Origin of the sequence: Qipengyuania pacifica (genome assembly GCF_019857205.1) — a bacterium.
GTDB classification, from domain to species: domain Bacteria; phylum Pseudomonadota; class Alphaproteobacteria; order Sphingomonadales; family Sphingomonadaceae; genus Qipengyuania; species Qipengyuania pacifica.
This window is the reverse complement of sequence record NZ_JAHWXO010000001.1, coordinates 1-53,228: the sequence shown is the minus strand read 5'-3', so window position 1 is coordinate 53,228 and position 53,228 is coordinate 1. Positions and strand designations below refer to the sequence as shown.

The following is a 53,228-nucleotide window of genomic DNA, read 5'->3' as shown; positions in this document are numbered from 1 at the left end:
AATGCCCCTGCCTGCCATGTGGGTTGCATATACGACCTCGGACGTGGCTGTCTTCTACGTGGGCGCTTTTCTTGCCCAATTGCTCAGCGCTTCCGCGCTCGGCGCTGCGGCCGCCTCAAGCCAGGCTCTCGTGCTTCCGCGCATGCGCGGTCTTGCCACAGCGACGTTCTTCCTTGCGACGACGCTAATCGGCCTAGGCCTCGGCCCCTTCATGGCTGGCTATGTATCGGCCACCAATGAAGACGATCTTTCTCTAGGGGTGCTATCCACCTTTGTCGCCGCGCCATTCGGTTTCATCCTGCTGGTGGCTGCGCTGAAGCTTGTGCCTCAGGCTGCAGCCACCGTGGTCGAACGTGCACGTGACGCTGGCGAAGAGGTTTAGACCCTTTTCATAACGCCGCATGCTATCCGTGATCCGGCGTCGCCCGCTGGGTCGGTGCGGTAGTCATCGGGTCCTTCATGGACGACAACGGCAGTACCATCGGCATCGAAGATGTCAGCCAGAACATCAGTGGCGTTACCTTCAAGTTGCACTTCTGCGCGTCCGGTGCCGTTCGCTGCAATTGTAAGATTGGGCATATCGCCAAGATGCTGACCGCCGGGGGACATTGATCCGTGTGTGTTATTGCCGGGGTTGAGATGGCCGCCTGCACTCGTGAAATCGGGCGCGGTGCAGCTGCCCGTAGTGTGAAGGTGAAAGCCATGTTCACCGGGTGACATGCCCACGGCAGCGACGGCGACCGTCACGGTCTGGCCGCTGCTCAACAGTTGAACGGTTCCGGCAGGCGTGCCGTTGGCGAACAGCAGCGTCGTCTCTCCAACACGTTCAGTGGGAAGGTCGTCCATCGTCGTGCAACCGGCAAGGGCGATGGCTGTGATGGGCGGCAGCAGGAACAGTTTATTCATGGAAGTCCTCTCGGTTCGAACAGGGATCTTACCATGCAACGAAAAAGGGCCCGGATTGCTCCGGGCCCTTCTCGAATTTGGCTAATGCCAGTCGCTTACATGCCCGAACCCGGACCGTAAGTGATTTCGACGCGGCGGTTCTGCAGCTCGCGGACACCGTCAGCAGTCGGGACGCGCGGGTTGGCTTCACCGAACGCTTCGCTGGTGATGCGGCCATCAGGCACACCGCGCGAGGTCAGGTAACCACGGACCGAAGCGTTACGACGTTCTGCGAGACCCATGTTGTAGGTCGCCGAACCCGAACGGTCGGTGTAGCCGGCGAGCATGATTGCTGCCGTACCGCAGTCTGCGTAAGCCGACACGGCGTTGTCGAGGATGGTCGCTGCTTCCGGAGTGATGTCCGACTTGTCCCAGTTGAAGAAGACGATGTACGGACCCGTCTCGCAGACCGGCGCCGGCGGCGGCGGGGGCGGAGGCGGCGGGGGAGGCGGCGGCGGCGGCGGCGGCGGAGGCGGCGGCGGAGCTGCCGGTTCGCCGAAGTTGTAAGCCAGCGTTGCCATCAGCGAGTGCGAACGGAAACCGACGCGGGCGTCGCGGCCGTCGAATGCCACCAAGTCGTTGCCGAACTGGTTGTAGAAGCGATACTTCAGACCGATGTCGACGTTGTCGTTGATCGGTGCGCGCACGCCGGCGAGTGCCTGCCATGCGAAGCCCGTGTCGCTGTCGACGATGTCGATCGACGGGAATGCAGTCAGCACGCCAACCTTGACGCGGCCAACACCGGCACCACCGCCGACGAAGCCCTGCAGGCCGTCATCGGGACCGAAGTCTACCAGGCCGTTGATCATGAAGCTCAGAGCTTCAGCACCGCCACCAACCTGCGAGTTGTCGAGCGATACATTGTTATCAACGTAACCCTTTTCTTCAGCACGGCGGAAGCTGGCTTCGGCTTCCAGACGGAACGGGCCGAAGTCGTAACCGACGATGCCGCCGACGTCGTAACCGATCTTGGTGTCGAGCGTGCCGACTTCATTGGAACCCGAAAGGTTGTCGATATCTTCGACAATCATACCACCGGCGTTGAGTTCAACGTACCAAGTGTCATCTTTTGCCAGGGCTGGCGATGCAAAGGCCGTAGAGGCCATCGCCATTCCTATGACGAGTTTGCGCATTATAATTTCCCCTTTTTGCGAAATTGGAGCCACCGAGTGGAACATATCTATCTTTCAGGCCCCTAGGTGGCAAGTAAACAATAGGTGGGAACTGTGACAATATTGCCGCTTTCCCTTATTGTAAGAATGAGTTCCGGGAATTTGGACCCCTTCCGTATTGTGCCGAACGGCGACGCCCGGATCGGGTTCCCATCAGGCTCGTGGAAAGATCGATAGTGTTGCAAAGATGTCGATAATTGCCTCGATCGCAGCCCGTGCCTCGACATCGACAACTCCCCCTCCCGAGGGAGGCGACAGCCGCTCGACCCGGTTCCATCCGCCCGCATAAACCATCCGGCTACTTTCCGATCGATCGAACACCTGCATGCCTTCGATCGCAGTACAGAGCGTCCATTGGGTGCCATCCCAGCAGGCGAGGTCTCCCTCATGCCCCTGCCATGCGCCGCTGGCTGGTTGCGCCACGATCCAGCATTCGCCCGCGGTGGGATTCTGAGCCGGTGTTGTCGCCTCACCCTCCACGGCGGGATGCAGCAGCGCATCGATCCGCGCGAAGGTCTCGTTGACGGATAATTCTTTCTGCGCCTGGCCGGGAACCAGCATGGCAAGCGCATGGCGGGGAGTGGTCGCGTCGAAAGAAACGGGCGTGGTCATGGCATCTTCCTTTCAGCCAAAGTTGATAGAGAAATGAGATGCAGTGGAGGCGAAACTGCAAAGCTGCCCTTCTGCCGGACCCACAGGGCCGCGCCCTCGTATGATTCGCCGAGCGCGGCGATCTCGCCCGCTTCGAGGACCAGCTGCGGTCCGGCCGTCGTCCATATTCGGACGGGTCGATCCGGGTCGCCCAGCCCCACTTCATACAGTTCATCCTGTTCGACCAGCGGCTGTTCGACCCCGTCAGGCCAGCTCCAGCCGCCACGCGCCCGGCGCGTCCAGCGCAAGGCCAAATTGCCGAGCGCATCCTGCTCGCTGCGCGGATGCACTGGCAGCAGGGGGCGGCACGTCCGGCCGCTGTTCTCGAATTCGGCCAGAACGGGCGCGTCGTCTCCCGCTCCGATCGCCGCGATCCGGTCGCCATCGCCCAGATATGGATTCGCGGGAAGCGGAACCAGCCGATCGTCGAGAAGCGTGACCGGTGCACCCGGCTCATGCCCTGCCAGCGCCTCGATCTCGGTTCCGCCGCGGCCCCGTAGCAGCCCGCAGAGCTGCCAGATCCCGTTACCTTCGAGCTGGCACTGCGCGAACTGCACGATCTCCCCGCCGATCAGCAGGCGGTTCGATCCCCGCGCAATCGCATCGAGCCCGGCCGGTTCCAATGCCGCTTCGTAATCGTCCAGCCGCACCCTCACTCGCGCAGTCGCGTCGAACCGCAGACCGGGGCTGGGCGGCAGGGCTTCCGCCAATATCCCGCCCACGGCGCGCTGCGGGCCGCTGTGCCCGATCGGCACCAGCGTGTCGGCGCTCTCGCGATACAGCATCGCGCCGCCCCAGCGCCCCGCTGGCGCGCTCACCGCGGCAAAGCGTTGCGGCACGCTGCTCTGCCCCGTGCCGTCCCACGGCAGTTCGAAGGCGCGCAGCCGCGTTTCGACCGGCAAGCGATCGGGCGGCGACCAGGCCGCGCCGCCATCCGCTGGCTGGCTGGCCCCTACCGCGGGTGCGTAGCGGGCGAGGTCCAGCTCGATTCCCGTGTCGCGCCATTCCCAGGCGGTGATCTGCCACAGCCCAGGATGACCGGGTGCCCGCACGATGCTGCCGGGGCCCAGCGCCGGGTCGATCCGGTTCGTCCGCCACGCCAGCCTTTCGCCGCGCAGCCATTCCCGCCTTGCCGCTCCTGCCAGAAGAGATCGTGCGGCTTCAGGCTGAAAGACGCCGGGAAACTCCATAGTTCCGCCCCCATCCTCGCCTTCGGATCGCTGCAGTCCAGGCTGGTAATCGCGGGTCGGATCGTAATAGCGCAGCAAGCTGGCCCCTTGCGATGCGCCCTGCCGACGCGACAGCGCCGTACCGCTCGCGCGCCCGAACTCGCCGTCCGGTGCGGCCACGGCGGGCGGCAGCATCGGCACGTCCTCCGGCGCCATATCCCCTGCGACGATGACATACCCGTCGCGCATTGCGGCATGTATGGGTCGCAGGCCCTTCACCTGCGACAGTACCGCTACCAGCCCGCCGCCCTCGTGTACGAAGCCGCCAAGTTCGGGAAACCCGGTTCCCTCGCACTCCATGCTGGCCTGCCGCGCAATGTCTTCCACCACCGCCTGCGCCGTTCCGGCGAACACTTCGAAGCTGATCGCCGGTATGCGGTTGCCGAAATCTTCCAGCGCCAGATCCTCGAACACGGCGTAGGCGCAGCCGCGATAGGCAGGACATCGCGCACCGATGCTGGCGGCCATCAGCGGATCGGGCAACTGGTCGGCATGGCCGGTATGAATGCGCAGCACCCCTCCGGTCTTGAGGTCGCCTGCCGCACCGCGCAGCAGATTGCCATCCGCCCAGATACGGCCCACGCCGTCGATCGGCCGGCTCGACAGCGCCACGGCGAGCGATACGGAATAGGCGTAACGCGTCGTTGCAGGCCGGCCCTTGCCGCCCCCGCTGGATTCGCGCCTTTCGCTCAGGTCGCTCGCCCAGATAATCGTGCCGGGCACGCGGACCCTGCCGTATAGCGCGGGGATGGCGCTGCCATAGCTCGACGTGCTCACCGCCAGCTCCTTCAGCCGCGGGCCTTCGCGGCGTGGCGAACCGATGATGCCCGCATCGAGACTGCGGCCCAGCGTCGCACCGATGGCGCCGCCCAGCGGGCCGCCCACCAGCGTCCCGAAGGCGCCGAGAACTAGAGTTGCCATGTCTGCTCCTGATCGGGATCGATCCGCCACTGCGCGAGCAGAGGATCAAGGGTGACAAGCTGCTGGCAGACGACCCGCCGCAGCCCTGCATGGGCGTGGACGAAGCCGTCGGCCCCCAGCGCGATGAGAAGGTGGTGCTGCGCCGGGCCGGGCCGGGTCAGCAGGACATCGCCGCGCCGGATATTGCCGGTGCAGCTTTGCAGCCCGTTAATCCCGGCAAACTGCAGCCACCGCGCGATGCCGCTATTGCGCAACCGGTACCCCTCCGGCCAGCGCACCTGCAGTCCGCAATCGGCCAGCGCGGCCCCTACCACCCCGATACAATCGAGCCCGGTTTCCCGGTTGCGTCCGTGCAGGCGAAAAGGGGACCCGATCAGGTTTTGTGCCGCCTGGGCGAGCGCGTCGCCGCACAGGCTCATCGGGCGACCGGATATTGCGCCAGCATGTCGTTGCCCGGCAGGAACGGCTCACCCTGAAAGTTCACGGCATTGTCGAAGCGGGCGGCGCAGGTGGCCACGGTCCGGTCGCAGCCCTCGCGCAATTGTACCCGCAGGCCCGGCGACCAGTCGGGGTCGATCCGTCCCGCCAGCATCAGTACCGGCCCGTCCGTGTCGACGATCCGCGCTGAAAGCCCGTTGGCGGGGCCATCCATCCAGCGCAGGCTCCCGAAGCGATAGGCCGATGCATCGGCCAGATCGACGCGCAAGGTCTGCGTGTCCCGGTCGATCGCCGTCACGCGCACACGCTTTTCGAACGCTGCCGGGTTCAATCCGCAGCCCGGGCCGCAGAACCGTGCCCGGCAAGTCGGGCCGGTCACCGGGATCGGGTCATGCGCCAGTCGCGCCTTCGCCGATTCCAGTTCGGCGCGGAACCCCGCCCCCTCGCTGGTGACGCCCGCGATGGACCCTGAATAAAGCGATGCGCGTTCCAGCGTCTCCCAATCGACCACGCCACATTCGACTTCCGCTGCATCGAAGCGGCCACCGGCCAGATCGGCCGCCGTCACGCTCGCATGGCTTAATGCGCCTTCGATATCGCCGGGATCGCCTTCGAACCCCGATGTCACGCGAATGGCCGATGGCAGCATGCCCGGTCCGGCGCGGTGGACGATGCCGTCGAACCACAGATCGCGGTCGTGCGTGGTAAAGCCCAGCGTAACGCCGTCGCAGCGATAGATGCGCCACCAGCTTGCCGTCGTATCGAGCTCGCTTGCAAAGAACGCGCGTCTCATGCGGCCTCGCGTATCTCGATCAGCGCAACGGAAGGCGCCTCGCCTGCGGCAAAGGACACGCCGCTGACGTCCAGCCGGTCCTCGGCAAAGCGCACCGGCACATCGAACAGATAGCCAGCCGTGATCGGCGCGCCCGCTGCCGGCGCGCTGTCGAACACGATCCAGCCGCCTGTCTCGTATCGCCATGCCGCAGTCTCCACAGCGCCCACGGCAATGCGTATGCTGCCGGGTTGCGGGCGGGTGATCCGGCGCTGCTGCCCGCCGTAATTCTTCACCAGCCGGAACCGGCTGGCCATGCCGTCGCCCGTTCCTATGCGCTGATCGCTGGCCGTCGGCGTGCCGGTCATCGCGGCGGAACTGAAATCGAAAGGATCGCGCAGGCGAAAACCGCGGGCAGGGCCGTATCTCGCGCGAAAGAAGGCGATCAGCGTGCCCAGTTCCGCTTCGGACCTTATCCCCGGACCGACATCGTATCGCATCCGGGCATCGGACCACAGCGCATTGCGATATTCGTGCCCCGATGCGGTCACCGCGACAGAGGTCGAAAATTCAGGGCTCGCCGCCGCGTCCCGGCCCAGCGTAAGCGGATAGGCGACATCGTCGAACGGGATCATTGTGTCTTCTCCGGGTGGGGGCAGGCGGGTGTAACCGTCGCGCGAAATCTGCGGCATCGCCCAGACGAACCGCTGCGTCACGCCGCGCTCGCGCGCCTCGTCCAGCGCGGCGTCGATCCGTGGCCAGTAGGTTTCGGCATCCTCTGCCAGCAGCACGAAACCGGCCATGTAATCCTGCCGGGCGACCGGATAGCCGAGCCGCTGGGTAACAAAGGCGATGCCGCGCCGCCGTTCGGCATCGGCCCCGTCCGTCAGCCAGTCGTAATCTTCCAGCTGCAGCCGGTCGAAGGCGGGCCATGCCCAGCCCGTGGGCAGGTTCGCGCGGTAAAGTTCCGGCATGCTCGGGTTCAGCACGGTCGGCGTAAAGGCCAGCAGCAGGATTTCCGCCGCGCCGCCTGCCGCATCGCGCACGGATTGCGCCAGCGCGGCGGTCGACTGGGCCAGCAATGCGCCCGCTGCGTCCAGCACATTGCGCTGCGCTTCGTCGATGGGCGCACGCATATCCGCGATTATCGCAGGCGATCCGCCCAGCGCGGCCCGCGTCGCATTATCGTACAGGCAGGGCGCGCCGCTGTCAGGCTGGACCCACCACCACGGCTCGCCGATTTGGAACAGCACCGGAAGGCCCGCGGCCTGCGCAATCGCAACGAAGGCGTTTGCGACCTGCCGCAGATAGCTCATCGCGCCCTCATGCGCGGGCGACAACAGGGTCGATGGCGGTTCCCACCCGGTCAGCGCGGGCGATCCGTCATGCGCGCGCTGCTTCCAGTCGTTCCAGCAATGCGCGTCGAACAATTCGTAGGATAGCGACCAGATCACGTCGAAATCGCGGATCTTCGCTTGTTCGGCAAAGGATCGGTGCCAGGCCGCGCAGGGTTCGTTCAACACTCCGCCGGCAAGGCTCACGTAATGTCCGCCGCCCAGCGGCTCGAGCCGGAAAAAATGGCTCATCCCTACATAATGGACGATCCGTCCGCGGTAGCCGAGGCCTTCGGCGCTGCGTAGCAGTCGTGCGGGGGTCTGGTTGAAACTGTCGTCATAGGCGGTGGCGATCTGCTCGCCATGCGCGGGGATCAGCACGTCGCCGATGGCCAGCATGGCGCCTGCGCCTTCGCACCCTATGGCGGACATTTCGGCCCAGCCATCCACGCGTGTCGGCAACACTGCCTCGCTACCCTCGACATAGCCCTGCGGGGCCAGGCTGATGAACATGCGCTCGATATCATGCGGATGGATCGCCTCGCCGGGCAGGGAAAAACCCGATTCCAGTTCGGAAAACCGCAGCTCGATCTGCGCATCGGTCGGCGAACCGTTGGCATAGTTCCACAGGCGCACATACCAGGCCCGTTTCCTGCCTTCTGCATCGCGGCCCTCGATCGTCAGCGTCGGACCATGCGGCACGTCCAGCGCCAGCACCGCGCCGCTGCGCCAGCGAAAACGCAGCACGCAATGTGCGTAATCGGACCGCGTTTCATACGCCAGCAGCGGGTGGTCGAGCGTATCCTCGCTCTCCCAGATAAGTCCGGCCAGCTCGCCCTCGTGGTGGAAGCTGCACTCCACCCGCAGCGCGTCGGCCGCGGTGGTGACGACACTCGCCATCATCGGTCGCGGGAAATTGACCGTCCAGAACCGCGGATCGAACCGCTGGATATGATCGGAATGTTGCCCGCTGCGTTTGCGGGCAAGCCAGAAACTCATTGCGAAACTCCTGTGAAATGCGTGCCGTCATCCCGGACATGGTCCGGGGCAGTGCGTCTCGTTTGGGGGAGGGTGTCCGTTGCCGAAGGCTAAGTGCCCAGGGCCCGGCGAACCGCGCTCGCGACCTGCCGCGCGCTGCGCTGCATCGCTACCGGCGCAGGGGTGCCGCGCGGTGCGGCGATGGCGATCGAAACCTTTACGTCGCGGCTCGTGCCGGTGCCCGCATTCGCTTCCACCCGACCCGCGCTGGCGGGCACGAACAGTTCGGGCCCCCGCTCGCCGACCAGATAGGGTCGCTGCGGCGAAACGGTCCCGCCGGTCGCACGGCCGGGCAGGCCGAACAGCGCCCCGGCCGCAGTACCGATCAAGCCGGCAAATCCGCCGCCGCTACCGCCGCCGCCGAATACTTCGTCCAGGCCCAGCCGCAGCGCCTGCGCGGCAATCTGGTCGAGCGCGCGCGCCGCTACGCGTTGCAGATCGTCGAAGCCGACGCTGCCTTTGCGGATCGCGGACAGCAACCCTCGTTCCAACACCGTTCCCGCGCGGTCGAAGCCGTCCAGCAGGGTTGCATCGAATGTGCTTCGCATGGCGCGCATGTCCGCTCCGAAGGCCTGCGTATCCGCGCGAACCGCCACGATCATTTCCTCGATCTCGTCATCCATGGGCATCCCTTTCGATCAGCGCGGCAACCTCGGCGCGTGTGGGCGGGCTTCCGGCAGGCGCGGGCGCGGAAAGGCAGGCGCGGGCGCGGAAAGGCAGGCGGCAAGCTCTGACGGTGTGGCATGCCAGAACGTACCGGGCCTCCACCCCAGATGCGTAGCCGCCAGCCCCGCCAGCCGAAGCGCCCCCTTGGTGAAGGGCTTGCTCACCAACTTCGCCCCCGCTTGTGGGTGGGATCGCGGGTGGGCGACGTCACACCCGTCCCTTCAGGATTTCGCCCAGCAATATCCGCAGCGGTTTCGTCGATGCGGCCAGGCCTTGTGCGACGACCGCTTCGCCCACGGCGTCCCGCGTCAGATCCCCGCGTTCGGCCAAGCAATACCAGAACAGCGCCGCCATATCGGTAAGGCGCAGCTTGCCTTCGCCTGCACGCTCCACCAGATCGAACAGCGGACCCAGTTCCTCCTCCGCCTGTACCAGCGCATCGAAACTCGGCCGCAGCAGACAGGCCCTCCCGTTGATCGTCAGCGCCGCTTCGCCTCTCGCCGCATTGCTCATGACGGCACAACCGGTCCGGAGCTTTCGAGCTGCACCGAATAGGTCCGCTCGCCATTGAAATCGCCCGCATAGTCCAGTCGCTGTACGAGGAAGCGGCCGCGCATCTTCGCGCCGTCCTCGAAACTCAGCTCGTACTGGTCGATGGTTCCGGCCAGTGCGTGGTTGCGGATCGCGTGCTCGGCATCCGATCCCAGGAAAATCCCGCTGGCGGATACAGAAACCGACCGCGTCCCCGCGCCCGACAGCAGCTCGCGCCAGCCGCCGCTTTCCTTGTGCGTGACGACCACCGTGTCGCCGTTCACGCTCATTTGCGTGGTCCTGAGGCCCGCGACGGCCTCGTATATAACGGGCGCGCCGCCACTGCCGATTTTCAGCAGGAAGGCCGCCCCTTTCTGGGCTGTCATGTCGATTACTCCGTTGCGATGAGTTTGAAGGCGAATTCCAGCAGCACCGCGCGGCCATTGCGCCGTCGGCGCTCCACGCGGCTGCGCAGGAAGCGGGTCACCACCACGCGGAAACCCGCCTGCTGCGGGGCCAGCGTGGCGATGCGCTGTTCGATGCGGCCGGCAAGGGCTGCGGTTTCGGCGGGATCGTCCCCGCGCCCGACCAGCTCCAGCGCCAGACGCACCTCGCGCCCCGTGGCGGTTTTGGTCGACCAGTCGGTGCTGGCGCTGGCGGCAATGGCGATGGCAGGCGGGCTGGCCGCCGCCGGGGCTTCCTCGGCGATGGCGTTCACGCGCTCGGACAGGACCGGATCGCTCGCCAGCCAGCCGGCGATCGCGCTGCGCAGGGCGGTTTCCATCTACCGTTCTCCCTTGGCGAAGAGGGGCCACAGCAGGTCGGCGCGGTGCCACCAGCCACGCCCGCGCCGCCGTGCAAGTGCCGCGGCGCGGCGGGTCAGCCGCTCGGCCAGGTCGGCGAAGGTCACAGCCGCACCGGCCGGTACGGCCGCCACAGCGCCGCGATGGCTGCGGGCAGGGGCGCCGTGCCTTCGTCCCGCTCGCGATATTGATGCGCGGCAAAGCGCACGATCCCGTGCCGCAGCGTCTCGTCGAGCGCATTCCACTCGGCCGCGCCGTGGCCGGTAAAGCGCGCACATATCTGCCACGCCGTGTCGAGCAGGCGCAGCAGCAGCGCATCCTCGCCCGCAACGCCGATCGCCAGCCACTGCTTGAGGTCGGCCAGAGCCTGGCCGGATAGGTCTGGTGTCATGAAAAACACGTCCCGATTGTCAGGAAAGAGTGCCCGCGCCGCAGGGGACACGGCGCGGGCGAGGGCGATCACACGGCGATCTTCAGCAGCTTGATCGCATTGCTATCCAGCACCTGCCCGCCCACGCGCTTGGTGGCGTAGAAATGGACGAAGGGCTTGTTGGTGAAGGGATCGCGCAGCACCTGCGTCGCGCTGCGTTCGGCGATCAGATAGCCGTGACGGAAATTGCCGAAGGCGATGGGGCAGGTGCCCGCCGCGATATCGGGCATGTCCTCCGCCTCGACCACGGGATAGCCCAGCAGGCGGTCGGGCTGGCCGTCCACCATGCCCGGCTGCCACAGGAACGCGCCGTTCGCCGTCTTCAGCTTGCGCACTTCGGCCAGCGTGGCCGAATTCATCACGAAGTTCGCCCCCTGCCGGTGCCCGGCCTTCAGCGAGTGGACGAGGTCGATCAGCATCGCATCGGGCTCCGCGCCGAAGCCGCCCGCATCCCCGCTGGCGATATACTGCAGCGTGCCGAAGGGGCGATCTTCGTCGAATTCCTCCGCCATGGGTGCTGCCAGGAACCCGCGCGGCTGGTTCACGCCGCTGCCGTTGACGAAGGCGGCGCCTTCCGCCCGCGCGAATTCCTGCCCGATCTCGCTCGCCAGCCAGCTTTCGAGGTCGAAGCCCGCATCGTCCAGCATCGCCTGGCTTGCCGCCGGATTGGCATAGAGCTCGCCCGTCGGCGGCGCGATCTCGCTGAAATTGGGCGTGGCGGTTTCGGGCCGCCCGGCGCTCTCGCTCACCCAGCCGCTCGCGGTCCCGCCCAGCGTCACCAGCTTGCGATAATCCGCGCTGCCGGTCTGCACGACCTGCGCGATGGCGCGGATCGGGCTGATCTCGGTCAGCTGGCGGGCGATCGCCGCATCGATCTGGCGCGGCACGGCATAGCCGCCATCGCCCGGCACGCCCGCCGTAATCGACTTGATTTCCTGCGTCGCACCGCGGCGCAGATAGCCATCGACAAAGCCCTTCACTTCGGGCGCCGCCTCGTCGCCGGTGCCAAGGGCAGGGCGGGCCGCCCGCCCGATCCGCGCCTTCACCCGGTCGAGGTCGGATCGCAGATCCGCCACCGCGGCTTCGGTGCTTTCCTGCCGCGCAACGATGTCGAAACTCGCTTCGGCGGGGTCGATGGGCGTAGCGGTAGCGGTGGGTTGGTCAGGCGTAGTTACGTCCATCAGATGTTCCTTTTCTCAGGGTAGATTCTTGGTGTTTCGAACCCGCATCCGCGGGTTCGTCCTCGCTGGACGGGCAGCCAGCTGCACCCGCTGCGGCCGCACGTGCGGGTGGCCCTTGGCAGCGCACCAAAGGTGCACTTCCGTGCTTGCCGGACCTCCTCCGGCCCGGATCAATCGCGAGGTGGCAAAATGGAGAAAGTTCCGAGCCCCGGCGAGGCAAGGCCGACTGGCCGCCGCGGCTTATGCCGCGAAGCCAAGCGAGCCGGACGGCTCGCGCCCGGCGTTTGAGGGCGCAGATAAAAAATGCACGCGCGCCCCGTGTTGCAGCGGATGCGTCACCACGCTCACCTCGAACAGATCGATCTCGGCCAGTTCGCGGCCTTGCGGCGTGTGGCGATAGGCCCGCGCACGGTAGCCGAAGCTCAGGCCGCTCACCGCGCGCCGGCGCAGCAGCATGGCAGCGCGCCCGCCCGGATTGTCGATGCTGGCAATGATCCGCAGCCCGCACCCATCCTCGCCCGCCATCTCGACCCAGCCGATGCGGCGCTCGGGCCGGTGCTGCCAGTATAGAGGAAAGCGCCCTTCGCGTTCGGCCAGCGTGCGCGTGAATGCCCCGGGCCGGATCGTATCGCGCGCACCGTCGGGCCGGTCGAACAACGCCGCATAACCCGCAATGCGCAGGACCGGCGCCGCCCTGTCACCCCGGACCTGTTTCGGAATGTCACCCCGGATCTGTTCCGGGGTCACGACAGCATGTCCCCCACGCCCAGCCGCACCGCGATGCCGACCAGCAGCAGCGCCAGCACGCCCTTGACCAGCCAGTCCACGGCCGCCTTCCACGCGCTGGCCTTGGCATCGCGCCAGGCGCCCAGCAATTCGCGCAATTCGTCGATGTCCTCCTGCGCCGACGGATCGCCCAGGCCCAGCCGGTCGAGCACGCGGTTCGCGCCCAGTTCGCTCGCTTCCTCCACGATGGCGCGCAGCGTGATCAGCTCGCCGCCCTCATGGCCCGCCTGCGCGATCAGCCGCGCCAGCATGTCTTCCCGCGTCATCGGCCACTCTCCATTGTCGCCAGCCCCAACAGCTCGCGTTTTTCCAGATCGGTTAGAAAACTTGCCCCGCTGACCTGCGTCCACAGCCGCTCGCGATCCTCCGCCAGCGCGGGCACGCGGTCCAGATCGACAGTCGGCGCCTCGGCAAACCAGTCCGCCAGCCCGCTATGCAGACCGGCCAGGATCTTGCCCGCCAGCGGCAACAGGGTCAGCCGCCACAGCGCCCGGTTGGCCTCGCGGTAATTGGCATAGGTATTGTCGCCCGGCAGGCCGAGCAGCATGGGCGGCACGCCGAACGCCAGCGCAATGTCGCGCGCCGCCGCTGCCTTCAGCGTGGCGAAATCCATGTCCGCAGGGCTCAGGCTCATCGCCTTCCAGTCCAGCCCGCCTTCCAGCAGCATCGGTCGCCCGGCGTTGCCGTGACCCTGATAGGCGGCCAGCAGCTCGGCCTTCAGCCGGTCGAACTGCTCGCCCGTCAGCCCGCCCGTATCGCCGCCGTCGTAAACCAGCGCACCGCTCGGCCGCGCGGCATTGGCCAGCAGCGCACGGTTCCACTCGCTCGCCGCATTGTGGATCGCCACGGCGGGCGCGGCTGCGGCCAGGCATCCCGCGCCGTAATGATCGTCGGTGGGGTGAAAGCCCTTGAGATGGATGACGCACGGCCACCCGTCCTCGTCCTCAAGCGGCAGGGTGATCGTCCGGTCGGCCAGGATATAGCGATAGGCGGCGGGCCACCCGTCCTCGCCCGCCACCACCTGCACGCGCTCGGGCCGCAGGGGAAACAGGTCCACCGGCACGCCGCTCCCGTCCTTCACGATCTGGACATAGGCATTGCCATGCAGGCTCAATTGCGCGGCCAGCACCTCCAGCAGCGGCTGCGCCCCGCACGAACAGCGGATCAGCGCCGAAAGCCGTTCGTCCGCGCAGGCGATCGGCGCGCTGCCGACCCCTTCCGCCACGATCCGCACGGCGCGCTGCGCCACGGGGTTGGCAAGATAGGCCTCGGCCACCTCGCGGGCATAATCGAAGGGGCTGCGTCCCGGCGGCCCGCCATCGAAAGCGGTCGCGCCCCAGTGCGACCAGGGCGAAACGAACCCGCGCGACACAGGCACGCGGGCGCCGCCCCCGCCCTTGAAGGCGGAGACGAGACTGGTGAGAAAGCTCATGGTAGTTCTCCGGATGCGGGGGCCGCGCAGCACGGGCGCCGCCCACAATTGTGCGGAATTGGTACGGTGACGGGTCCGCGATGGAGGGCGGCCCCGCAATGGGTCACAAGGTACGGCTATGGCGCACCGATCTCGATTCGATGGCACACACCAGCCCGGTCCGGGCCTGGCTTTCGTGCGCGCCGACAAGTGCGGGGAAGACCGCGCCGCGGGCGCCCCCCGCGATGCAATCTACTATCTCCAGCTCGCCCGGCAGGCCCGCCGCCTCGCCGCCGAACACACCGATCCCGACGTCGCCCGCCGCCTGCGCGAAAGCGCGGTCCGCCACGAACACATGGCCCGCCAGCTCAAGCGCCAGGAAGACCGCACCAGGGACGAAAGCCGCCTCGGCGCCGGCCTCAAAGCTCTACTGCGCACCCTCCGCGGCCGCGGGTAAGGGCGGGGCAACGCAGACCCGTCCCGGCTCCGTCACCCCGGACGTGTTCCGGCCTCGTCACCCCGGACTTGTTCCGGCCTCGTCACCCCGGACTTGTTCCGGACTCGTCACCCCGGACTTGTTCCGGACTCGTCACCCCGGACTTGTTCCGGGGCGGTGCTTCTTTCACTAATCCAAGATGCGAACGTTCGAACCGACGGTCTACATCCTTGCCAGTCATTACCGCGGGCGGCTCTATACCGGCGTAACGTCAGATCTCCTTTCGCGGGTTCACCAGCACCGCGCCGACACCTTCGGCGGTTACACGAGCGAGCGCGACATCAAACGCCTCGTGTGGTTCGAAGCGCATGACGATATCGAGAATGCCATCGCTCGCGAAAAGACGGTCAAACGCTGGCCCCGCCAGTGGAAGTTCAACGTCATCGAACAGAACAACCCCGACTGGATCGATCTTGCGGAAGAACATGGTTTCCCGCCGCTGCCCCACAAGTAAGCACCACCCCGGAACAGGTCCGGGGTGACCAGAAAGCGAAAACCGGTCCTTCTTGCGTCACCCGGTACGTCATCCACCCTCGTCACCCCGGACTTGTTCCGGGGCTAAAAGGCCGCAGAGCGATCCGGTAAACGCACCCACCCTAAATCCACCGCACCCGCGGCGCGGCGCGCTTCACCAGCATCAGTTCCGTCAGCGCCCAAACCAGCGCATCGGCCCGGTCCGGCGAACGTCCCGGCCCTTCGTAACCGCCGCCTGCCACCAATCCGCACATCTCGTCTTCCAGCGCGGCGAACAGGCCGGTGTGGCGCACGCGTCCCGCTTCATACAGCGCGGCGATCGGCTCGGCGCGCGCCGTCTTGCCGCGGCTGGCGTGGACCAGCTTGACCGGCAGTGCGATATCGGCCGCGCGCAGCACGCTGGCGACCATCTGTCCGCCCTGGTTGGCTTCGGCCACCACGCGGTCGGCCTGCCAGGCATGGGCCGCATCCGCTACGGCGCGGGCCCAGCGTTCGGGCGTCGCATTCGTCACGGAACAGTCGGCCCTGACATAGGCGGTGCCGTCCACGCCCAGCATCGCCACCACGATCCCGCAGGCATCGCCGGAAGAACTGGCCGGTGGGTCGACCGCCACGATGACGCGCCGTGCCTGCGGTACCGCGTCCATGTGCCGGTATCGTTCGATCAGCGCGCGGCTCCACAGCGCGCCTTCGACTGCGGCGATCATCTCCCCGTCCAGTTCCTGCCGCCCGAAATTGCTCTGTTCGAACTGTTCGACCATCGCGGCGAGGTAATCGGCGGGCAGCACTTCCCGATTGTCCAGCGTGCCGCCGCACGCCACGGCGACCTTGCCTGCCTTCGCATCCGCCATGATCCGGCGCATCAGCGCGGTCTGGCGCGGGGTGGTGGTGGCGACCACGCGCGGGCCGTCCCCCAGCCGCATCGTCAGTTGCAAATTGTTCCAGGCAGACATGGCCCGCTCGCTTGAATTATCCCATTTGGCTATTTCATCGCACCAGGCATGGCTATGCTGCGGCCCGCGCAGCGTTTCCGGCTCCCCGGCGGAATAGAGCCAGGCGATCGCGCCGTTTTCCCACGTCAGCCGGCGCAGGCTCGGCTCGAACTCCGGGGCCAGCGCACCCGGCGATGCGGCCAGTACGCCGCTGTCGCCTTCCACCATGACATTGCGGATTTCCGCCAGATTGGCGCCCACCAGCGCGATGCGTGCCGAACCGTCGTGCCGGGCCACGTCGCGCACCCATTCGGCCCCCGCCCGCGTCTTGCCAAAACCGCGTCCGGCACAGATCAGCCAGGTGCGCCAGGCCTCGCTCGGCGGTAGCTGCGCATCGCGGGCCCAGCCTTCCCAGTAATAGCTGCCCAGCGCGGCCAGCTCGTGCGGCTTCAGCCGGCGGGCCAGCTCCTCGCGTTCGCCATCGGCCTCATCGCCCGGGCGCCGCAGCCACCCTCCGCGGGACAGGCTGCGCCGGTTAGCCATTGCCGCGGGCCTTTGCCGCGTCCCGGCGCGCCTTGCGCACCGCGGCATCGCCCGCCTTGCTGCGGGCGCGCATATCGTCGATCTTCGCATTGATCGATGCGATGGTGGCAACCTCGTCGGCCAGCGTGCGGCGGCCCTTTTCCCGCGCCACGCTTTCGCGGTGCGCGGTCAGGCAGCGCAGGGCAATGGCGGTGTCGAATTTGCGCGGCGGCGTGCCATCGCCGGGGGTTTCCCCGCTGCGCAAGTGATGCAGCAGTTCCATCTCCAGATTGTCGTATCCTTCCGCCAGCGCGGCGTACCACTGGCGGGCAAAGTCCGGGTCGGTGCGGCGCAGGCGATAGATGCGGTTCACGGGAAGACCCGCCACCGCCGCGGCGGCCGCCACATTCGATGTTTCCGCCAGTTCGTGCAGGAATTGCTCGATCCGCTGTGCATCGCGCGGGGCGATCGGGCGGGCCGTGCGCGCTTTTGCCTTCCGCCCGTCGACCGGCTGGATCGCATCCCATGCCTCGCGGAATGCCTGGTTCTTGCGCCTCCTGTCATAGGGGGTGGACCCCGTCACACCGGCTTCGCGGGCTGCGGCGCGCACGCCATTGCCGTCTTTCAGCGCCTCGAGAAAACGGGCCGCCCACGCCGGGCCTTCCATACTGTCCATCGCCTTGCTCATCTGTCCCTCCGTCTGCGGCGATAGCGGGCACGACAAAGGGCGGTGGCCCGGTTGGTTCAAGACCCGGCCCCGCCCGTTCGAATCACACTATCGCGATGTTCTGTATATGTACCGAAACAGCGTTACGATGTCAATACAAAAGTACCAAATAGGTTCTTACGCAGACGATTGCCAACAGGGGGTGGCTCGCTTAGAGCTTGGCCTCCTCCATCGTGGAGGGGGCGGCTGCGCCGCTCGCAAGGACGGGATGGGGAAGCGATGCTGCGCGGGCTCTACAACTGGACGATGGACAAGGCCTCGCATCCGCATGCGGTGTGGTGGCTGGCGCTGTTCGCCTTCGTCGAATCCTCTTTCTTCCCGATCCCGCCCCATCCGCTGCTGGGCCTGATGTGCCTCGCCGAACCGAAAAAGGCGGTGAAGTTCGCCCTCGTCTGCACGCTGGCTTCGGTTGCAGGCGCGCTGCTCGGCTATGCGATCGGCTGGGGCCTTTACGACAGCGTGGGCGTCTGGCTCATCGGCGCTCTCGGCCTCACCGATGCCTTTCCCGTCGCGGCCTGCCATTTGCGCGAATATGATTTCGAAGCGATCCTGATCGCGGGCGCCACGCCCGTGCCGTTCAAGCTGCTGACCATCACCGCCGGCTTCGTCGGGATGAACCTGGTCACCTTCGTGCTCTCCAGCCTGTTCGCCCGCGCGCTGATCTTCATGACCGTCGGCATACTGTTCCGCGTGTTCGGCGCCGCGATCAAACGTATGATCGACAAGTATCTCGGCATAGTGACCACCGTCTTCGTGCTCCTGGTGGTCGGCGGGGTTCTCGTCCTCACCCAGCTCGGCGGCAGCAAGGAAGAGGGCGGCGTATGCGCCACTGCGACCGAGGTGAAGCCGGCCCGCTGAGCCTGCCTTGACAGCTAAGTAACCCACAGGTTACATGTAACCTATGAGTTACAAGCGAATCGAGGAATTCAGCATGGCCGACGATTACGAAACCGCCGAAAATTTCGCGCAGACCCGCGCCATCATGGCTCCCTTCCTGGGGCTGCTGGTACTGCTGATGCAGCAGGGGATCTTCTTCTCCTGGGACTGGGGTAGCGATTCTCTGGTGCAGATTTTCGTGTGGCTCGCCTTCGCGCTGATCATGCTCGGCCTGCTGCTTACCGGCGGCGGCTGGTTCCTCCCGAAACGCGCCCGCACCCTCGCCAATGACGAGGTCACGAAAGCCAATCGCCAGCGCGGCATCACCGTCGGCTTCGTCGCCGCGATGATCACCGGCTTCCTGGTCTGGGCAGTCTCGCCCTTCGAACCGCTCCACGCCCAGCGCGCGGCAAACATCATTGTCAGCATGGGGCTGGGCTGCGCCTTCGTCTCCTACGGCGTGGCGGAAATGGTGACCAATGCCGGAGACGCTTGAGAACCACGTGCGCCAGTTCCGCGAGCAGCGGGGCTGGACGCAGGCCGAGCTGGCCGAGGAAATGGGCGTCAGCCGCAAGACGGTGAACACGGTCGAGAACGGCATCTTCTCGCCGTCCGTGATCGTGGCCCTGAAATTCGCCGCCGCCCTCGGCCAGCCGGTGGACCGCCTCTTCGAACTTGTGTCGGGGGCTGGGGACTAGCGCATGGCATGGGCCGCCAGCGCATCCCGGTCCGGAATGCGGATGGTGCCGTAACCGCGTTCGATCAACCGGCGCTTCTGCAAATCGCCGAGCGCGGCGTTGGCGGTCGCGCGGGTCACGCCGAGAAGGTCCGCCAGTTCCTGCTGCGTGATCGTGACGCTGGCCGGCCCGGCCGCTTCGCCCGCCATCGTGGCGAGCATGCCCGCCAGCCGCTGCGGATTGGTCCCGCGGCGCAGCCCCGCCAGGATCGACAGCGTATCCTGCAACTGCTGCGACAGCGCGCCCAGCAGCGCCCGGCTCGACGCGGGATAATTACCCAGCGCATCGAGAAAGGGCCGCGCCCCGATCAGCCGCAACCGGCTGTCGCCCCGCGATATGGCATCGACGATCCGCGGCTTGTCGGCGAAGACCGCCAGCTCGCCATAGGAATCGCCCGGCCCCAGCAACGCCACGGCGCGAAACTCGCCATCGGGCATGAACTGCCCCACGCGCACCGCGCCCTCGTCGATCAGCCAGAAGCCATCGGCGGCATCGCCGCGCTGCTGGATGATCTGCCCGTCGGCAAATTCCCGCAGCTGCGAGATGCGCACGAGATGCGCCTGCAACCCGCGGTCGAGCGCCGAAAACAGCATCGGCGTGACCAGCGACCGGCGAGTCGCATCCAAATGTAAAGATCTGGACATTCTTGCATCCGGGTAAACGCTAGAAGGGCAATCGACAAGAAAGCTAAAAAACTCGGGAGAGAGCCCATGTCCGCATCGACCCTTGCCATCCTGGCCATCTATCTCGGCTTCGCGCTGCTCGAACTGTGGCGCTCGAACCTGTTTGCGAAGCCCGAACAGACCCGCGACGACGGGATTGTCGAAGCGGTCAGCATCATCGCGCTGCTCGGCCTGACCCAGCCGGCGATCCTGTTCGCTTCCGCTGCCCTCGCAAAGCTCGTCGCGCCGCAATATGCAGGCGCGCTGGCCGGGCTGAACGTTTTTGCCGCCATCGCGCTGTTCCTGATATTCGACGATCTGATGCAATACTGGTGGCACCGCGCGGCGCATACTTTCCCGTGGCTCTACAATCTGCACCGCCCGCACCACAACGCGCGCTACATGAGCGTGCGGCTCGTCTACCGGAACAATTTGTTTTACTACGCCATGATGCCGGGCATCTGGCTGTCGGGCGTGCTGATCTACCTCGGCCTGGGCTGGGTCTATGCGGGCTATATCGTGGTCAAGCTGGCGGTGATCACCGGGGCCCATTCGGATCTTGCCTGGGACCGGCCGCTTTACCACATCGCGTGGCTGTCGCCCGTGATGTGGCTGGTCGAACGGACCATATCCACGCCTGCCACGCATCATGCCCATCACGGCCGCCACGCCAGCGATCCCGCCGTCCACTACAAGGGCAATTACGGCAATCTGCTGTTCTTCTGGGATGTCCTGTTCGGCACCGCGCGGATTACCCGGACGTACCCCACCAGCTACGGAGTGGAGAATTTGCCGGCAACGTCGCTGGGCGAACAGCTGGCCTGGCCGATCTTCGGGCGGATCCCGCGCGAAGAAACGGCGCCCGAGCCGGTCGCCGAAGCGACGGTCCGGAGCGCCGTGTAAGCATCCCTGCTAAGCGCGGGATCAGCCTTCGAAGCTGGTTTCCAGCGTGATTTCCGTGTCGAGCAGTTTCGAGATCGGGCAGGTCGCCTTGGCATCGGCGGCCAGTTCCTCGAACTTCGCCTTGTCGAGGCCCGGCACCTTGGCCTTGGTCGACAGGGCGGACTTGGTCACGGTGAACCCACCATCGTCTTTCTCGAGCGATACCTTGGCGTCGGTTTCAATGGATCCATCCGTGTGTCCCGCTTCGGCCAGCTTGAAGCTCAGGGCCATGGTGAAGCAGCTCGCATGTGCCGCTGCGATCAGTTCTTCGGGATTGGTCCCGGCCTTGTCCTCGAACCGGGTCTGAAAGCCGTAGGGTTGATTGTCGAGCGCGCCCGACTGAGTGCTGACGTGGCCTTTGCCGTCCTTGCCCAGTCCCTCGTAACGCGCGCTGCCTGATTTTACGATTGCCATAAAAAAACTCCTTTCGGGATTGAGACGTCCCGAAAGGAGCAAATGTTCCTGTGATCAGCGAAGACGTCGATCAGTTGGGCCGAGTACGGCGCCGTTCGCCCCGCCTGTCCCGTCGCTGGTCGCGACGCGCATCCTGTCGGCGGTCGCGGCGAATTTCGCGCCGCGCTTCCTGCCGCCGGTCGCGGCGAGCGTCGCGCCGGGCATCCTGGCGCCGGTCCCTGCGGGCATCGCGGCGCGCATCCTGACGACGATCCCTGCGGGCTTCGCGGCGGGCGTCTTCACGGCGGTCGCGGCGTACTTCGCGGCGTTGAGCCGCACGGCGTTCCTGCCGCACCTCGCGGCGCCTTTCGGCGCGCTGGCGCTGGCGATAGTCTCGGCGTCGTTCAGCGCGCTGATGCTGACGAGCATCACGGCGACGTTCCGCCCGGCGTTCCCACCTGTTCCAGTTGGCGCGGATATTGCGCTGATCGCGGATCGCAGCGCGGCGAGCCTGCCAGTATTGGCGCTGCCGGTCGTTCCAGCGGTGCGCACGGCGCTGGCGGTCGTAAACGTAATATCCGGTGCCGGGATAATAGAAGTTGTCGTACCAGCCGTAATATCCGTCGTCGTAATAGGAGTCGCCGTAATATCCGGCGCTCGCCATGCCATATCCGCCGCCATAGCCGGTGCTGCACGCACCCAGCAGAGTGGTTGTGGCGGCAAGGGCAAATGCTGTTCGTTTCGTAAGTCCCATCCCGGGTTCTCCTGTTCGTTGGAATCAGGTCTAGGGATAGGCCATTGAACTCGCTCTGAATTATCGGTCAGCCACCGTTCATCTGCCGAACGAGCCGTCCAAAGGTGCTATTTACTGCGGTGGGGAAAGGTGAAGCGCGCTTCTTCGACCGGACGACCCGACTGGTCGGCCGGCGTCGAATAGAGCGTCGCGTCGAGAGTATCTGCGCCAATCCCGACATGCAGGAACCCCCAGGTCGAGCCCCGTGAGAACAGATTGGTCATCTGCGGATTGGCCGCGATTTGCTTTTCCGCAAACGGGACATGCTGCTGCCGGTATTTCGATCCCGCGCCGGAAACGAACATCGGCACAGGCTCGGCGGGCGCGCCCGATACGGTCGAACAATCGTCGGTATAGGCTTCGATCAGATGGTCGTCTCCGGCGATATAGGCGTCGGCATAACGGCAGATCGGATCGAGCATCAGCTTGCGCAGTGCGCGGGCCTTTTCATACTTGCTGCCTCCGCTGGACCACAGCGCATGGTGGCCCATCACGATCTTCCACTTGGCAGTGGAGGATTGCAGCGCTGCAGTCAGCCATTCGATCATGCTGCGCTCACGCGCGTTCGACGCACGGACGTAATCGGGCCATTCCTCCAGCGGCGTGTTCCGGATCTCGTTACCTTCGGCATCCAGATCGTCCTTGTGGACCTGCGTACCGGCAAGCAGCATTTCGGTATCGACGACGAAGATTTCGAGCTTGCCTTCCATACCCTGCGGCACCGCACGGTAAAACAGGTCGGGCATGGTGAACGCTGGATGGGCTTTCAGATATTCGAGCTGTGCCTCGGTCGCCTCGCGCGAGATGTGCCAGTCGTGATTGCCCATCATGGCGTAAAGCGTGAAGCCCGCCTTGCCCTCACCGAAGGTGCCGAAGGGCTGATCCAGCATCTCGCGGAAGCGGCGCTCGTCCGAAATGCCGTCCGCGCCCAGTGTGGCCCCGTCGGGATAGATATTGTCGCCCATCAACGCGCCGAAATCGCAATCCTCGCGCTTGCACACCTCCGCTGCAGCCATGGCGACCGGGTACATTCCGCTGGCAGGCACGAAGCCGCCGATGGCGGGTTCGAATTGCCAAGGAGTGGCGCGGAAGCCGGAGAGGTCGCGATTGTGCTCCAGCCAGTCGGCCGCTTCGTTGCCCAGATATTCACCCAGCGTGCGAAAACGGGGATCATCGTCGTCTGGCGTATCGTAAGCGGGAATGTACCCGGTATCGCCAAGCGCCACGAAGGAAATCTCGTGGGTCTTCGCCGGGCCACCGCCTTGCGCGGCTGCGGCCTGAGGCACGAGCGCGGAGGCAGACAGTAGCAGAGCGGGAGTCAGGGCGGCGAGGGCAGAACGCATGAAGTCTCTCTTGGCGGCGGTCACGGGATCGCCGTTCGTTCGCGATCCCATGTTACGCCATCAAGACAGCCGTGCGACACGCTATCGCACGATCAGATGATCCCGACGTCCTTACCCGCGGTTTCGAATATCGACAGGATTTCGCCGACCTCTTCCTCGCTATGCTCTGCGCATAGCGAGCAGCGCAGTAGGGTCATGTTGGCAGGAGTTGCCGGGGGGCGCGCCAGATTGACATAGAGGCCGCCCTTGATCAGCGCTTCCCACATGGCCGCGCCCTTTTCCAGATCGGGCATGATCACGGCGATGATGGCGCTCTGCGGTTCCTCGGTGCCGAGTTGGAAGCCGAGTTCCTTCAGCCCCTTGTGCAGCATCTTGGAATTTTCCCACAGATGCGCGCGCTTGTTCGATCCCTGCATCAGCTTGCGAATGGACGTGCAGGCTGTTGCCACTACGCTGGGCGGCAGGCTGGCAGTGAACACATACGGGCGGCAGACCAGCCGCATGATTTCGAATTTGGGATGGTTGGAGACGCAGAAGCCGCCGACCGTACCCACGCTTTTGGAAAAGGTGCCGATAATGAAATCGACATCGTCGATCACGCCCGCCTGTTCCACCACGCCGCGACCGTTCTCGCCGATAAAGCCCATCGAATGCGCTTCGTCGACCAGCACCATGGCGCCGTATTTCTTGGCGACGGAGACCATTTCCTTCAGCGGAGCGATATCGCCCAGCATCGAATAGACGCCTTCCAGCACCACCAGCTTGCCGGCGCCTTCGGGAATGCGCTTCAGGCGCTTTTCCATCGCTTCGATATCGTTGTGCTTGAACGGCACGACTTCGGCATTGCCCAGAGCGCAGCCGTCCCAGATGCTGGCATGGCTGTCGATGTCGAGGACGATGTAATCGCCTTTGCCGGCAATCGTCGAAATAATCCCGAGATTGGCCTGGTATCCGGTCGAAAAAACCATGGCATGGTCCATGGCATAGAAGTCCATGAGCGCCTGCTCGACTTCCTTGTGGCCCTGATATGTGCCGTTCAGCACGCGGCTACCGGTGGTCCCCGCTCCGAAATCGGACAATGCCTGCCGGCCTGCCTCGACCACGTCGGGATCGAAGGTCATGCCCATGTAATTGTAGGTGCCGAGCAGGATCGTGTCGCGCCCGTTGCAGATCGCACGGGTCGGCGACAGGACCTTCTCCATCACCAGGTTGAACGGATCTTCCTGGCCGCTCGACAGCAATCCTTCGCGCAGGGCAATGATGTCATCGAATTTGGAGAACAGGTCCTTGCCCTCTCCTTCGATGTCCTGCGGCTGGTCCGACTGGATGATGCCTTCGCTCATCAGTCGGCCTGCAGCTTGGTGACGGCATCGACCAACTGACCGTAATTCTCGATTTCGGCCTGCTGGTTCATCGAAATGATGATGTCGAATTCGTCTTCGATCTCGGCGACGAAGTCCATGACCGTAAGGCTATCGAATTCGAGGTCGTTGGCGAAGGTGGTGTCTTCGGTGATCGTCACACCCTTCTTGTTGAAGGGCTCGGCCAGTTCGCGGATCTTGGTGTCGACGTCGCTACGGTCCATTTCGGGGTCCAGTCCTGTATCGTGGTGTGGCTCGCATGATGCGGGCCTGTGTCAAACGCCCGGCAAAGCGGTTTGTTGGGCCGCTTGTCAAGCGCAGCTATTCGGGAAGCAGGGCGCGTACCGCGGCCATGAAGGGGCCGATCGACACCGGTTTGGCGAGATAATCGGCCGCGCCGGCATCGCGAATCCGTTCTTCGTCGCCCTTGCCGGCATAGGCGGTAACGGCCAGCACCGGCACCTTCGCCAGGTCTCCTTCCCCCTTGAGTTCGGCGATCAGGTCGATGCCGCTGACATTGGGTAACTGGATGTCCATGATCACGAGATGCGGCTGGAAGCGCTTGGCCGTGCCCAGCACGTTCTGTCCGTCGGCCACGGGCACGACTTCGTATCCGTTTGCCTTCAGCACGTCACAGAACAGCTTACGATTGAGATCGTTGTCCTCGACAACGAGGATTCTCTTTGCCACTTGGCGGCTCCTTCGCGAATGCGCGAGGGCCTTATGCAAAAGCGGGAGCGCTGACAATTATTCGCGACGGATCGACAGGTAAAGGCGAGGAACGGGCCCCCGAAGTGCTCGCGCTCGAAGCGCTCGGCTGGGCGCTGGCAGATGACCGGCGCGCCGAACGGCTGCTGTCGCTGACCGGGCTTACGCCGGATCGGTTGCGGAACGGGCTGGGCGATCGCGGCGTTCAGGCAGCAGTGCTCGAATTCCTCGCCAATCACGAACCCGATCTCGTCCTCGCCGCCGATGCGCTCAACACCACGCCCGAAGCGCTCGTGGCGGCTGCTGGAAAGTTGTCTGCATGAATCGTCCGCTCATCATCTCCGATTGCGATGAAGTCCTGCTCTACATGGTCTCGCCCTTCCGCGACTGGCTGGCCGAAACGCAGGGCGTCGAATTCCGCATGGAAGGGAATGATTTTTCCCAAGCCCTGCGCTGGCAGGACAGTGGCGAGATCCTCGCCCCGGAAGAAATCTGGAAGAAGCTGGGTGGTTTTTTCGATACCGAAATGCACCGCCAGACGCCCATCCCCGGTGCTCTCGAGGGGATCGCGTCTTTGCGCGATCACGCCGATGTGGTGATCCTTACCAATCTCGTGGACAAGCGTCAGGCTATGCGCACCGAGCAATTGCTCGGACATGGCCTCGACGCCCGCGTGTTCACCAATCAGGGACCCAAGGGCCCGGCGTTGGAAGCGATCCTGAAGGAATATCAGCCGTCGAAGGCGATCTTCATCGACGATCTGGCGCAACATCATCGCTCCGCCCGCGAAACTCTGGCCGCGTCGGGCACACCCATCGCCACGCTGCATCTGTGCGGCGAGCCGCTGCTGGCCCCCCATATCGACTGCGCGCATACCTCCGGTCATGCCGATGCGCGGATCGACAGCTGGGATGACGCGCTACCGTGGCTGATGAACGAAATCGAAAGGGAAAATGCATGACGATCGAAGCAAAACTCGCCGAACTCGGCATAGAACTGCCCGAGGCGGCGGCGCCCGTGGCCAGTTATCAGCCGCTCGTCGTCAGCGGGAATACTGCGTATGTGTCGGGGCAGCTTCCCTTCGTCGACGGCAATCTCGTAACCGGCAAGCTCGGCGACGGTGTCAGCCTCGAGAAGGGGCAGGAAGCGGCACGAGCCTGCGGTATGATGATTCTTGCCCAGCTCAAGGCGGCAGGTCTGCTCGAACGCGTCGAACGCGTGGTCAAGCTTGGCGGTTTCGTCGCCAGTGTGCCATCCTTCTCGGACCAGCCAAAGGTGGTGAACGGTTGCAGCGACCTGATGGCCGAAGTCTTTGGCGATGCTGGCAAGCATGCCCGCAGCGCGGTCGGCGTTCCTGTCCTGCCGCTGGATGCAGCGGTCGAGGTCGATGCGATCGTTGCTCTCAAGGCTTGATCGCTTCTTCGCCCCGCCACCCGCCCCCGGGCGGGTCGGCTGGCTGAGCGAGTGGACCTATGCCCATCGCGGATTGCATGGGAATGGGGTTCCGGAAAACTCGCTCGCTGCATACGCAGGCGCGGTAGAGCGCGGCATGGGTATCGAATGCGATATCCAGCGCAGCCGCGACAATGCCGCCATGCTGGTACACGACTGGGAACTGGACAGGCTGACCGGGGTAACCGGGCCAACGGCTTCCTATTCGGCGGACGAGCTGGCGCAGATCGCCTTTCTCGACAGCGAACACAAGCTGGCGCAGCTGGCCGACCTTCTCGGCCTGGTGGACGGCAAGGTTCCGCTCCTGATCGAAATCAAGTCGCGGCGCCGCTACGATGTCGAAGAGAGCTGCATTGCCGTTCGCGATGCGCTGAAGAACTATCGCGGCGCTCATGCGGTGATGAGCTTCGATCCGCGGGTTTCGCGGTGGTTTCGCAGGAATTCGCCGCAAACCTTACACGGCCTTGTCATCAGAGAGGATGAGAAAGGGATGACCCAAAAGGCCTGGCAGCGCCATTTCGCACTGTGGCTCGCGAGGCCCGATTTCGTCGCTTATCACGTCATGGCCCTGCCAAATCCGATGACTTGCGGCCTTCGCAAAGCCGGAATGCCTATTCTCACCTGGACGGTGGACTCTGCGGAACTGCTGGCACGCGCGCAGATACACGCCGATGCTCCAATCGCCGAAGGGCCCGGTGTACCATGAGCGATGGCGGCCTCGCCGCACGGGTCGGCGGGTCGGTCGGCGCCTTCGATCGTGACCAGTGGAATGCGCTGGCGGGAACGGACAACCCCTTCGTATCCTACGAATTCCTGACCGCGCTCGAAGATTCGGGAAGTGTCGGAGCGGGGACCGGCTGGCAGCCCGCGCCGCTCGTGATCAGCGAAGATGACGGCCCGCTGCTCGCGGCCATGCCTGCCTATCTCAAGGGCCATAGCCAGGGCGAATATGTTTTCGACCATAACTGGGCCGATGCGTACGAGCGCGCTGGCGGCAATTACTACCCGAAGCTTCAGATCGCAGCGCCGTTCACTCCTGCAACCGGTCCGCGGCTGTTGCTGTCGGACGATGCCTTTGCGCCTCCACTGCTGGCGGCTGCCGAGCAGTTATGCCTCCAGAACCGTTTTTCCGGCGCGCATGCGACTTTCATCGAACCTGCGCAGCAGCCCTTGTTCGAAGCTGCGGGATGGATGCTGCGGGCCGATATCCAGTTCCATTGGCACAATCACGGATTTGCCAGTTTCGACGAGTTTCTCGAAACCCTTGCCTCGCGCAAACGCAAGGATTTACGCAAGGAACGCGCTGCGGCGCAGGCAGAAGTCGAAATCCGTCGGCTAAACGGCGACGATATCCGATCCGAACACTGGGACGCTATCTGGCAATTCTATCAAGATACCGGCGCACGCAAATGGGGAACGCCCTATCTCACGCGCGATGCGTTCGACCTGTTTGGCCAGCGAATGGGCGAAAAGATAGTCTTAGTCCTGGCATTTCAGGATGAAGAGCCTGTCGCGGGCGCATTGAATTTCATCGGCGGGGACGCGCTCTACGGCCGTTATTGGGGCTGCACGCGCGACATTCGCTTCCTGCATTTCGAGCTTTGTTACTATCAGGCGATTGATGCGGCGATCGAGCTCGGCTTGTCTCGGGTCGAAGCCGGTGCGCAGGGCGGGCACAAGCTGGCCCGCGGATATGAACCGGTTGAAACCGTCTCCGCACACTGGATCGCCGATCCCGGATTTCGCGAGGCTATCGAGGATTTCCTCGAACGCGAGCGCGCCGGCGTCGCGGCAGATCGGAACTACCTGGCTACGCGGACGCCCTTCAGGCAGGCGTGATTGTCAGGCGGCGTGGCGTTGCCCTTCGGCCAGCCACTCACGGGCCCGCCGCTGCGCTTCGGCGATTTCCCGCGCAGTCATTTCGTCTGCCACATCTGCCCGACACCAGCTGGCTTCTTCATGCCCCTTCGAGGCAGCGATATTGAACCATTTATGCGCTTCGATCATGTCGCAGACCGTTCCATGGCTGCCGGTCGAAAAAGCTACGCCCAGGTCGTATAGCGCGTCGAGGTTGCCCTTTTCGTACCTGCCAAGGCAGGAAGCGATGAGTGCATCGGCCTGCTCGGTCTGGATGATCTTGCCGTAGCCACCTTCGATACCTGAAAGTTGCATGGTCATTCCCCCATAAAGGACCGGCACCCCCTGCCGGACGAGTCGGGAATGCCAAGATTATGGTCAAGAAAGGGTTAACGCGTAGCGCGATTTATCGCCGACCAAACGATTTCAGCGCCTTCCGGGACCATGGCGGGCAAATCAACGGCTCGTCGGATTGCTGCTTGTGCGCCTCGGGAGGCTTGCCTATAGGCGCGCCCATCGGGTCATCGGGGTGCCGGAAAAAATTCGGGTCCGCGGGACGGTGGTGACCGGCACGATCGAATTTGCAGGATGAGAGGGTCCTCAATGGCCTCTATGGCAAGCGACAATGAGAAACTGGCCAGAGCACGCGCTGCGGTCGGTGCTGATTACGTCCCCGACGACAGCGAAGAATATATGAACGAGCGGCAGCAGGAATACTTCCGCATGCTTCTGCTCGACTGGAAGAAATCGATCCACGACGCTGCCGGCCAGACGCTTCAGTCTCTTCAGGACGGGCCCATGCGCGAACCCGATCTCAACGACCGCGCGTCGTCCGAAACCGATTGGGGAATCGAACTGCGCACGCGCGATCGCCAGCGTAAACTGATCTCCAAGATCGACGCCGCTCTGCGCCGTATCGATCAGGGGGAATATGGCTGGTGCGAAGTTTCCGGGGACCCGATCGGGCTAAAACGCCTCATCGCCCGCCCGGTCGCCACAATGACAGTGGAAGCGCAGGAAGCGCACGAGCGAAAAGAGAAGATTTCGCGCGACGACTGACCGCCCGCTTTCCAAATTCTTAACGTCTGGGCCTTAGCGTCATTCGCCTGGCGGACCGGTTTCTGTCCGCTCTCGCGAAGACGAACACAAAGGGTACCAAGCACGCCATGTCCTCGCTCGATACACGCGATGTTGCGCGCGACAGCCTGTTTCTATTTGCGGAACTTACGCTGGACGGCCAGCCGGACGCCGTGCGGGTGAAGGTGCGCAACCTTTCCGCTGGCGGGATGATGGCGGATGCAGGCGGGCTGGAGATGTCCCGCGGCGATCGCGTTTCAGTGGAGCTACGCGCGGTGGGTAGCGTGAAGGGCAGCGTTGCCTGGGTGCAGGGCGCGCGGATAGGGATCGCTTTCGACTGCACAATCGATCCGAAGGAAGTTCGCGGACCGGCCGCCGCAGACGCGGCCCCCCGGCGCTATGCCCGCTCGGTGACTTCGGCTCCTCTTTACAGCAGCGACCACCCGGTTCGAAGTATCTGACAAATGGCTTGCTGACGCCACGCACATGCGCTGCTAACCGTCAGCCATGCGTCTTTCCTTTCTCGCTTTTTTCTTCGTCCTGTTGGCTGCGTGTGGCTCGGCAACTGACGATGGCGTGGTCGAAGTCGCCTTTATTGCAGACCCTGGCGAACTGGATGCCGACGGGGTCAGGCTCGACCCTGCCGGACAACACGTTCGTGCCGCGATTTCGATGGGCCTGGTCCGGATCGATCCGCGCGGCGAGGTGGTTCCCGGCGTGGCCGAGCGCTGGATCGTTACCGATGACGGTGCCAGCTATATTTTCCGGATCAACGAATTCGACCTGCGCGATGGGACACCGCTGACCGCGCAGGCAGTGCGCAATGCGCTCCAGCAACGGTTGCGCCAATTGCGCGGCACATCCCTTGGCCTCGATCTGGCGAAGGTGCGGGATATTCGCGCCATGACCGGGCGGGTCGTCGAAATCCGCCTAACCAGCCCGATGCCCGACTTTCTGCGCCTGCTGGCTCAGCCTGAACTTGGGATCGACATCGGCGATCAGAGCGCCGCCCTGATGGCGCGCGGCGTGGGTGATGATGGAGTGATGCTGGCACCGCTGCCGCCGCAGTTGCGCGGCTTGCCTGAACAGCCGGGATGGGAAGATACGGTGGGCGAAGTGCGCATTCGTGCAGTCAATGCCGAGCAGGCGACCGAAGGATTCTCTCAGGGCGATTTCGATGCCGTGCTCGGTGGGCGGCTGGCTAATCTCCCGCTGGCCAGCACGGGGCCGCTGTCGCGCGGCAATGTGCGTCTCGACGCGGCAATCGGCCTGTTCGGTCTCGATGTTCTGAAGCCCGCCGGTTTCCTCGGTGTCACGGCCAACCGCGAAGCGCTTGCGATGGCGCTGGACCGGCAGGGACTGATGCAGCCGTTCAATATCGGCGGCTGGTTCCCTTCAACCCGGATCGTTCCGGTCGAACTGTCCAGTTCGGGCGGCCTGCCGGTGGAACGCTGGGTCATCCAGTCGATCGAAGAACGCCGGAGCGAAGCCCGTCAGCGGGTGGCTCAATGGCGAGCTGCCAGCGGGCAGGAACCGAGAGTGCGCATCTATCTGCCACCGGGGCCCGGCTCGGACCTCCTGTTCGATGGTCTGGCAGAGGATTTCGCCGCTATCGGCGTGTCAACCACGCGCAGCGAGACCGTGGGCAAGGCCGATCTCGCATTGCGCGACCGGGTGGCGCGCTATCCCTCTCCGCGCTGGTTCCTCAACCAGTTCAACTGCACGATCGACAAAACGCAATGTAGCGAAGACGCGGATTATCTCGTGTCTCTCGCGCTCGATGCGCGCGATCCTGCGGAAGAAGCATCCTATCTGCTGGAGGCGGAAAATACGCTTCTCGCGGCGAATCTTTACATTCCGATTGGCGCGCCGATCCGCTGGTCGATGGTTCGCGCCGGGTTGGAGGGGTTCAGCGAGAACCCGTGGAACGTGCATCCCTTGTTCCCGCTGTCCCGCGCTCCCATCTAGGGTTTGATGGACAATCAGGATCCGCCGCGCCCCATGGGGTTTGAATTGCCGATCGGCAGCGACCCCGTGTCGATCCGCAAACGGATCGAGGCGATGGAGCATCTCCTCGAACGCAGCCTGGTCATTCCCGGGACGAAGTTTCCCATCGGGCTCGATGCGATCATCGGTCTCGTGCCGATCATTGGCGATCTTGTGGCGGCTGCCATGGGCGCCTATATCGTGTGGGAAGCCAAGAACCTCGGTCTGCCGAAATGGAAACTGTGGCGCATGGCCGGCAACATAGCGATCGACGGCGCTATCGGTGCGGTTCCGCTCGTCGGCGATGCCTTCGACGTGGTCTATCGATCGAACACGAAGAACCTGCGCATCGTGCGCAAGCATCTCGACAAGCATCACCCGCACACCATGGTGATCGACCAGTAGTTTCGCTGGCGGCGATTGCGCGCTAGGGCTGCGCGCATGGCATCCGACGTCACCTATTCCGGCTATCTCGATCTCGACCGCATCCTGTCGGCGCAGCACCCTGCGTCCGATGCGCATGACGAGATGCTGTTCATCATCGTCCACCAGGCGAGCGAGCTGTGGCTCAAGCTGTGCCTGCACGAACTGTTCGAAGCGCGGATGTGCATCCAGGAAGACCGGCTGCGCCCGTCGTTCAAGATGCTCGCCCGGGTGGCGCGCGCCCAGGGGCAGCTGATCCAGAGCTGGGACGTGCTCAGCACCATGACCCCGCACGATTATTCCACCATCCGCCCGCATCTTGGCGGGTCGAGCGGCTTCCAGAGCGCGCAGTACCGGATGATGGAATTCCTGCTCGGCGGGCGCAATCCCGACATGGTCACCATGCACGAGGCGACGCCCGAGGTGGCGCGCGAACTGCGCGAGGAACTCGACCGCAAGTCGATCTACGCCGAAGTCATCGCGCTGCTGGCGCGGCGCGGGTTCGACATTCCCGACGAAATCCTCGCGCGCGATCACGGCAGCCCGTGGGAACATTCGCCCGCGGTCGAGGCCGCCTGGGCGCAGATCTACCGCGACCCGAAGGAATATTGGGACCTCTACGAACTCGCCGAAAAGCTGGTCGATCTGGAATATCATTTCCAGCGCTGGCGCTTCGGCCATCTCAAGACGGTCGAACGGATCATCGGCTTCAAGAAGGGCACCGGCGGAACGCCCGGCGTGCCCTATCTCGCCAACGTGTTGAAAGCGGCTTTCTTCCCCGAACTCCTGAGCGTGCGGACCGCGATATGAGCAGCTGGAAAAGCACCCGCCGGATCTGGGACATCTCGCAGACCCTGCGCCCGGACCTGCCCGTCTGGCCGGGCGATACAAGGTTCGGGTTCGAGCGGACATGGCGGATGGACGAAGGCTCGCCCGTCAATGTCGGCCGGATGACGATGAGCACGCATTCGGGCACCCATGCCGATGCACCGCTGCATTACGCGCAAGGCGCGCTGGATGCCGCCAGCATGGAAATCGACCCCTATATCGGCACCTGCCTGGTGCTGGACGCGCGCGGCGTGAACGGCGCGATCGACATTGCCGACCTGCCGCATATCGACAGCGCCGACCGCGTCCTGTTCCGCACCTGGGACAGTTTCCCGCACGACGAATGGCGCAGCGACTGGCTGCCGATCGCAGCCGAGACAATCGATTGGCTGGCGCTGCAGGGGGTCAAGCTGATCGGCACCGATGCACCCAGCGTCGATCCGCAGGAGAGCAAGACGATGGACGCGCATCACGCAGTGCTGAAACACGACATGCGCATTCTCGAAGGGCTGGTGCTCGATGACGTGGACGAGGGGCGCTACGAACTTGTCGCCCTGCCGCTCAAGGTTGGCGGCGGCGATGCAGGCCTGTGCCGCGCGATCCTGAGGGAACTGGCATGATGCTGGAACGCGCCCGCTTCCTCGACGCCGGCGATCCGCTGCGCGGATTTCGCGACCGGTTCATGCTGCCGGATGGCGTCATCTATCTCGACGGCAATTCGCTCGGCTGCCTGCCGAAAGCGACGCCCGCACGGCTGGAAGGGGTCGTGCGCGAAGAATGGGGCCGCGATCTCATCCGCAGCTGGAACACCGCCGGCTGGATCGATCTGCCGGCGCGTTTGGGGGCGAAGATCGCGCCGCTGATCGGCGCCCGTCCGCACGAGGTGATCGCCTGCGATTCCACCAGCGTGAACCTGTTCAAGCTGATCTCCGCCGCGCTGGCCATGCAGCCCGGGCGCAAGGTGGTGCTGAGCGAACCCGGCAATTTCCCCACCGATCTCTACATGATCGACGGGCTGGAACGGCAGGGTCTGGCCGAGCGCCGTCTGGCAGAGCGCGGCCGGCTGATCGAGGCGCTGGACGACAGCGTTGCCCTGCTGATGCTCACCCATACGCATTACAAGACGGGCGAGACGTTCGACATGGCCGAACTGACCCGCGCGGCGCATGATGCCGGCGCGCTGGTGCTGTGGGACCTGTCGCATTCGGGCGGCGCGCTGCCGGTCGATCTCGACGGGTGCGCGGCGGATTTCGCGGTCGGTTGCGGCTACAAATACTTCAACGGCGGCCCGGGCGCCCCGGCTTACGCTTTCGTGGCGGAAAAGCACCTGGAAGCGGCACGTCAGCCCCTGACCGGCTGGATGGGGCACGCCGCGCCCTTCGCCTTCAGCGACGATTACGAGGCAGCGCCCGGCGTCGAGAAACTGCTGTGCGGCACGCCGCCGATCCTCGGGCTTGCCGCGCTGGAGGTGGGCGTCGATCTCATCGCCGAAATCGGCATCGATCGCCTCTATGCCAAGTCGCAGGCGCTGTCCGAGTTCTTCCGCCAGTGCCTGTCCGAAAGGGGCGTGGCGATCGATCTCGTCAGTCCGACCGATCCGGCGCGGCGCGGAAGCCAGCTGTCCTTCCGCCATCAGGACGCCTACGCCATCTGCCAGGCGCTGATCGCCCGAGGTGTCATCGGCGACTTCCGCGACCCCGATATCCTGCGCTTCGGCTTTGCGCCCGCCTATCTGCGGTTCGAGGACATGGCCGAAGCCGCGCGGCATCTGGCCGAGGTGCTGGAAACCGGCGAATGGCAGCGCGGCGAATTTCAGGAACGGGCGGCGGTTACCTGATTTACGGCCTTGTGACCCCGTGAGGCCCAATTTCTCGCGTTGCTCCTGGCCGTTTACCCATACCTCTAACAGCCGTGTTTCTTGTAGAGCACGTGGGTCGGATCAATCCTTCTTTGGACTCCGAAACTCCTGCGCGGTGAGAACAGAGCCTACCATCAAGCCGGCAATCAGGACCGCCGCGCCGATCTTGGACGCTAGCTCGGATGGCAACAGCGACGCGTTTATCGCCATGGCGATCGCCGTCGCGCCCACAACCGCCAAGACCAGCACCATTCCATGAGGAATGCGAAGAAAGCTCAGCATCAAGCGCCGGAAAATCAATGCCAGTAAGAAGACGATAATTGCTGCGGGAATTATCCAGATCAATATGGTCATAGGCCTCACCTTGCCGCGGTTCGATGAGTAACAGGACAATGACGGTCCAGATAGGATGGTACGCAGTTCTTTAGAACGGTTACCTCATGCTCTGTCCTACACCGTGATATTGATGCATTGGCAAACGATGCGTTACACCTTGCCCTTTTCACTACTGGCTAAAGATAGGGCTTACTGCCTTTCTGCTTTTTATCGCTTGGACAGTGTAACACGCGGTCCATGTCTCGCGCTTCGCGCTTGCAAAGCTGAATGGATCAAGCCTCTAGTTCGATGTCCCAGTAGAGCCAATCGCGCCAAGTTTCGTGGAGGTAGTTGGGCGGAAACATCTTGCCGTGCTGCTGCAACTGCCAGTGGGTCGGCCGGATCGGCTGGCTGTAGAGCTGCATGCCGGCCTGCTTGGGCGTACGGCCGCCCTTCTTCATGTTGCAGGGCGCGCAGGCGGTGGCGATGTTTTCCCACGTGGTCTTGCCGCCCAACCGGCGGGGAACGACGTGATCGAAGGTGAGATTGTGCATGTCGCCGCAGAACTGGCAGCTGAACCGGTCGCGCAGGAACAGGTTAAACCGGGTGAAGGCGGGAAACTCGCTCGGCTTAACATATTGCTTGAGCGCTATCACGCTCGGGATCTTCATGTCGAGGGAGGGGGAGTGCACCTCGCGCTCGTAGGTGGCGATCACGTCGACCCGGTCGAGAAAGATGGCCTTGATCGCGGTCTGCCATGGCCACAGGCTCAGCGGATAATAAGACAGCGGCGTGTAGTCGGCATTGAGAACCAGGCTGGGACACGACTGCAGATTGCGAGTCGGATCCTCGGCGGTACTTCGGAACCTTGCGGCCCGTTCCAGCAGTTCGGCCTTGAACACCAGTGCGTTCCTCCCCGATAGCAGTGAAAATGCACTTGCAAGGAAAAGCGTCAAGCCTGTTACACACATGCTATCCACAAGCTTGCCCAGTGAAAGAGCATCTTTTTCGCCACTATGACCGTCACTCGCTTTGCCCCCAGCCCTAACGGGCCGCTCCATCTCGGCCATGCGTTCTCGGCTATCGTGGCCCATGATCTGGCGCGTGAGGAACGCGGGCGCTTCCTGCTGCGGATCGAAGATATCGACGGGCCGCGCTCGCGCCCTGAACTGACTGACGAATTTCGTCGCGATCTCGAGTGGCTGGGACTGGAATGGGAAGAAGTGCCCGCGCAGTCGACCCGGCTGACGACATACGACGCGGCGGCACGCAACCTGCTCGACCGCGGTTTGCTTTATCCCTGCACCTGCACGCGCGCCGACATAGAGGCGTTGAAACCGCGTCTGGGATCGCACGGCGCCATCTACCCCGGAACGTGCAAGGGCAGCGTGGTCGACCTTGGCAAGCCTGCTGCGCTGCGGCTCGACATCGACCGGGCGATGGCGGAAAGCGGGCATCTTTTCTGGGAGGATGCGCTGGCCGGGCAGCAGGTCGCAGACCCCCGCGGGGGTGGGGACGTCGTCATCGTGCGAAAAGATTCACCCGCAAGCTATCACCTGGCCGCGACCTTGGACGATGCGGCTGACGGAGTCACGCTGGTGACGCGGGGTGCGGATCTGTTCGACGCAACGCATATTCATCGCCTTCTGCAAGACTTACTCGGCCTGCCGGTGCCCCTTTGGTATCACCACGGTCTGCTGACCGATGAAAGCGGACAGAAGCTCGCCAAGCGGCGCGGATCGCCGTCCTTGGCGGACCGGCGTAGAAGTGGGGAGAACGGGCAGGCGCTGGCCGACGCGCTGCGTTCCGGCGAATTCCCCGCTGGCATTACGCTGGCGAACTCCTAGATAGAGGCAGTTATGACAACCTTCCTCACCATTCTGCTCGTCATTCTCATGGTTCTCGTGGTCGCAAGCCTTGTGCGCGGCGTCGTGGCTTTTCTGAAAAGCACGAAGATCGATCTCGAAAGCGGCGAGCAGACCGATGCTACCGAAATGCAATTGCTGCAGAACAAGATGATGTTCGCGCGCATCAAGTATCAGGCATTGGCGATCGTGGTCGTGGCGGTCATCCTAGCGATCGCCAGCTGACCCAGAAGCGTGGTCAAGCTCAACAAGATCTACACCCGCACCGGCGATGACGGGACCACCGGTCTCGTCGACGGATCGCGCCTGCCCAAGCACGATGCACGCATGGCGGCGATCGGCGCGGTGGACGAAGCCAACAGCGCGCTGGGACTGGCAGCCGTGGTGCTGGCGGACGGTGAGTATGCCGAACCGCTGTACCGGATCCAGAACGATCTGTTCGATCTCGGTGCCGATCTCGCCACGCCGGCTAAAGACGAAGACGATTTTTCCCCGTCGGAAATGGTCCTGCGGGTCGTGGAGGCGCAGGTCGTGTGGTTGGAACAGGCGATCGACGCCGCGAACACCCGCCTCGAACCGCTGACCAGCTTCGTGCTTCCGGGCGGGACCGAGGCTGCCGCACGCCTGCATGTGGCCCGCGGCGCGGTTCGCCATGCGGAACGCGCAATGACCGCAATGGCGTCGCACGTACCCACCAATCCGCAGGCGCTGGCCTATATCAACCGGCTGTCGGACTATCTCTTCGTCCTTGCCCGCGTAGCAAACGACGACGGGCGCGGCGACGTGAAGTGGATTCCCGGCGCCAACCGCTAAGCCGGCGCTAGCCAGCGCCGCGCCCCTTCGCTAGTGCACGCGTTTTGCTGCACATGCGAAGGGAAGTTTCGATGGACAAGACGGTCGCTATCATCGGTGCGGGCCAGATGGGCTCCGGCATCGCGCAGACCGTGGCTGCGCACGGCATGGATGTTCTGCTGGCGGATGTCAGCCTCGACGTTGCCGAAAAGGCGCATGCCGGGATCGACAAGGCGTTCGGCAAGCTGGTCGGCAAGGGCAAGATCGAAATCGCCGATGCCGAAGCGGCGATGAAACGCATCACGCCGATTGCCGATTATTCGCGCATGAAGGATGCCGGTCTCATCATCGAGGCGGCGACCGAAAAGGAGGCGATCAAGCAGGCGATCTTCGAAAAGGCCGGGGAATTCCTTTCGCCCGACGCGATCATGGCCTCGAACACCAGTTCGATACCGATCACCCGCATGGCCAATTACGCGCCCGATCCGGCGCGTTTCATCGGGCTGCATTTCTTCAACCCGGTTCCGGTGATGAAGCTGATCGAGGTCATTCCGGGCCTCGCCACCGACCAGACGACGACCGAACGCACCACTGCCTTTGCGCAAAGCCTGGGCAAGGAAGTAGTCCTGTCGCAGGACGAACCCGGCTTCGTCGTGAACCGGATCCTGCTGCCGATGATCAACGAGGCAATTTTCGTGCTCGGCCAGTCGACCGCCGACATCGAGGATATCGACAAGGGTTGTCGCCTGGGTCTCAACCATCCGATGGGGCCGCTGCAGCTGGCCGATTTCGTCGGGCTGGATACCTGCCTCGACATTATCATGGTGCTTTACAAGACCACCCGCGACGCCAAATACCGGCCCGCCCCGCTGCTGGTGAAATATGTCGAAGCCGGGTGGCTCGGCCGCAAGACCGGGCGCGGTTTCTACGATTATTCGGGCGAGGAGCCCGTGCCGACGCGCTAGGGTCAAGGCCGGAAGGGCAGAGTGGCGCTGCGCATTCTGTGTTTATGGAACCTGCGGGCCCGCCCACCGGTTGATCGGACAAAGGAGACTTTCCGATCATGACCGATACTACCAAGACAAATACGCCTGTGGGCGAAAGCCAGGAAGCCCGTCAGGCTGGCCTCGCGCCGGAAACCCATAACGACGAGCAGGACGATCACCGCAACCAAGCGCAGGAAGTCGCCGAAGAAGCGCGAGAGACGACCCGGCAAACCGGCTCCCCGACCGAAAGCCGCAAGAGCGACAACAAGAGCGGCCTAATGAACGATTCGACGCAGGATACCGTCGATCACATGCGCGACATGGAAAGTTCGGGCCGGATCGACATGGGTGCCTTTCGCGGCGAGGACAATCACGATGATAATGAGGATAAATACGGCAAGTCGGCCAAGGTCGATCCCGACCTTCCTTCAGACGGCAGCTAGTCCGTTATAGTGCCGTTATTCAGGATCCATAGTCCTGCGGTCAGCAAGATGGATCCGGCAGCAACCGAATAAGCAAGCACGCGGAAGTTCGGGGTGGAGATCGCCTCGAACTTGTGCGTGTCGAGCCGCTCAAGCGTACGGCAGGCGCGCTTTTGTGCGGTAATAGCGAGCCAGCCTCCCGCCAGAATGAATACGGTCGCTATTGCCTTGGCGAGCCACGGTGGGTCGAAGGCGCCGAACACGGCCTTGAATCCCAGCCCGATCCCGATTGCTGCGAAGGCGGTCCGCATCCATCCTGCAAACGTCCGCTCCATAGCCATGATGTTGCGATCTTCGGCAAGGTCGGTGCGCAATTCTGCCCACTCAGTCGATTTGTCGGGGTCCTCGGGTGGATCGTCCTGCGCCATGCGGAATTAATGGGCGGGCGTCTGCACGGTTCCGTGCCTATTCGATCACCGCGGTGTCAGGGCTGTTCATTGTCGGCCCCGAAGGAGCAGTTGGAGGGCCAACCAACACCATGGGTTTGGCATCATTGATCAGATGGCTATCGTCTACAGGCGTTGGGACCAAAGGCTGCGGGACGGCCGCACCACTATCGGCCGATTGCGAATACCAGGATGACAAAGCCGGATCCTCGCGCCGCGCTGGGGGTGGCGGGCTGTTGGTCTGTGCGACTGCTAGTTCGTCTGCGGCGACGACAGGGTTATCTGCGTCGGCCAGACCACCGATTACACCCGGATCGTCTTCACCGCCCACAAGGATGAGCACGAGCACCAGAAACAGCCCGATAACGATGAGCTTCTTGCCCTGACCGGCGATTACATGTCCTGCCATGATGGCCGACATAGCCCAGACCCGTTAAGCCTTGGTTTCCTCGGCTACCGCTTTCAACTCGTACAGTTTATCCAGCGCGTCGCGCGGCGAGAGCGCATCGATATCGAGCGCGTGCAGCGCATCGCGCAGCGCGTCGCGGTCCTTTTCTTCCGCCTGCGCGCTGGCGGCAAACAGAGGTAATTCACCAAGCCCCGCAACAAGACCACCAGTCTTTTCACGCCCCTTTTCCAGCTTGTCGAGCACGGCCTTTGCGCGCTTGATGACCGGCGGCGGGACACCGGCCAGCTTGGCCACCGAAAGGCCATAGCTGCGGTCGGCTGCCCCCTTGGCCAATTCGTGAAGCAGGACGAGGTCGCCCTTCCATTCCCGTGCGCGAACATGATGCAAGCTCAGCGCATCGCAGGTATCGGCAAGACGGCTGAGCTCGTGATAATGTGTCGCAAACAGGCAGCGGCACTGCAGGTTCGCATGCACCGCCTCTACCACCGCCCAGGCTAGGGCCATCCCGTCGTAAGTGCTGGTCCCGCGCCCCACTTCGTCGAGGATGACGAAGCTCTTCTCCGTCGCCTGACTGAGGATAGCCGCCGTTTCCACCATTTCGACCATGAACGTAGACCGGCCCCGCGCAAGATTGTCGCTCGCTCCGACGCGGCTGAACAGCCTGTCGGCCAATCCAATCCGGGCCGATGCCGCTGGCACGAAACTACCCGCCTGCGCCAGCAGCATGATGATCGCATTCTGGCGCAGGAAAGTGGATTTACCGCCCATGTTCGGACCGCCGATCAGCCACAATCTGTCGTCCGGACCCAGTGTGCAGTCGTTGGCCACAAAGCGTTCGCCCGTCTTGGCCAGCGCCTGTTCGACCACTGGATGCCGTCCGCCGTTAATTTCGAGGCAGGGCTCGTCAAGCATTTCGGGCCGTGCCCAATCGCCTTCGACCGCGCGTTCGGCCAGGGCGGAGCAGACATCGATGCGTGCCAGAGCCGCTGCGGTAGCCGCGATAGCTTCGCGAGCGGCGACCACTTCGCCGACCAGTTCTTCGAAATGGCCATCTTCTGCCGCGAGCGCATGGGCGCCTGCTTCGGCGATGCGGGTCGCTTCTTCGTGGAGGCCGAGCGAGTTGAAACGGACCGCACCGGCCATGGTCTGGCGATGGGTAAATCCGCTTTCCGCCGCCATCAGCTTGTCACCGTGTTTTGCGGGGACTTCGATGAAATAGCCAAGCACCTTGTTATGCTTGACCTTGAGCGATGCCGTGTCCGTTTCCTCGCGATATTTCGCTTCGAGAGCGGCGATGGCCTTGCGCGCATTGCCGCTGGTTTCGCGCAATGCATCCAGAGAATGGTCGTAGCCGCTGGCGATGAAGCCGCCCTGGCCGCGTTCCGTCGGAGGCGAGGGCACCAGCGCCCGCGCCAAGTGATCGACCAAAGCAGCGTGGCCGCCCAGTGCGTGGATCATCTGGCCGAGCAGGGGCGGCAGGTCGATGCCGGATTCCAGAATGTCTCTTATGCGCCGTGCTTCGGAAAGTCCGTCGCGGATCTGCCCAAGATCGCGCGGACTGCCGCGCCCGGCGACGAGCCGCCCGAGTGCGCGACCGATATCGGGCGCCTGCCGCAATATGGCGCGAAGGTCGGCGCGCAGCAGGGGATCTGCGTGAAAATAATGGACACCGGCCAGCCGCTGTTCAATCGCGTTGCGGTCAGCCAGCGGCGCCGAAAGATCCTCCGCCATCTGCCGGGCTCCAGCCCCGGTCGCACAGCGATCGACGCAGGCGATCAGGCTGCCGACACGACCTCCGCCCTGCGCCTCCAGAATTTCGAGACTCATGCGGGTTGCGGCATCCATGGCCAGATGCGCACCGCTCCCCCGCGCGACTGGTGGAAGCAGGAACGGCAGCGTCCCGCGCCCGGCATGATCGAGATAGGCAATGAGCCCCGCTGCTGCTGCCAGCATCGGTCGGGTAAAACTGCCCAGTCCATCGAGCGTGGCGATACTGTGAATGTCCTTGAGCCGGGCTTCACCCGCTTCGCTGCGAAAGTCCGCGCGGGGGCGGGCGATGATGTCCGGGAATGCCTCGTCCCAATCGTCGGGAGCCACGACCTCGCTGGCGCCGAGCCGCGCCAGCGCCGCGTCGAGCGCGTCTGCCGTACATTCCTCCAACTCCATCCGCCCGGTAGAGATGTCGCAGGAGGCCAGACCTACCCCATCACGAACCGGAGCGATCGCCACCAGCAGATTGGCGCGTCGCGGTTCCAGCAGCGCTTCTTCGGTCAATGTACCGGCGGTTACCAAACGCACGATATCGCGCGCGACCAGCGCCTTCGATACGGGCGATCCTTCGCGCTTCGCCCGTTCCCTCGCTTCGTCGGGCGTCTCCGTCTGCTCGGCAATGGCGACACGGCAGCCGCCCTTGATCAGCCGGGCAAGATAACCTTCCGCGGAATGGACCGGAACGCCGCACATCGGAACCGGCTGGCCGCCGTGTTCGCCGCGCGTGGTCAATGCGATGTCCAGCACTCTCGATGCCACTCGTGCATCGTCGAAGAAGAGTTCGAAGAAATCGCCCATCCGGTAGAACAGGAGCGCGTCTCCGGCTTCCTGCTTGAGGGCCAGGTATTGCTGCATCATCGGGGTGGGCGTGTCGGCCATGCGGCGGGCCTAGCGAGGGTGGCCGTGATTCGGGAGTCGGCGATGCGGCCTTTCCCCTATGACTTCTTGGCGCAAGCGGTTAGGGGCAGCACCGCGCAAGACAAGGGAACGCCGATGGCCGACGAAAAATCCGCATTCACCACACGCGAAGCTCTGTTCTACCACGAGACAATTCGTCCGGGTAAGATCGAGATCGTCGCCAGCAAGCCCATGGCAAGCCAGCGTGATCTCAGCCTCGCTTATTCGCCCGGTGTGGCGGCTCCGGTGGAAGCGATTGCGGCCAATCCCAAGGATGCGGCTCGCTATACGGCCCGTTCGAACCTTGTTGCCGTTATTTCGAACGGCACGGCGATCCTGGGCCTCGGCAATCTCGGTGCGTTGGCCTCGAAGCCGGTGATGGAAGGCAAGGCGGTGCTGTTCAAACGCTTTGCCGACGTGGATTCGATCGACATCGAACTCGATACCGAAGATCCCGACAAGTTTATCGAGGCGGTCGCCCTGATGGAACCGACCTTCGGCGGCATCAATCTCGAAGACATCGCCGCGCCCGAATGCTTTATTATCGAGCAGGCGTTGCGCGAACGCATGAATATCCCTGTCATGCATGACGACCAGCACGGCACCGCGATCATCGCTGCCGCGGGCCTGATCAACGCCTGCCACCTGACCGGGCGGGAAATGAAAGACTGCAAGATGGTCGTCAACGGGGCAGGGGCCAGCGCGCTCGCCTGTACCGCTTTGATCAAGGCCATGGGGGTCCGGCATGAAAACGTCATCGTCTGTGATCGTGCCGGGCCGATCACTCCGGGACGTGACAATGTCGACCAGTGGAAGAGCGCCCATGCGGTGGAGACATCGGCAACCAATCTCGAAGAAGCGCTGGAAGGTGCGGACATCTTCCTTGGCCTGTCCGGTGCAGGGGCGCTGAAGCCGGAATGGGTGGAGAAAATGGCCGACAGGCCGATCATCTTCGCGATGGCCAATCCCATCCCGGAAATCATGCCGGAAGATGCCAAGGCCGTGCGCCCTGATGCGATCATCGCCACCGGGCGCAGCGACTACCCCAATCAGGTCAACAATGTGCTTGGCTTCCCCTTCATTTTCCGCGGTGCGCTGGATGTTCAGGCCACGGCGATCAACGAAGAGATGAAGATCGCTGCGGCCCGTGCCATCGCCGAACTTGCGCGTGAGCGCGTTCCGGACGAGGTCGCCGCGGCATATGGCGTCAGTCACCAGTTCGGTGAGGAATATATCATCCCGGCGCCGTTCGACCCGCGGTTGATGGAAGTCGTATCCAGCGCGGTTGCCAAGGCCGCGATGGAGAGCGGTGTTGCGCAGGCCCCGATCGAGGACTTCGACGCTTATCGCTTTGCGCTCAAGGTACGCTTGAACCCGACTACTGCCGCACTCACCAATATTTACGAGCAAGCCAAGGCCAACCCGAAGCGGATGGTTTTTGCCGAAGCGGAAGAGGATGTCGCGCTGCGCGCCGCCATCCAGTACCGCGAATTCGGATATGGTGAACCGATTCTGGTCGGTCGGACCGAGAAGGTGCGCGAAAAGCTGGTCGAACTGGCCGTCGACGACCCGGACGACTGGGTCATCGAGAATTCCGCCGTGTCGGACAAGGTACCGGGCATGGTCGAATATCTCTACAAGCGGTTGCAGCGGCGTGGCTACACCGAGCGCGACGTGGCGCGCATGGTCAATCAAGAGCGTAACGTCTTCGCCGCATTGCTGGTGGCATTGGGACATGGCGATGCGATGATCACCGGCCTGACGCGTACCTTCAGCCAGACCGCGCGTGAAATCGGCCGGGTGCTGGATGAAAAGCCTGGCGCGGTGCCGTTCGGCATCCACATGATGATCGGCAAGAACCACACCACCTTCCTTGCCGACACGACAATAAATGAACGTCCGACCGCCGAACAACTTGCGCACATCGCCCGTGAAACGGCAGCCGTGGCGCGACGTATGGGCCATGAACCGCGGGTTGCGTTCATGTCGTATTCGACTTTCGGCAATCCCTCGGGGCAGTGGCTCAACAATATCCGCGAAGCCGTTGCCCTGCTCGACGCGGACGAGTCGGTCGCGTTCGAATATGAAGGTGAAATGGCGCCGGATGCCGCTCTCAACCCGAAGGTCATGTCGCTCTATCCGTTCAGTCGCCTGTCGGGGCCTGCCAATGTACTGATCATGCCGGGCCTCCAATCGGCCAACCTCTCCGCCAAGCTGCTTCGTGAACTGGGCGGAGAAACGACCGTCGGCCCGATGATGATCGGTATGGAGAAGCCGGTTCAGATCGCACCGATGACAGCTATCGCCCCCGACGTGCTGACGCTGGCAGTGCTTGCCAGCGCGGGAGTGCTGGGCTGATCGTATGATCGCATCGCAGCGCGACCGGTTCGCCATCCCCGAAGGCGTGCACTATTTGAACTGTGCCTACATGGCGCCGTTATCGCGCAGCGTCAGCGATGCGATGGTCCAAGGTTCGCGGTTGAAGGAACAGCCGTGGAATTTCCGTCCGGCCGATTTCTTCTCGGTGGCAGAAGATTTTCGCAGTCGCGCGGCCCGGCTTGCCGGAGTGGAGGCGGACAGTATCGCGATCGTCCCGTCCGTCAGCTACGCGCTTGCAGTTGCGGCCAGGAATCTACCCGTGGCTCGCGGGCAGAAGATCGTGACTCTGGCCGACCAGTTCCCGTCCAATGTCTATGGCTGGCGCGAACTGGCACAGGAACGCGGCGGGGAAATTGTGGCGGTTCGGAGACCCCGGAAGGACTGCTGGACCGAAGCCGTGATGGACGCGATCGGCCCCGATACCGCCATCGTAGCCTTGCCGAACAACCACTGGGCCGATGGCCGCGTGGTCGATCTGGTCGCAGTTGGCGCCAAGTGTCGCGAGATGGGCGCGGCTCTGGTGCTGGACCTGACCCAGTCGCTGGGCGCCATGCCGATAGATTTTGCCGCAGTGCAGCCGGACTTCGCCGTCGCTGCCTGCTACAAATGGCTCATGGGGCCTTACGGTATCGGCATGATGTATGTGGCGCCCAAACATCATGGCGGAAATCCGATCGAACATAATTGGATCAATCGCGCAGGATCGGAAGATTTCTCTAGGCTGGTTGATTACCGTGATGATTTCCAGCCTGGCGCGCGGCGTTTTGACGTTGGCGAAAAATCGAACCCGCCCCTGCTCATGGGGGCAAGCGCCGCACTCGATTTCCTGCTCGAATTCGGTGTCGCAAGGATCGCCGAAACACTAGGCGCGGCGACGCAATCGATTGCTGGCGCTGCAGGCGAACTCGGCCTCTCTGCTGCGCCCATCGGTATTCGCGCCCCCCATTTCCTTGCGCTGGAATTCCCGGACAAAGTGCCGGACGGGCTTACCGACAGGCTGGCCGCTGCCCAAGTGCATGTATCGCTACGCGGATCCTCACTCCGCGTTACGCCGCACGTGTACAACACGATCGAGGATGCGACCGCTCTAATTACAACCTTGCGGGAGTGCCTCGGCTAGAACGCCAGCTCCTTCCCACTGTAATCGACGAACCTGAACCCGCCCTCGCCGGATTTTTCGATAACGTCTGCAAGGCCGTTCACGCTTTCTTCGATGGTCAGCGCGGCGTTCGACCCACCCATGTCGGTCTGCACCCAGCCTGGATGAAGCGCCAGAACCTCGATTTCGCGTGGGCTGGCATCTTGTTCTGAAATGCCTTTGGCGAGCATGTTCAGGGCCGTCTTGCTGGTGCGATAGAGTTCATAGCCTCCCGAACTGTCGCTGATCGATCCCATCAACGAGGACATCACGCCCAGCGTGCCGCCATCCTTTATGGCAGGCAGCAGAGATTTCGCCGCGCGCGCCGGGCCAAAGGCATTGGTCATCATCACGTGCGACACTTCATCAGCGGTCGCCTTCGATGCATCCTGATGGCTCGCTCCGGTAATTCCGGCATTGATGATCAGGGCATCGAGCTGACCATCTTCGAAGCCGAGATCGACATAACTGTCAGGCTCGGTCACGTCGGCAGTCACAATGCGTAGTGCATCGCATTCCAGTGCGTGGAGATCGGCGCTCTCGGATCGTTCGCTTGCAACCACGTCCCAGCCTCGGTCGAGGAATGTCTTTACCAGTCCCAGTCCGATGCCGCGTGAAGCGCCGAGGATGAAGATCGATTTATCTGCCATTGGAATTTCCTTGCTCTGCTCCATTCAAAGCGCCGAAAGCGGCAACGCGTTCCGTGGATCATGCATGGGCATTGGTCGATCAATGCCGTCATCCGTCGTCCGGGCACCTCGCATCATCCGCCGGTTCATCCATGCGCAAGCGGGGGGTGGGCAGGGGCCCGCCGTGCAGAAAACCGCACGCGAAAGGAATAGTGATGAAAAAGACAATCGCAGGGCTCGTAATTGCAACCGGTATGGTCGCCACTCCGGCGATGGCGCAGGGCCAGAATGTTGCACCGGGCGGCTTTTACGTCGGCGCTCTCGCCGGTTATGAAGGGCTGGATGTGGAGTCGGACGATGGCAGCGTTTCCGCCGACGCGGATTCCGCAGTTTACGGCATTACCGCCGGTTACGATCTGTCGCTCGGCAGCGCGTTCGTGGGTGTCGAGGGTGAATTGTCCAAGAGCGGTGGAACCACGGAGTTTCCCGGCAGCTTCGGTGCAGCACGCGAAGGCCTGGATGCAGGCGGCCAGTACTATATCGGTGCGCGTGCCGGTTTCGCAGTAACGCCGGGCATCGCGGCCTACGGCAAGATCGGGTATACCTCTCTCGATACCCGCTCGTTCACGCAGAGCGGATCTCTGTCCGACCTCGATGACAATACGGACGGTCTGCGGTTCGGCGGCGGCCTCCAGGTGCAGTTGCCCGGACCTCTGGAGGGACGGCTCGAATATCGCCGGTCCAACTACAAGGGTATCGCCGGCACCGAAATCGGCGATGTCTCGACCGATCAGGTCGTGGCCGGGGTCGGCCTGCGCTTCTGACGCCGGGCTCGCAGAGCAGACAGTGGGGCCGCTCGGGATGACCGGGCGGCCCCTTCTGTTATTTACGCCTGAACCTGAAGTACCAGACCTTAGTGGTCATACTATGATAATACACTGAAATATAATCATTAATTAGCATTTTTTGATGCCCATAATCTCGGCTAGCAATCACCGGGTAATCACCACGTCAAATTTGGCAAGCACGCGCCCCCATGAACGGATTTCTGCGATTGCGATCATGATGCAGGCGCTGCCAATCGGAAGCAGGTTGCGAAACGCTTGCGGTCAGCCGCGCTTATCCCAGCCTCTGTGAATAGCTGTTCCCACCGTGTCGCTACAGTTCTGCTCATGTTTTCGGCGATTGCTTTCGCGTCATCATGGCCGAGGTCGAAGACCGCGGCACCGGCGAGAGCATTTTCGATCGTTGCATTGCGGCCTTCCGGCCCCACGCCGAGGACGAGCCGTCGCTCCAGTCCCAGCTGCGGTTTCGGCACTACATCGTAAAGCGGCGATAGCCGCCAACCCTCACCATCGAACAGGAAGCCATGATTACGTAGGTGATCATCATCATTCGTGACGAGGATATTGAGCAGCATTCGACGAAATAGCTCGTGTAGATCCTGGCGCACTTCGGTTCCGAATTGCCGGATCGCTCCTGCGAGATCCGCATAGCTGAAGCTGCTGACCTCGCTCTCATGCGCCCCGAGCATTGTGAGCCCCGAAGCAAAGGGCCTGCGTTCCAGCCAGTTGCCGTGAGGAATCCGATCGAACCGCTCGATCAGATAGATGTCGCGATCAAGGACACAGCGGAAGTCGAGTGGCGGAACGTCGAGACCACATTCGCTGGCAAGCCGCATTGTCGCTAGTTCGACTCTGCATTCGGGAAAGCTGTCTCCCCGCTTCTGGAATTTCGCGATCCAGGGTTGGTCGCCGATTTTTGTAGCAGCCTTCGGCCGGGCGCCGCCCAGAGATGATCCGGCTGCCAGCAAGGCTCTCAAGTTCTCGTCGAGTTTGTCGACATGCTGCGCGCGTTCGGCGGCTTCCGCTAGCTCTACGAGCGTGAACTCTTCGCCCGGAGCAGGGCCACCCCCCCATGGCGTAATTCTCTCCGGCTGCGCGGATGTCGGCCCGAAGGCGATCGCCCCTACACGATGTTCGCCCGAGGCCAGAATGAGATCGATTTCGCTCGGCAAGCGATCGCCCATCGCTTTGTACATCAGGTATTGGCCCCAGCCATCGGGAGCAGCATCCCGAATGCCACCGAACACGGCAAAGCCTTCTTCCGTCCTGAACGTTCGAGAAGTTCCAGCTTCGTGCAACGGTAGAGCTACAGGATCGACCGGAATACGATCGGCACGTTCAAGATAGCGCCGCCCGTAGGCGAAGGTAGCAAACTGGTTGCGCGGTTCGTCGGTCATCGTGAGAAGACCTGCCGGAACAGGCCCCTCCTCAAGATGCACGAAGACATAGGTGCGGATGGTCGTCACGGCTTGCTAGAAGTCCAGATCATCGTCGCTGACAGCGTGGGTCTTTTGGGGCAGGCGGGACAGATCCTCGCTGATTCCGGCGCGGTCACTGTCTGGGGTTACCAACTCAGCAAGGCGCTGGGTCATCCCAAGGACATGCAAGGCGCTCGCCAGAACCGCGAGGCCTACGGTTGGATCTCCCGCTTCGAGGCGTTGCAGCGTTTGAACCGAGACGATCATGCGCTCGGCCATCAAACGCTGAGGGAGTTTTCTCCGGCGGCGCGCCAGTGCGATATCCTTGCCCAGCCGTGCGACTGCACGTTGGCTCTGGGGCGGTAGTCCGCTAGCAGCACGAGACGAACGGGGCATGGCTCGATATATGACATATCATGCGAAATTCCGCAAATAGAAATGATATGTCATGTTTTTACGCTCATTCGCTTGAAGCAGATTTATCGAAGGAAGATACTTCAACGCCCCTGTGCAAGGAATCAATGGCGCTAGTGAGAAGCCACTGTGACAAAGGGGTAACTTCGCGTCCGAGCGGCGATGGCGAAGCGACGCTCAAACAGACGGGCTTCACAGTGTAGAAGTGAATCCCCTCAAACCTGTTCTCGCAATGCAGAAGGGCTGGAGGGGAGGAGGGCCTTCGTGAGTGAGCCGAAAGGATCGCGATGTGCAATACCCCAATCGATATTCGACCCAGAACAGCTCTTTAGAAGCAACCGCCCGCCGCATCTGCGAATCGCGAGGGGGCAAATGGTCCGGCACAAAGGGCATGGCCTGTTGCCCCGCGCATGATGACCGCACGCCGTCACTCGGTGTGACGCTCGGCCAAAAGGCCATCCTCTTCCACTGTTTCGCGGGATGCGATCAGCAGAGCGTACTGGCTGCTCTGGCGCGTGAAGGTTTTGAGGCACCGGCGCTTTTTTCAGGTTCTGAGACCACCAACGAACCCGTACCGGCCAGCACCCGCAAACCCTCGGCGGCAGCGCTGAGGATCTGGCGCGATACACAGCCACTGCGTGCCAGTCCGGCAAAGGCTTATCTGGAGAGCCGCGGCATCCTCGCCGCATCTCCGGCTCTTCGCTTCCATCCAAGAACGCCGCTGGGTCCGAAGGAACGCGCCCGCTTTTTGCCGGCCATGATTGCGGCGGTCAGCCTCGACAAGGGGCCGATCGCCATCCATCGCACGTTCCTTTCGGGCAATACCAAGGCCGCTTTCGACAAGCCGAAACGCGCGCTTGGCGCGCTCGGTGAATCTGCTGTCCGCCTCTTCGCTCCGGCCTCCGGCAAGCTCGGCCTTGCCGAGGGGGTCGAGAGCGCGATGTCGGCTTATGCTCTCACCGGCATTCCCGTCTGGGCGACCCTGGGCAATGAGCGCTTCGGTCTCGTCAGCGTGCCTGAGAGCGTGACCGAGCTTCACCTTTTCGTCGATCACGATGCGGGCGGCGAGCTGGCTGCGTCGCGTGGCCTGGCCGCTTATGCCCGCGATGGACGGACGATCCACGTTCGCAAACCATCCTCACGCGACACCGACTGGAACGATGAACTTACATCATGGCTGCGCCGCAAAGCGGCGCGGTAGAGGAGAGAGGGCTTCTCGAATTCCTGATCCGGCAGAGGGCGTGTCCCGATGCCTTCATCAGGAGGACGAATTGCCATGTTTCAATCAGACCTGTTTCCCCCCGGCGAGCAACTGTCGTCAGTGCCCCTGGCATACGCAGTCGGCGCCAGGATTGCCGAGCTTCTTGCTTCCAGACGTCATCTTACCCGTGCCGACATTTCCGGCCTATTTGCCGAAGAGACCGGCGTCATGGACTGGGGAAGTGCCTGGACCATCGATGATTACAACAACGCGGTCGAGATCGGCGCACTGCTCTGGCTTCGTGAAGCTTCGCGCATCGATCTGGCGACCAACGTTCATGAAGCCGAAGCGCGTTTCGACTGGCTCGAAGCAGCCTTGCCGCCCCGGCACGTTCGCAGCGAAGCACAGGTCGAGCTCCAGCAGTTCTCGACCCCGCCAATGCTGGCCTGGCTGATGGCAGGGGCCGCAGCTGTCTGCGCGCAAGACACGCTCCTCGAACCGTCCGCAGGCAATGGCGCCCTTGCTCTTCGGGGCAGCGTCCAGAACGCCTCGCTCTTCCTCAACGAGATCGATCCGGCAAGACGAGGCGGTCTGGTCCACGTCTTCCCCACGGCCACGATCACTGCACATGACGGGGAACTGATCGCTGACCTGCATTGCGGCGCGCTCCCGTCGGTTGTGCTGATGAACCCGCCGTTCGCTCGCAGCCAGGAACGCGGCAAGGATGGTGAGACGGCGCAGCGCCACCTTCGCAGTGCAATCCGCGCCGCTGCCGCTGGTGCGAGGATTGTCGCCATCATGCCTGACGGCTTCGATGCTTCCACTTTCGCCAAGGCACGGGACGAAGTGTCGCTGCTCCTTGATGTTCGCTTGCAGCAGATGTTTCGCCGGACAGGGACGGGGATCGCCGTTCGCCTGGTTGTGTTCGACAAGACGCCGACTGCGTCCTCGCCTGCGATCACCGGAGATACTGCCGACCTCATCTCGCTCCACGAGCTTATCACTGCGCTTCCGCCACGCGTACAGACCTCCGCCAACATCCATCGCCTGCCGCTCGGCAAGCCAGTGCGCCTCGTTGGCAATAGCTCAGCGGATCGCGCGCCGGTTCGGCCGGTGGCGCCGTTCGCCGCGACACCAGCAGCCACGGCGAATGCGATCGACCTTGCCTATTCGGTCCTCGCCGACCCTGCGCCTGTGCCCGAACAGGCAGGCATCTACCTGCCTTACCGCCCGAGCCGCATCGCGTTCGAGGATGCGCCGGTTCATCCCACCCCGCTCGTGGAATCGGTCGCCATGGGTTCGGTCGCAGCACCCCGGCCGGACGTCACACCGCGCCTTCCCGCTTGCTGGCAGGCCAATGGCCTCTTGTCCGAAGCGCAATGCGAGACACTGGTCTACGCTGCCCAGGCATTTGAGCGCGATCTTCCGGGCGAGTTCAAGGTCAGCCAGGAAGGCACCGCACTGGAACTGTCCGAAGATGGTCGCGAATACCGCCAAGGCTTCTTCCTTGGCGACGGAACCGGAGCGGGCAAGGGACGGCAGATCGCCGCGGTCATCATGGACCGCTGGCTCGCAGGCGAACGCCGCCATGTCTGGATCACCAAGAACGAGGCGCTGCTCGAAGATGCACGCCGCGACTGGGAAGCGCTTGGCGGGCTACCGCTCGATGTCCAGCCGCTCTCGCGCTGGAAACTTGGACACCCTGTCACGATGTCCGAAGGCATCCTCTTCGTCACCTACCCGACGCTGCGCTCGGGGCGCGCCGAGGATACGCGGCTCGACCAGATCCTTGCCTGGGCGGGCGAGGGTTTCGATGGCGTGATCGCTTTCGACGAAGCCCACGCCATGGCCAATGCGCTCGGCGGCTCTTCAACCCGCAGCAAGGTCAAGGGCTCCGAACAGGGGATAGTGGGCCTCCGGCTGCAGAACCATCTCCCGCGCGCCCGCGTACTCTACGCGTCTGCCACAGGTGCCTCGGAAATCGCCAACCTCGGTTACACTTCCCGGCTTGGCCTGTGGGGACCCGAGACCGCTTTCCCGACCCACGAGGCGTTCATGACCGAAATCCGCGCGGGCGGCGTTGCGGCAATGGAGCTCGTTGCCCGTGACCTCAAGGCCCAGGGCCTCTATCTCGCCCGCGCGCTGTCCTTCGCCGGGGTAGAGTACGAAATCCTCGAACACAGCCTGACCGAAGCGCAGGTACGGATCTACGATGCCTATGCCGATGCCTGGGCGATCATTCACCGCAACCTCGAAGCTGCGCTCGAAGCGACCCGCGTGGTCGATGAGGACAGCGGCGATACGCTCAATCGCAATGCCAAGGCCGCGGCGCTGTCGATTTTCGAAGGCACCAAGCAGCGTTTCTTTGCCCAGCTCCTGCTTTCGATGAAATTGCCGAGCCTGATCCCCGCGATGGAAGTAGCGCTTGGCGAAGACCATTCGATTGTCGTGCAGCTGGTCTCGACCGCCGAGGCCATGCTCGACCGGCGCCTTGCCGACCTTACCGTGAAAGAACGCGAAGCTCTCGATATCGATCTGTCCCCGCGT

The 53,228-nt window shown here is 63.6% G+C and carries 64 protein-coding genes (1 of these 64 running past the window's edge); 29 read left to right on the top strand and 35 right to left on the bottom strand.

Annotated features, from left to right (window positions below; translation table 11 throughout):
* Positions 1-382, top strand: the 3' portion of a protein-coding gene (locus KYK83_RS00320) for an MFS transporter (RefSeq protein ID WP_248284170.1). The gene continues 1,208 nt to the left of window position 1, outside the view; the window shows 382 of its 1,590 coding nt (coding positions 1,209-1,590); the start codon falls outside the window, past its left edge; it ends in the stop codon at positions 380-382.
* On the opposite strand, the gene KYK83_RS00315 is transcribed toward KYK83_RS00320, so the two are convergent.
* From KYK83_RS00315 to KYK83_RS00235, 17 genes are all read right to left on the bottom strand, one after another.
* On the bottom strand, positions 379-906 hold the full coding sequence (locus KYK83_RS00315; protein ID WP_222826808.1) for a superoxide dismutase family protein: 528 nt from the start codon (positions 904-906) through the stop codon (positions 379-381). The genes KYK83_RS00320 and KYK83_RS00315 overlap by 4 nt on opposite strands.
* A 95-nt stretch (positions 907-1,001) precedes the next feature.
* A complete protein-coding gene (locus KYK83_RS00310; RefSeq protein WP_103022766.1) occupies positions 1,002-2,078 on the bottom strand; it encodes an OmpA family protein in 1,077 nt (358 codons plus the stop codon).
* Between the two features lie 192 nt (positions 2,079-2,270).
* Positions 2,271-2,729, bottom strand: a complete 459-nt coding sequence (locus KYK83_RS00305) for a DUF2793 domain-containing protein (RefSeq protein ID WP_222826807.1) — start codon at positions 2,727-2,729, stop codon at positions 2,271-2,273.
* Positions 2,726-4,918, bottom strand: coding sequence for a phage tail protein (locus KYK83_RS00300; RefSeq protein WP_222826806.1), 2,193 nt, complete (start codon positions 4,916-4,918; stop codon positions 2,726-2,728). The genes KYK83_RS00305 and KYK83_RS00300 overlap by 4 nt, the downstream gene beginning before the upstream one ends.
* A complete protein-coding gene (locus KYK83_RS00295; RefSeq protein WP_222826805.1) occupies positions 4,906-5,337 on the bottom strand; it encodes an NlpC/P60 family protein in 432 nt (143 codons plus the stop codon). Before KYK83_RS00295 ends, KYK83_RS00300 begins: the two co-directional genes overlap by 13 nt.
* Positions 5,334-6,149, bottom strand: a complete 816-nt coding sequence (locus KYK83_RS00290; protein WP_222826804.1) for a DUF2163 domain-containing protein — start codon at positions 6,147-6,149, stop codon at positions 5,334-5,336. Before KYK83_RS00290 ends, KYK83_RS00295 begins: the two co-directional genes overlap by 4 nt.
* Positions 6,146-8,461, bottom strand: a complete 2,316-nt coding sequence (locus tag KYK83_RS00285; RefSeq protein WP_222826803.1) for a DUF2460 domain-containing protein — start codon at positions 8,459-8,461, stop codon at positions 6,146-6,148. The genes KYK83_RS00290 and KYK83_RS00285 overlap by 4 nt, the downstream gene beginning before the upstream one ends.
* An 89-nt stretch (positions 8,462-8,550) precedes the next feature.
* Positions 8,551-9,123 carry a tail tape measure protein gene (locus KYK83_RS00280; RefSeq protein WP_222826802.1) on the bottom strand — a complete coding sequence of 191 codons (573 nt, stop codon included), beginning with the start codon at positions 9,121-9,123 and terminating at the stop codon, positions 8,551-8,553.
* A 15-nt stretch (positions 9,124-9,138) separates the two neighbouring features.
* On the bottom strand, positions 9,139-9,330 hold the full coding sequence (locus tag KYK83_RS17580; protein WP_222826801.1) for a phage tail assembly chaperone: 192 nt from the start codon (positions 9,328-9,330) through the stop codon (positions 9,139-9,141).
* A gap of 43 nt (positions 9,331-9,373) precedes the next feature.
* Entirely contained in the window at positions 9,374-9,679 is a 306-nt protein-coding gene (locus KYK83_RS00270) for a gene transfer agent family protein (RefSeq protein WP_222826800.1), read from the bottom strand.
* A complete protein-coding gene (locus KYK83_RS00265) occupies positions 9,676-10,083 on the bottom strand; it encodes a phage major tail protein, TP901-1 family (RefSeq protein WP_222826799.1) in 408 nt (135 codons plus the stop codon). Before KYK83_RS00265 ends, KYK83_RS00270 begins: the two co-directional genes overlap by 4 nt.
* Before the next feature lie 5 nt (positions 10,084-10,088).
* On the bottom strand, positions 10,089-10,481 hold the full coding sequence (gene gp17, locus KYK83_RS00260) for a tail completion protein gp17 (protein ID WP_222826798.1): 393 nt from the start codon (positions 10,479-10,481) through the stop codon (positions 10,089-10,091).
* A 122-nt stretch (positions 10,482-10,603) separates the two neighbouring features.
* The gene (locus tag KYK83_RS00255; RefSeq protein ID WP_346729392.1) at positions 10,604-10,963 is read right to left on the bottom strand and encodes a head-tail connector protein; all 360 of its coding nucleotides are present in this window, start codon (positions 10,961-10,963) and stop codon (positions 10,604-10,606) included.
* On the bottom strand, positions 10,960-12,111 hold the full coding sequence (locus KYK83_RS00250; protein ID WP_222826797.1) for a phage major capsid protein: 1,152 nt from the start codon (positions 12,109-12,111) through the stop codon (positions 10,960-10,962). Before KYK83_RS00250 ends, KYK83_RS00255 begins: the two co-directional genes overlap by 4 nt.
* Before the next feature lie 240 nt (positions 12,112-12,351).
* On the bottom strand, positions 12,352-12,858 hold the full coding sequence (locus KYK83_RS00245; RefSeq protein ID WP_346729391.1) for an HK97 family phage prohead protease: 507 nt from the start codon (positions 12,856-12,858) through the stop codon (positions 12,352-12,354).
* Positions 12,855-13,163 (bottom strand): DUF6127 family protein, encoded by a 309-nt coding sequence (locus tag KYK83_RS00240; RefSeq protein ID WP_103022777.1) that lies wholly within the window; start codon positions 13,161-13,163, stop codon positions 12,855-12,857. The genes KYK83_RS00245 and KYK83_RS00240 overlap by 4 nt, the downstream gene beginning before the upstream one ends.
* Positions 13,160-14,329 carry a phage portal protein gene (locus tag KYK83_RS00235; protein ID WP_222826796.1) on the bottom strand — a complete coding sequence of 390 codons (1,170 nt, stop codon included), beginning with the start codon at positions 14,327-14,329 and terminating at the stop codon, positions 13,160-13,162. The genes KYK83_RS00240 and KYK83_RS00235 overlap by 4 nt, the downstream gene beginning before the upstream one ends.
* A 175-nt stretch (positions 14,330-14,504) precedes the next feature.
* Between KYK83_RS00235 and KYK83_RS00230 the strand changes: the two genes are divergently transcribed.
* Entirely contained in the window at positions 14,505-14,765 is a 261-nt protein-coding gene (locus tag KYK83_RS00230; RefSeq protein WP_103023058.1) for a hypothetical protein, read from the top strand.
* A gap of 178 nt (positions 14,766-14,943) precedes the next feature.
* Positions 14,944-15,258 (top strand): GIY-YIG nuclease family protein, encoded by a 315-nt coding sequence (locus KYK83_RS00225; protein WP_222826795.1) that lies wholly within the window; start codon positions 14,944-14,946, stop codon positions 15,256-15,258.
* 142 nt (positions 15,259-15,400) lie between these two features.
* Here the strand turns inward: KYK83_RS00225 and KYK83_RS00220 are convergent, their stop codons facing one another.
* Together KYK83_RS00220 and KYK83_RS00215 are read right to left on the bottom strand one after the other, a co-directional pair.
* Complete coding sequence (locus KYK83_RS00220; RefSeq protein ID WP_222826794.1) at positions 15,401-16,753, bottom strand: DNA-packaging protein; 1,353 nt, start codon at positions 16,751-16,753, stop codon at positions 15,401-15,403.
* Positions 16,746-17,420: a hypothetical protein gene (locus KYK83_RS00215; RefSeq protein WP_248284169.1), complete on the bottom strand. Its 675-nt coding sequence runs from the start codon at positions 17,418-17,420 to the stop codon at positions 16,746-16,748. Before KYK83_RS00215 ends, KYK83_RS00220 begins: the two co-directional genes overlap by 8 nt.
* Positions 17,421-17,678: 258 nt before the next feature.
* On the opposite strand from KYK83_RS00215, the gene KYK83_RS00210 reads away from it, so the two are divergent.
* The 3 genes from KYK83_RS00210 to KYK83_RS00200 are packed head-to-tail and all read left to right on the top strand — an operon-like array spanning position 17,679 to position 19,033.
* Entirely contained in the window at positions 17,679-18,317 is a 639-nt protein-coding gene (locus KYK83_RS00210) for a YqaA family protein (RefSeq protein WP_222826793.1), read from the top strand.
* A 43-nt stretch (positions 18,318-18,360) separates the two neighbouring features.
* Entirely contained in the window at positions 18,361-18,831 is a 471-nt protein-coding gene (locus KYK83_RS00205) for a hypothetical protein (RefSeq protein ID WP_222826792.1), read from the top strand.
* Positions 18,815-19,033, top strand: coding sequence for a helix-turn-helix transcriptional regulator (locus tag KYK83_RS00200; protein ID WP_222826791.1), 219 nt, complete (start codon positions 18,815-18,817; stop codon positions 19,031-19,033). The genes KYK83_RS00205 and KYK83_RS00200 overlap by 17 nt, the downstream gene beginning before the upstream one ends.
* On the opposite strand, the gene KYK83_RS00195 is transcribed toward KYK83_RS00200, so the two are convergent.
* A complete protein-coding gene (locus KYK83_RS00195; protein WP_222826790.1) occupies positions 19,030-19,716 on the bottom strand; it encodes a Crp/Fnr family transcriptional regulator in 687 nt (228 codons plus the stop codon). The two genes, KYK83_RS00200 and KYK83_RS00195, sit on opposite strands and share 4 nt — an antisense overlap.
* A gap of 66 nt (positions 19,717-19,782) precedes the next feature.
* Here KYK83_RS00195 and KYK83_RS00190 point away from each other — a divergent pair, with 66 nt between their 5' ends.
* Positions 19,783-20,637 (top strand): sterol desaturase family protein, encoded by an 855-nt coding sequence (locus KYK83_RS00190; protein ID WP_222826789.1) that lies wholly within the window; start codon positions 19,783-19,785, stop codon positions 20,635-20,637.
* A gap of 21 nt (positions 20,638-20,658) precedes the next feature.
* On the opposite strand, the gene KYK83_RS00185 is transcribed toward KYK83_RS00190, so the two are convergent.
* From KYK83_RS00185 to KYK83_RS00160, 6 genes are all read right to left on the bottom strand, one after another.
* Positions 20,659-21,090: an OsmC family protein gene (locus KYK83_RS00185; RefSeq protein ID WP_221596977.1), complete on the bottom strand. Its 432-nt coding sequence runs from the start codon at positions 21,088-21,090 to the stop codon at positions 20,659-20,661.
* A gap of 70 nt (positions 21,091-21,160) precedes the next feature.
* Positions 21,161-21,823 carry a hypothetical protein gene (locus KYK83_RS17130; protein WP_248284168.1) on the bottom strand — a complete coding sequence of 221 codons (663 nt, stop codon included), beginning with the start codon at positions 21,821-21,823 and terminating at the stop codon, positions 21,161-21,163.
* A gap of 107 nt (positions 21,824-21,930) precedes the next feature.
* Positions 21,931-23,205 (bottom strand): metallophosphoesterase, encoded by a 1,275-nt coding sequence (locus KYK83_RS00175; protein WP_222826788.1) that lies wholly within the window; start codon positions 23,203-23,205, stop codon positions 21,931-21,933.
* A gap of 92 nt (positions 23,206-23,297) precedes the next feature.
* Positions 23,298-24,548: a serine palmitoyltransferase gene (spt, locus tag KYK83_RS00170; RefSeq protein ID WP_222826787.1), complete on the bottom strand. Its 1,251-nt coding sequence runs from the start codon at positions 24,546-24,548 to the stop codon at positions 23,298-23,300.
* On the bottom strand, positions 24,548-24,790 hold the full coding sequence (locus KYK83_RS00165; protein WP_222826786.1) for an acyl carrier protein: 243 nt from the start codon (positions 24,788-24,790) through the stop codon (positions 24,548-24,550). The genes spt and KYK83_RS00165 overlap by 1 nt, the downstream gene beginning before the upstream one ends.
* 97 nt (positions 24,791-24,887) lie before the next feature.
* Positions 24,888-25,256: a response regulator gene (locus KYK83_RS00160; RefSeq protein WP_103022791.1), complete on the bottom strand. Its 369-nt coding sequence runs from the start codon at positions 25,254-25,256 to the stop codon at positions 24,888-24,890.
* A gap of 56 nt (positions 25,257-25,312) precedes the next feature.
* Between KYK83_RS00160 and KYK83_RS00155 the strand changes: the two genes are divergently transcribed.
* Genes KYK83_RS00155 through KYK83_RS00135 form a run of 5 tightly spaced genes read left to right on the top strand, consistent with a single transcriptional unit; the run spans position 25,313 to position 28,565 of the window.
* On the top strand, positions 25,313-25,597 hold the full coding sequence (locus tag KYK83_RS00155) for a DUF3572 family protein (protein ID WP_103023060.1): 285 nt from the start codon (positions 25,313-25,315) through the stop codon (positions 25,595-25,597).
* On the top strand, positions 25,594-26,235 hold the full coding sequence (locus tag KYK83_RS00150) for an HAD family hydrolase (protein WP_222826785.1): 642 nt from the start codon (positions 25,594-25,596) through the stop codon (positions 26,233-26,235). Before KYK83_RS00155 ends, KYK83_RS00150 begins: the two co-directional genes overlap by 4 nt.
* The gene (locus KYK83_RS00145; RefSeq protein WP_222826784.1) at positions 26,232-26,687 is read left to right on the top strand and encodes a RidA family protein; all 456 of its coding nucleotides are present in this window, start codon (positions 26,232-26,234) and stop codon (positions 26,685-26,687) included. The genes KYK83_RS00150 and KYK83_RS00145 overlap by 4 nt, the downstream gene beginning before the upstream one ends.
* On the top strand, positions 26,662-27,432 hold the full coding sequence (locus tag KYK83_RS00140; protein ID WP_196847396.1) for a glycerophosphodiester phosphodiesterase family protein: 771 nt from the start codon (positions 26,662-26,664) through the stop codon (positions 27,430-27,432). The genes KYK83_RS00145 and KYK83_RS00140 overlap by 26 nt, the downstream gene beginning before the upstream one ends.
* On the top strand, positions 27,429-28,565 hold the full coding sequence (locus KYK83_RS00135; RefSeq protein WP_222826783.1) for a GNAT family N-acetyltransferase: 1,137 nt from the start codon (positions 27,429-27,431) through the stop codon (positions 28,563-28,565). The genes KYK83_RS00140 and KYK83_RS00135 overlap by 4 nt, the downstream gene beginning before the upstream one ends.
* Positions 28,566-28,568: 3 nt before the next feature.
* Here the strand turns inward: KYK83_RS00135 and KYK83_RS00130 are convergent, their stop codons facing one another.
* Positions 28,569-28,898 (bottom strand): SEL1-like repeat protein, encoded by a 330-nt coding sequence (locus tag KYK83_RS00130; protein ID WP_222826782.1) that lies wholly within the window; start codon positions 28,896-28,898, stop codon positions 28,569-28,571.
* Positions 28,899-29,186: 288 nt separating this feature from the next.
* Between KYK83_RS00130 and dksA the strand changes: the two genes are divergently transcribed.
* The 7 genes from dksA (at position 29,187) to kynU (ending at position 34,734) form a co-directional block, all read left to right on the top strand.
* Entirely contained in the window at positions 29,187-29,642 is a 456-nt protein-coding gene (dksA, locus tag KYK83_RS00125; protein WP_103022796.1) for an RNA polymerase-binding protein DksA, read from the top strand.
* A 107-nt stretch (positions 29,643-29,749) separates the two neighbouring features.
* Positions 29,750-30,121 carry a PilZ domain-containing protein gene (locus tag KYK83_RS00120; protein WP_222826781.1) on the top strand — a complete coding sequence of 124 codons (372 nt, stop codon included), beginning with the start codon at positions 29,750-29,752 and terminating at the stop codon, positions 30,119-30,121.
* A 46-nt stretch (positions 30,122-30,167) separates the two neighbouring features.
* The gene (locus KYK83_RS00115) at positions 30,168-31,628 is read left to right on the top strand and encodes an ABC transporter substrate-binding protein (protein ID WP_222826780.1); all 1,461 of its coding nucleotides are present in this window, start codon (positions 30,168-30,170) and stop codon (positions 31,626-31,628) included.
* 6 nt (positions 31,629-31,634) lie between these two features.
* On the top strand, positions 31,635-32,051 hold the full coding sequence (locus tag KYK83_RS00110) for a DUF4112 domain-containing protein (RefSeq protein ID WP_196847401.1): 417 nt from the start codon (positions 31,635-31,637) through the stop codon (positions 32,049-32,051).
* A 36-nt stretch (positions 32,052-32,087) separates the two neighbouring features.
* Entirely contained in the window at positions 32,088-32,879 is a 792-nt protein-coding gene (locus tag KYK83_RS00105; RefSeq protein WP_103022800.1) for a tryptophan 2,3-dioxygenase, read from the top strand.
* On the top strand, positions 32,876-33,517 hold the full coding sequence (kynB, locus tag KYK83_RS00100) for an arylformamidase (protein WP_222826779.1): 642 nt from the start codon (positions 32,876-32,878) through the stop codon (positions 33,515-33,517). Before KYK83_RS00105 ends, kynB begins: the two co-directional genes overlap by 4 nt.
* A complete protein-coding gene (gene kynU / locus KYK83_RS00095) occupies positions 33,517-34,734 on the top strand; it encodes a kynureninase (protein WP_222827128.1) in 1,218 nt (405 codons plus the stop codon). Before kynB ends, kynU begins: the two co-directional genes overlap by 1 nt.
* A gap of 102 nt (positions 34,735-34,836) precedes the next feature.
* On the opposite strand, the gene KYK83_RS00090 is transcribed toward kynU, so the two are convergent.
* The gene (locus KYK83_RS00090) at positions 34,837-35,109 is read right to left on the bottom strand and encodes a hypothetical protein (protein ID WP_146029791.1); all 273 of its coding nucleotides are present in this window, start codon (positions 35,107-35,109) and stop codon (positions 34,837-34,839) included.
* A 254-nt stretch (positions 35,110-35,363) separates the two neighbouring features.
* Positions 35,364-35,972, bottom strand: a complete 609-nt coding sequence (locus KYK83_RS00085; protein WP_103022802.1) for an HNH endonuclease — start codon at positions 35,970-35,972, stop codon at positions 35,364-35,366.
* Positions 35,973-36,086: 114 nt separating this feature from the next.
* Between KYK83_RS00085 and gluQRS the strand changes: the two genes are divergently transcribed.
* The 5 genes from gluQRS (at position 36,087) to KYK83_RS00060 (ending at position 39,156) form a co-directional block, all read left to right on the top strand.
* The gene (gene gluQRS / locus KYK83_RS00080) at positions 36,087-36,917 is read left to right on the top strand and encodes a tRNA glutamyl-Q(34) synthetase GluQRS (protein WP_222826778.1); all 831 of its coding nucleotides are present in this window, start codon (positions 36,087-36,089) and stop codon (positions 36,915-36,917) included.
* 12 nt (positions 36,918-36,929) lie between these two features.
* Positions 36,930-37,160 carry an HIG1 domain-containing protein gene (locus KYK83_RS00075; RefSeq protein WP_103022804.1) on the top strand — a complete coding sequence of 77 codons (231 nt, stop codon included), beginning with the start codon at positions 36,930-36,932 and terminating at the stop codon, positions 37,158-37,160.
* A gap of 9 nt (positions 37,161-37,169) precedes the next feature.
* A complete protein-coding gene (locus KYK83_RS00070; RefSeq protein WP_222826777.1) occupies positions 37,170-37,748 on the top strand; it encodes a cob(I)yrinic acid a,c-diamide adenosyltransferase in 579 nt (192 codons plus the stop codon).
* 71 nt (positions 37,749-37,819) lie between these two features.
* Entirely contained in the window at positions 37,820-38,692 is an 873-nt protein-coding gene (locus tag KYK83_RS00065; RefSeq protein ID WP_222826776.1) for a 3-hydroxyacyl-CoA dehydrogenase NAD-binding domain-containing protein, read from the top strand.
* Positions 38,693-38,790: 98 nt separating this feature from the next.
* A complete protein-coding gene (locus KYK83_RS00060; protein ID WP_222826775.1) occupies positions 38,791-39,156 on the top strand; it encodes a hypothetical protein in 366 nt (121 codons plus the stop codon).
* On the opposite strand, the gene KYK83_RS00055 is transcribed toward KYK83_RS00060, so the two are convergent.
* From KYK83_RS00055 to mutS, 3 genes are read right to left on the bottom strand one after another with little or no spacing between them, the layout of a single operon-like run.
* A complete protein-coding gene (locus tag KYK83_RS00055; protein WP_103022807.1) occupies positions 39,153-39,563 on the bottom strand; it encodes a YidH family protein in 411 nt (136 codons plus the stop codon). The two genes, KYK83_RS00060 and KYK83_RS00055, sit on opposite strands and share 4 nt — an antisense overlap.
* Positions 39,564-39,600: 37 nt before the next feature.
* Positions 39,601-39,990, bottom strand: coding sequence for a hypothetical protein (locus tag KYK83_RS00050; protein ID WP_222826774.1), 390 nt, complete (start codon positions 39,988-39,990; stop codon positions 39,601-39,603).
* A 24-nt stretch (positions 39,991-40,014) separates the two neighbouring features.
* Entirely contained in the window at positions 40,015-42,639 is a 2,625-nt protein-coding gene (mutS, locus tag KYK83_RS00045; protein WP_222826773.1) for a DNA mismatch repair protein MutS, read from the bottom strand.
* Between the two features lie 114 nt (positions 42,640-42,753).
* On the opposite strand from mutS, the gene KYK83_RS00040 reads away from it, so the two are divergent.
* Together KYK83_RS00040 and KYK83_RS00035 are read left to right on the top strand one after the other, a co-directional pair.
* Positions 42,754-45,015: an NADP-dependent malic enzyme gene (locus KYK83_RS00040; protein ID WP_103023064.1), complete on the top strand. Its 2,262-nt coding sequence runs from the start codon at positions 42,754-42,756 to the stop codon at positions 45,013-45,015.
* Positions 45,016-45,019: 4 nt separating this feature from the next.
* Positions 45,020-46,156 (top strand): aminotransferase class V-fold PLP-dependent enzyme, encoded by a 1,137-nt coding sequence (locus tag KYK83_RS00035; RefSeq protein ID WP_222826772.1) that lies wholly within the window; start codon positions 45,020-45,022, stop codon positions 46,154-46,156.
* Here the strand turns inward: KYK83_RS00035 and KYK83_RS00030 are convergent.
* Positions 46,153-46,824, bottom strand: coding sequence for an SDR family NAD(P)-dependent oxidoreductase (locus KYK83_RS00030; RefSeq protein WP_222826771.1), 672 nt, complete (start codon positions 46,822-46,824; stop codon positions 46,153-46,155). The genes KYK83_RS00035 and KYK83_RS00030 overlap by 4 nt on opposite strands.
* A 194-nt stretch (positions 46,825-47,018) precedes the next feature.
* Between KYK83_RS00030 and KYK83_RS00025 the strand changes: the two genes are divergently transcribed.
* Complete coding sequence (locus tag KYK83_RS00025) at positions 47,019-47,627, top strand: outer membrane protein (protein ID WP_222826770.1); 609 nt, start codon at positions 47,019-47,021, stop codon at positions 47,625-47,627.
* A 236-nt stretch (positions 47,628-47,863) separates the two neighbouring features.
* Here the strand turns inward: KYK83_RS00025 and KYK83_RS17500 are convergent, their stop codons facing one another.
* Complete coding sequence (locus KYK83_RS17500) at positions 47,864-49,045, bottom strand: type II toxin-antitoxin system HipA family toxin (RefSeq protein WP_234036549.1); 1,182 nt, start codon at positions 49,043-49,045, stop codon at positions 47,864-47,866.
* A 75-nt stretch (positions 49,046-49,120) separates the two neighbouring features.
* A complete protein-coding gene (locus KYK83_RS00015; RefSeq protein ID WP_008601437.1) occupies positions 49,121-49,345 on the bottom strand; it encodes an XRE family transcriptional regulator in 225 nt (74 codons plus the stop codon).
* Positions 49,346-49,769: 424 nt separating this feature from the next.
* Here KYK83_RS00015 and KYK83_RS00010 point away from each other — a divergent pair, with 424 nt between their 5' ends.
* Both KYK83_RS00010 and KYK83_RS00005 read left to right on the top strand, forming a co-directional pair.
* Complete coding sequence (locus KYK83_RS00010) at positions 49,770-50,681, top strand: DUF7146 domain-containing protein (RefSeq protein WP_346729408.1); 912 nt, start codon at positions 49,770-49,772, stop codon at positions 50,679-50,681.
* A gap of 75 nt (positions 50,682-50,756) precedes the next feature.
* Positions 50,757-53,228 (top strand): strawberry notch family protein (locus tag KYK83_RS00005; protein WP_222826768.1); only part of this gene is annotated, 2,472 nt, incomplete at its 3' end.

Excerpts from the sequence above, each read along its gene's own strand:
- KYK83_RS00110 (WP_196847401.1), top strand. The coding sequence starts at position 31,635 with ATGGACAATCAGGATCCGCCGCGCCCCATGGGGTTTGAATTGCCGATC.
- KYK83_RS17500 (WP_234036549.1), bottom strand. The coding sequence starts at position 49,045 with ATGACCGACGAACCGCGCAACCAGTTTGCTACCTTCGCCTACGGGCGG.
- KYK83_RS00145 (WP_222826784.1), top strand. The coding sequence starts at position 26,232 with ATGACGATCGAAGCAAAACTCGCCGAACTCGGCATAGAACTGCCCGAG.
- KYK83_RS00060 (WP_222826775.1), top strand. The coding sequence starts at position 38,791 with ATGACCGATACTACCAAGACAAATACGCCTGTGGGCGAAAGCCAGGAA.
- KYK83_RS00195 (WP_222826790.1), bottom strand. The coding sequence starts at position 19,716 with ATGTCCAGATCTTTACATTTGGATGCGACTCGCCGGTCGCTGGTCACG.
- KYK83_RS00130 (WP_222826782.1), bottom strand. The coding sequence starts at position 28,898 with ATGCAACTTTCAGGTATCGAAGGTGGCTACGGCAAGATCATCCAGACC.
- KYK83_RS00315 (WP_222826808.1), bottom strand. The coding sequence starts at position 906 with ATGAATAAACTGTTCCTGCTGCCGCCCATCACAGCCATCGCCCTTGCC.
- KYK83_RS00265 (WP_222826799.1), bottom strand. The coding sequence starts at position 10,083 with ATGACAGCCCAGAAAGGGGCGGCCTTCCTGCTGAAAATCGGCAGTGGC.
- KYK83_RS00290 (WP_222826804.1), bottom strand. The coding sequence starts at position 6,149 with ATGAGACGCGCGTTCTTTGCAAGCGAGCTCGATACGACGGCAAGCTGG.
- KYK83_RS00215 (WP_248284169.1), bottom strand. The coding sequence starts at position 17,420 with ATGAGCAAGGCGATGGACAGTATGGAAGGCCCGGCGTGGGCGGCCCGT.
- dksA (WP_103022796.1), top strand. The coding sequence starts at position 29,187 with ATGGCCTCTATGGCAAGCGACAATGAGAAACTGGCCAGAGCACGCGCT.
- KYK83_RS00220 (WP_222826794.1), bottom strand. The coding sequence starts at position 16,753 with ATGGCTAACCGGCGCAGCCTGTCCCGCGGAGGGTGGCTGCGGCGCCCG.
- KYK83_RS00270 (WP_222826800.1), bottom strand. The coding sequence starts at position 9,679 with ATGAGCAATGCGGCGAGAGGCGAAGCGGCGCTGACGATCAACGGGAGG.
- KYK83_RS00090 (WP_146029791.1), bottom strand. The coding sequence starts at position 35,109 with ATGACCATATTGATCTGGATAATTCCCGCAGCAATTATCGTCTTCTTA.
- KYK83_RS00105 (WP_103022800.1), top strand. The coding sequence starts at position 32,088 with ATGGCATCCGACGTCACCTATTCCGGCTATCTCGATCTCGACCGCATC.
- KYK83_RS00225 (WP_222826795.1), top strand. The coding sequence starts at position 14,944 with ATGCGAACGTTCGAACCGACGGTCTACATCCTTGCCAGTCATTACCGC.
- KYK83_RS00050 (WP_222826774.1), bottom strand. The coding sequence starts at position 39,990 with ATGGCAGGACATGTAATCGCCGGTCAGGGCAAGAAGCTCATCGTTATC.
- KYK83_RS00075 (WP_103022804.1), top strand. The coding sequence starts at position 36,930 with ATGACAACCTTCCTCACCATTCTGCTCGTCATTCTCATGGTTCTCGTG.
- KYK83_RS00205 (WP_222826792.1), top strand. The coding sequence starts at position 18,361 with ATGAGTTACAAGCGAATCGAGGAATTCAGCATGGCCGACGATTACGAA.
- KYK83_RS00150 (WP_222826785.1), top strand. The coding sequence starts at position 25,594 with ATGAATCGTCCGCTCATCATCTCCGATTGCGATGAAGTCCTGCTCTAC.
- KYK83_RS00115 (WP_222826780.1), top strand. The coding sequence starts at position 30,168 with ATGCGTCTTTCCTTTCTCGCTTTTTTCTTCGTCCTGTTGGCTGCGTGT.
- KYK83_RS00120 (WP_222826781.1), top strand. The coding sequence starts at position 29,750 with ATGTCCTCGCTCGATACACGCGATGTTGCGCGCGACAGCCTGTTTCTA.
- mutS (WP_222826773.1), bottom strand. The coding sequence starts at position 42,639 with ATGGCCGACACGCCCACCCCGATGATGCAGCAATACCTGGCCCTCAAG.
- KYK83_RS00140 (WP_196847396.1), top strand. The coding sequence starts at position 26,662 with ATGCGATCGTTGCTCTCAAGGCTTGATCGCTTCTTCGCCCCGCCACCC.
- KYK83_RS17130 (WP_248284168.1), bottom strand. The coding sequence starts at position 21,823 with ATGGGACTTACGAAACGAACAGCATTTGCCCTTGCCGCCACAACCACT.
- KYK83_RS00190 (WP_222826789.1), top strand. The coding sequence starts at position 19,783 with ATGTCCGCATCGACCCTTGCCATCCTGGCCATCTATCTCGGCTTCGCG.
- gluQRS (WP_222826778.1), top strand. The coding sequence starts at position 36,087 with ATGACCGTCACTCGCTTTGCCCCCAGCCCTAACGGGCCGCTCCATCTC.
- KYK83_RS00200 (WP_222826791.1), top strand. The coding sequence starts at position 18,815 with ATGCCGGAGACGCTTGAGAACCACGTGCGCCAGTTCCGCGAGCAGCGG.
- KYK83_RS00280 (WP_222826802.1), bottom strand. The coding sequence starts at position 9,123 with ATGGATGACGAGATCGAGGAAATGATCGTGGCGGTTCGCGCGGATACG.
- KYK83_RS00235 (WP_222826796.1), bottom strand. The coding sequence starts at position 14,329 with ATGAGCTTTCTCACCAGTCTCGTCTCCGCCTTCAAGGGCGGGGGCGGC.
- KYK83_RS00025 (WP_222826770.1), top strand. The coding sequence starts at position 47,019 with ATGAAAAAGACAATCGCAGGGCTCGTAATTGCAACCGGTATGGTCGCC.
- gp17 (WP_222826798.1), bottom strand. The coding sequence starts at position 10,481 with ATGGAAACCGCCCTGCGCAGCGCGATCGCCGGCTGGCTGGCGAGCGAT.
- KYK83_RS00310 (WP_103022766.1), bottom strand. The coding sequence starts at position 2,078 with ATGCGCAAACTCGTCATAGGAATGGCGATGGCCTCTACGGCCTTTGCA.
- KYK83_RS00305 (WP_222826807.1), bottom strand. The coding sequence starts at position 2,729 with ATGACCACGCCCGTTTCTTTCGACGCGACCACTCCCCGCCATGCGCTT.
- KYK83_RS00300 (WP_222826806.1), bottom strand. The coding sequence starts at position 4,918 with ATGGCAACTCTAGTTCTCGGCGCCTTCGGGACGCTGGTGGGCGGCCCG.
- KYK83_RS00165 (WP_222826786.1), bottom strand. The coding sequence starts at position 24,790 with ATGGACCGTAGCGACGTCGACACCAAGATCCGCGAACTGGCCGAGCCC.
- spt (WP_222826787.1), bottom strand. The coding sequence starts at position 24,548 with ATGAGCGAAGGCATCATCCAGTCGGACCAGCCGCAGGACATCGAAGGA.
- KYK83_RS00175 (WP_222826788.1), bottom strand. The coding sequence starts at position 23,205 with ATGCGTTCTGCCCTCGCCGCCCTGACTCCCGCTCTGCTACTGTCTGCC.
- KYK83_RS00065 (WP_222826776.1), top strand. The coding sequence starts at position 37,820 with ATGGACAAGACGGTCGCTATCATCGGTGCGGGCCAGATGGGCTCCGGC.
- KYK83_RS00210 (WP_222826793.1), top strand. The coding sequence starts at position 17,679 with ATGCTGCGCGGGCTCTACAACTGGACGATGGACAAGGCCTCGCATCCG.
- kynU (WP_222827128.1), top strand. The coding sequence starts at position 33,517 with ATGCTGGAACGCGCCCGCTTCCTCGACGCCGGCGATCCGCTGCGCGGA.
- KYK83_RS00040 (WP_103023064.1), top strand. The coding sequence starts at position 42,754 with ATGGCCGACGAAAAATCCGCATTCACCACACGCGAAGCTCTGTTCTAC.
- KYK83_RS00250 (WP_222826797.1), bottom strand. The coding sequence starts at position 12,111 with ATGGACGTAACTACGCCTGACCAACCCACCGCTACCGCTACGCCCATC.
- KYK83_RS00035 (WP_222826772.1), top strand. The coding sequence starts at position 45,020 with ATGATCGCATCGCAGCGCGACCGGTTCGCCATCCCCGAAGGCGTGCAC.
- KYK83_RS00185 (WP_221596977.1), bottom strand. The coding sequence starts at position 21,090 with ATGGCAATCGTAAAATCAGGCAGCGCGCGTTACGAGGGACTGGGCAAG.
- KYK83_RS00135 (WP_222826783.1), top strand. The coding sequence starts at position 27,429 with ATGAGCGATGGCGGCCTCGCCGCACGGGTCGGCGGGTCGGTCGGCGCC.
- KYK83_RS00240 (WP_103022777.1), bottom strand. The coding sequence starts at position 13,163 with ATGACGCGGGAAGACATGCTGGCGCGGCTGATCGCGCAGGCGGGCCAT.
- KYK83_RS00285 (WP_222826803.1), bottom strand. The coding sequence starts at position 8,461 with ATGAGTTTCTGGCTTGCCCGCAAACGCAGCGGGCAACATTCCGATCAT.
- KYK83_RS00295 (WP_222826805.1), bottom strand. The coding sequence starts at position 5,337 with ATGAGCCTGTGCGGCGACGCGCTCGCCCAGGCGGCACAAAACCTGATC.
- KYK83_RS00030 (WP_222826771.1), bottom strand. The coding sequence starts at position 46,824 with ATGGCAGATAAATCGATCTTCATCCTCGGCGCTTCACGCGGCATCGGA.
- kynB (WP_222826779.1), top strand. The coding sequence starts at position 32,876 with ATGAGCAGCTGGAAAAGCACCCGCCGGATCTGGGACATCTCGCAGACC.
- KYK83_RS00015 (WP_008601437.1), bottom strand. The coding sequence starts at position 49,345 with ATGGCCGAGCGCATGATCGTCTCGGTTCAAACGCTGCAACGCCTCGAA.
- KYK83_RS00055 (WP_103022807.1), bottom strand. The coding sequence starts at position 39,563 with ATGGCGCAGGACGATCCACCCGAGGACCCCGACAAATCGACTGAGTGG.